The sequence below is a fragment of the Echinicola sediminis genome (assembly GCF_054777495.1).
The window spans coordinates 1-57671 of the sequence record NZ_BAAHAP010000013.1 but is presented as its reverse complement, the minus strand read 5'-3'; the positions used below and the strand labels follow the sequence as shown (position 1 = coordinate 57671).

52 protein-coding genes and 1 tRNA gene (1 of these 53 running past the window's edge) are annotated in these 57671 nt (G+C 43.2%); 33 read left to right on the top strand and 20 right to left on the bottom strand.

Features of this window, described 5'->3' with window-relative positions:
• Window positions 1-207, top strand: partial view of a helix-turn-helix domain-containing protein gene (locus tag ACYVAA_RS05250; protein ID WP_460539184.1) — the 3' portion only. 546 nt of this gene lie to the left of the window's left edge; the window shows 207 of its 753 coding nt (coding positions 547-753); its start codon lies beyond the left edge, outside the window; it ends in the stop codon at window positions 205-207.
• 142 nt (window positions 208-349) lie between these two features.
• On the opposite strand, the gene ACYVAA_RS05245 is transcribed toward ACYVAA_RS05250, so the two are convergent.
• The 3 genes from ACYVAA_RS05245 to ACYVAA_RS05235 all read right to left on the bottom strand — a co-directional run bounded on the left by ACYVAA_RS05245 (window position 350) and on the right by ACYVAA_RS05235 (window position 3945).
• A complete protein-coding gene (locus tag ACYVAA_RS05245; RefSeq protein WP_460539182.1) occupies window positions 350-1678 on the bottom strand; it encodes a Gfo/Idh/MocA family protein in 1329 nt (442 codons plus the stop codon).
• Window positions 1679-1806: 128 nt separating this feature from the next.
• The gene (locus tag ACYVAA_RS05240) at window positions 1807-2565 is read right to left on the bottom strand and encodes a 3-keto-disaccharide hydrolase (RefSeq protein WP_460539180.1); all 759 of its coding nucleotides are present in this window, start codon (window positions 2563-2565) and stop codon (window positions 1807-1809) included.
• A gap of 246 nt (window positions 2566-2811) precedes the next feature.
• Complete coding sequence (locus ACYVAA_RS05235) at window positions 2812-3945, bottom strand: geranylgeranyl reductase family protein (RefSeq protein ID WP_460539178.1); 1134 nt, start codon at window positions 3943-3945, stop codon at window positions 2812-2814.
• 284 nt (window positions 3946-4229) lie between these two features.
• Here ACYVAA_RS05235 and ACYVAA_RS05230 point away from each other — a divergent pair, with 284 nt between their 5' ends.
• The 5 genes from ACYVAA_RS05230 (at window position 4230) to ACYVAA_RS05210 (ending at window position 10063) form a co-directional block, all read left to right on the top strand.
• Window positions 4230-5414, top strand: a complete 1185-nt coding sequence (locus tag ACYVAA_RS05230; protein WP_460539176.1) for an aspartate aminotransferase family protein — start codon at window positions 4230-4232, stop codon at window positions 5412-5414.
• Between the two features lie 113 nt (window positions 5415-5527).
• Window positions 5528-6148: a DKNYY domain-containing protein gene (locus ACYVAA_RS05225; protein WP_460539174.1), complete on the top strand. Its 621-nt coding sequence runs from the start codon at window positions 5528-5530 to the stop codon at window positions 6146-6148.
• Between the two features lie 224 nt (window positions 6149-6372).
• On the top strand, window positions 6373-7749 hold the full coding sequence (locus ACYVAA_RS05220) for an outer membrane protein assembly factor BamB family protein (protein WP_460539172.1): 1377 nt from the start codon (window positions 6373-6375) through the stop codon (window positions 7747-7749).
• 1025 nt (window positions 7750-8774) lie between these two features.
• Window positions 8775-9410, top strand: coding sequence for a peroxiredoxin (locus tag ACYVAA_RS05215; RefSeq protein WP_460539170.1), 636 nt, complete (start codon window positions 8775-8777; stop codon window positions 9408-9410).
• Window positions 9411-9649: 239 nt separating this feature from the next.
• Window positions 9650-10063 (top strand): VOC family protein, encoded by a 414-nt coding sequence (locus ACYVAA_RS05210; RefSeq protein ID WP_460539163.1) that lies wholly within the window; start codon window positions 9650-9652, stop codon window positions 10061-10063.
• 133 nt (window positions 10064-10196) lie between these two features.
• On the opposite strand, the gene ACYVAA_RS05205 is transcribed toward ACYVAA_RS05210, so the two are convergent.
• From ACYVAA_RS05205 to ACYVAA_RS05185, 5 genes are all read right to left on the bottom strand, one after another.
• Entirely contained in the window at window positions 10197-10988 is a 792-nt protein-coding gene (locus ACYVAA_RS05205; protein ID WP_460539161.1) for a PhzF family phenazine biosynthesis protein, read from the bottom strand.
• Between the two features lie 64 nt (window positions 10989-11052).
• Complete coding sequence (gene pncA, locus ACYVAA_RS05200) at window positions 11053-11670, bottom strand: nicotinamidase (RefSeq protein WP_460539159.1); 618 nt, start codon at window positions 11668-11670, stop codon at window positions 11053-11055.
• A 154-nt stretch (window positions 11671-11824) separates the two neighbouring features.
• The gene (locus tag ACYVAA_RS05195; RefSeq protein WP_460539156.1) at window positions 11825-13300 is read right to left on the bottom strand and encodes a nicotinate phosphoribosyltransferase; all 1476 of its coding nucleotides are present in this window, start codon (window positions 13298-13300) and stop codon (window positions 11825-11827) included.
• Window positions 13301-14104, bottom strand: coding sequence for a DMT family transporter (locus ACYVAA_RS05190; protein WP_460539231.1), 804 nt, complete (start codon window positions 14102-14104; stop codon window positions 13301-13303).
• 104 nt (window positions 14105-14208) lie between these two features.
• A complete protein-coding gene (locus tag ACYVAA_RS05185) occupies window positions 14209-15450 on the bottom strand; it encodes a cation:proton antiporter (protein ID WP_460539154.1) in 1242 nt (413 codons plus the stop codon).
• Window positions 15451-15749: 299 nt separating this feature from the next.
• Here ACYVAA_RS05185 and ACYVAA_RS05180 point away from each other — a divergent pair, with 299 nt between their 5' ends.
• A complete protein-coding gene (locus ACYVAA_RS05180) occupies window positions 15750-16232 on the top strand; it encodes a peroxiredoxin (RefSeq protein WP_460539152.1) in 483 nt (160 codons plus the stop codon).
• 26 nt (window positions 16233-16258) lie between these two features.
• Here the strand turns inward: ACYVAA_RS05180 and ACYVAA_RS05175 are convergent, their stop codons facing one another.
• Complete coding sequence (locus ACYVAA_RS05175) at window positions 16259-16921, bottom strand: ABC transporter ATP-binding protein (RefSeq protein ID WP_460539150.1); 663 nt, start codon at window positions 16919-16921, stop codon at window positions 16259-16261.
• Window positions 16922-17360: 439 nt separating this feature from the next.
• Between ACYVAA_RS05175 and sucC the strand changes: the two genes are divergently transcribed.
• From sucC to ACYVAA_RS05150, 5 genes are all read left to right on the top strand, one after another.
• Complete coding sequence (sucC, locus tag ACYVAA_RS05170; RefSeq protein ID WP_460539148.1) at window positions 17361-18578, top strand: succinate--CoA ligase subunit beta; 1218 nt, start codon at window positions 17361-17363, stop codon at window positions 18576-18578.
• A gap of 55 nt (window positions 18579-18633) precedes the next feature.
• Window positions 18634-18710: transfer RNA gene (locus tag ACYVAA_RS05165), tRNA-Arg, on the top strand.
• A 410-nt stretch (window positions 18711-19120) separates the two neighbouring features.
• A complete protein-coding gene (locus ACYVAA_RS05160) occupies window positions 19121-21757 on the top strand; it encodes a twin-arginine translocation pathway signal protein (protein WP_460539146.1) in 2637 nt (878 codons plus the stop codon).
• Window positions 21758-21953: 196 nt separating this feature from the next.
• The gene (locus ACYVAA_RS05155; RefSeq protein WP_460539144.1) at window positions 21954-23012 is read left to right on the top strand and encodes a bestrophin family protein; all 1059 of its coding nucleotides are present in this window, start codon (window positions 21954-21956) and stop codon (window positions 23010-23012) included.
• 33 nt (window positions 23013-23045) lie between these two features.
• A complete protein-coding gene (locus tag ACYVAA_RS05150; protein WP_460539142.1) occupies window positions 23046-23405 on the top strand; it encodes a nuclear transport factor 2 family protein in 360 nt (119 codons plus the stop codon).
• Window positions 23406-23464: 59 nt separating this feature from the next.
• Here the strand turns inward: ACYVAA_RS05150 and ACYVAA_RS05145 are convergent, their stop codons facing one another.
• The 4 genes from ACYVAA_RS05145 to ACYVAA_RS05130 all read right to left on the bottom strand — a co-directional run bounded on the left by ACYVAA_RS05145 (window position 23465) and on the right by ACYVAA_RS05130 (window position 29347).
• Window positions 23465-24556 (bottom strand): SGNH/GDSL hydrolase family protein, encoded by a 1092-nt coding sequence (locus ACYVAA_RS05145; RefSeq protein ID WP_460539140.1) that lies wholly within the window; start codon window positions 24554-24556, stop codon window positions 23465-23467.
• A gap of 13 nt (window positions 24557-24569) precedes the next feature.
• A complete protein-coding gene (locus ACYVAA_RS05140) occupies window positions 24570-26042 on the bottom strand; it encodes a sulfatase (RefSeq protein ID WP_460539138.1) in 1473 nt (490 codons plus the stop codon).
• Window positions 26043-26320: 278 nt separating this feature from the next.
• Window positions 26321-27868: a sulfatase family protein gene (locus ACYVAA_RS05135; RefSeq protein ID WP_460539136.1), complete on the bottom strand. Its 1548-nt coding sequence runs from the start codon at window positions 27866-27868 to the stop codon at window positions 26321-26323.
• A 39-nt stretch (window positions 27869-27907) separates the two neighbouring features.
• Window positions 27908-29347: a sulfatase gene (locus ACYVAA_RS05130; RefSeq protein ID WP_460539133.1), complete on the bottom strand. Its 1440-nt coding sequence runs from the start codon at window positions 29345-29347 to the stop codon at window positions 27908-27910.
• 387 nt (window positions 29348-29734) lie between these two features.
• On the opposite strand from ACYVAA_RS05130, the gene ACYVAA_RS05125 reads away from it, so the two are divergent.
• Complete coding sequence (locus ACYVAA_RS05125; protein ID WP_460539131.1) at window positions 29735-30331, top strand: DJ-1/PfpI family protein; 597 nt, start codon at window positions 29735-29737, stop codon at window positions 30329-30331.
• A 418-nt stretch (window positions 30332-30749) separates the two neighbouring features.
• Complete coding sequence (locus ACYVAA_RS05120; protein WP_460539129.1) at window positions 30750-32165, top strand: SDR family oxidoreductase; 1416 nt, start codon at window positions 30750-30752, stop codon at window positions 32163-32165.
• 92 nt (window positions 32166-32257) lie between these two features.
• Here the strand turns inward: ACYVAA_RS05120 and ACYVAA_RS05115 are convergent, their stop codons facing one another.
• The 4 genes from ACYVAA_RS05115 to ACYVAA_RS05100 form a co-directional block, all read right to left on the bottom strand.
• Window positions 32258-33214 carry a GNAT family N-acetyltransferase gene (locus tag ACYVAA_RS05115; RefSeq protein ID WP_460539126.1) on the bottom strand — a complete coding sequence of 319 codons (957 nt, stop codon included), beginning with the start codon at window positions 33212-33214 and terminating at the stop codon, window positions 32258-32260.
• Window positions 33215-33220: 6 nt separating this feature from the next.
• On the bottom strand, window positions 33221-34048 hold the full coding sequence (locus tag ACYVAA_RS05110; RefSeq protein WP_460539124.1) for a 1-acyl-sn-glycerol-3-phosphate acyltransferase: 828 nt from the start codon (window positions 34046-34048) through the stop codon (window positions 33221-33223).
• A gap of 191 nt (window positions 34049-34239) precedes the next feature.
• Window positions 34240-35061: a DUF4249 family protein gene (locus ACYVAA_RS05105; protein WP_460539122.1), complete on the bottom strand. Its 822-nt coding sequence runs from the start codon at window positions 35059-35061 to the stop codon at window positions 34240-34242.
• Window positions 35062-35065: 4 nt separating this feature from the next.
• Window positions 35066-37462 (bottom strand): TonB-dependent receptor, encoded by a 2397-nt coding sequence (locus ACYVAA_RS05100; protein ID WP_460539120.1) that lies wholly within the window; start codon window positions 37460-37462, stop codon window positions 35066-35068.
• A 370-nt stretch (window positions 37463-37832) separates the two neighbouring features.
• Between ACYVAA_RS05100 and ACYVAA_RS05095 the strand changes: the two genes are divergently transcribed.
• The 11 genes from ACYVAA_RS05095 to ACYVAA_RS05045 all read left to right on the top strand — a co-directional run bounded on the left by ACYVAA_RS05095 (window position 37833) and on the right by ACYVAA_RS05045 (window position 46670).
• On the top strand, window positions 37833-38798 hold the full coding sequence (locus tag ACYVAA_RS05095) for a vWA domain-containing protein (RefSeq protein ID WP_460539117.1): 966 nt from the start codon (window positions 37833-37835) through the stop codon (window positions 38796-38798).
• A gap of 23 nt (window positions 38799-38821) precedes the next feature.
• A complete protein-coding gene (locus ACYVAA_RS05090; RefSeq protein WP_460539115.1) occupies window positions 38822-39475 on the top strand; it encodes a tetratricopeptide repeat protein in 654 nt (217 codons plus the stop codon).
• Window positions 39465-40076 (top strand): hypothetical protein, encoded by a 612-nt coding sequence (locus tag ACYVAA_RS05085; RefSeq protein ID WP_460539113.1) that lies wholly within the window; start codon window positions 39465-39467, stop codon window positions 40074-40076. Before ACYVAA_RS05090 ends, ACYVAA_RS05085 begins: the two co-directional genes overlap by 11 nt.
• Window positions 40077-40114: 38 nt before the next feature.
• On the top strand, window positions 40115-41296 hold the full coding sequence (locus tag ACYVAA_RS05080) for an acetyl-CoA C-acyltransferase (RefSeq protein WP_460539111.1): 1182 nt from the start codon (window positions 40115-40117) through the stop codon (window positions 41294-41296).
• A gap of 26 nt (window positions 41297-41322) precedes the next feature.
• Entirely contained in the window at window positions 41323-42630 is a 1308-nt protein-coding gene (locus tag ACYVAA_RS05075; protein WP_460539108.1) for a toxin-antitoxin system YwqK family antitoxin, read from the top strand.
• Between the two features lie 121 nt (window positions 42631-42751).
• On the top strand, window positions 42752-43687 hold the full coding sequence (locus ACYVAA_RS05070) for a phosphoribosylaminoimidazolesuccinocarboxamide synthase (protein ID WP_460539106.1): 936 nt from the start codon (window positions 42752-42754) through the stop codon (window positions 43685-43687).
• A gap of 61 nt (window positions 43688-43748) precedes the next feature.
• A complete protein-coding gene (locus tag ACYVAA_RS05065) occupies window positions 43749-44126 on the top strand; it encodes an STAS domain-containing protein (RefSeq protein ID WP_460539104.1) in 378 nt (125 codons plus the stop codon).
• 2 nt (window positions 44127-44128) lie between these two features.
• Window positions 44129-45043 (top strand): ribonuclease Z, encoded by a 915-nt coding sequence (locus ACYVAA_RS05060; RefSeq protein WP_460539102.1) that lies wholly within the window; start codon window positions 44129-44131, stop codon window positions 45041-45043.
• Window positions 45044-45051: 8 nt separating this feature from the next.
• Window positions 45052-45855: a VUT family protein gene (locus ACYVAA_RS05055; RefSeq protein ID WP_460539100.1), complete on the top strand. Its 804-nt coding sequence runs from the start codon at window positions 45052-45054 to the stop codon at window positions 45853-45855.
• A gap of 178 nt (window positions 45856-46033) precedes the next feature.
• On the top strand, window positions 46034-46342 hold the full coding sequence (locus ACYVAA_RS05050) for a nucleotidyltransferase family protein (protein WP_460539098.1): 309 nt from the start codon (window positions 46034-46036) through the stop codon (window positions 46340-46342).
• 127 nt (window positions 46343-46469) lie between these two features.
• Window positions 46470-46670 (top strand): HepT-like ribonuclease domain-containing protein, encoded by a 201-nt coding sequence (locus ACYVAA_RS05045; RefSeq protein ID WP_460539229.1) that lies wholly within the window; start codon window positions 46470-46472, stop codon window positions 46668-46670.
• A gap of 753 nt (window positions 46671-47423) precedes the next feature.
• Here the strand turns inward: ACYVAA_RS05045 and ACYVAA_RS05040 are convergent.
• Together ACYVAA_RS05040 and ACYVAA_RS05035 are read right to left on the bottom strand one after the other, a co-directional pair.
• The gene (locus ACYVAA_RS05040; protein WP_460539096.1) at window positions 47424-48443 is read right to left on the bottom strand and encodes a bile acid:sodium symporter family protein; all 1020 of its coding nucleotides are present in this window, start codon (window positions 48441-48443) and stop codon (window positions 47424-47426) included.
• A 20-nt stretch (window positions 48444-48463) separates the two neighbouring features.
• Window positions 48464-49207: an RNA methyltransferase gene (locus tag ACYVAA_RS05035; RefSeq protein WP_460539093.1), complete on the bottom strand. Its 744-nt coding sequence runs from the start codon at window positions 49205-49207 to the stop codon at window positions 48464-48466.
• A 14-nt stretch (window positions 49208-49221) separates the two neighbouring features.
• Here ACYVAA_RS05035 and tamL point away from each other — a divergent pair, with 14 nt between their 5' ends.
• From tamL to ACYVAA_RS05020, 3 genes are read left to right on the top strand one after another with little or no spacing between them, the layout of a single operon-like run.
• Window positions 49222-51639 (top strand): translocation and assembly module lipoprotein TamL, encoded by a 2418-nt coding sequence (gene tamL / locus ACYVAA_RS05030; protein ID WP_460539090.1) that lies wholly within the window; start codon window positions 49222-49224, stop codon window positions 51637-51639.
• A gap of 34 nt (window positions 51640-51673) precedes the next feature.
• Complete coding sequence (gene hemF / locus ACYVAA_RS05025) at window positions 51674-52585, top strand: oxygen-dependent coproporphyrinogen-III oxidase (RefSeq protein ID WP_460539088.1); 912 nt, start codon at window positions 51674-51676, stop codon at window positions 52583-52585.
• A complete protein-coding gene (locus tag ACYVAA_RS05020; RefSeq protein ID WP_460539086.1) occupies window positions 52582-53166 on the top strand; it encodes a phosphatase PAP2 family protein in 585 nt (194 codons plus the stop codon). Before hemF ends, ACYVAA_RS05020 begins: the two co-directional genes overlap by 4 nt.
• 83 nt (window positions 53167-53249) lie before the next feature.
• Here the strand turns inward: ACYVAA_RS05020 and ACYVAA_RS05015 are convergent, their stop codons facing one another.
• Window positions 53250-53843 (bottom strand): riboflavin synthase, encoded by a 594-nt coding sequence (locus tag ACYVAA_RS05015; protein WP_460539083.1) that lies wholly within the window; start codon window positions 53841-53843, stop codon window positions 53250-53252.
• Window positions 53844-53978: 135 nt separating this feature from the next.
• Here ACYVAA_RS05015 and ACYVAA_RS05010 point away from each other — a divergent pair, with 135 nt between their 5' ends.
• The 5 genes from ACYVAA_RS05010 to ACYVAA_RS04990 all read left to right on the top strand — a co-directional run bounded on the left by ACYVAA_RS05010 (window position 53979) and on the right by ACYVAA_RS04990 (window position 57426).
• A complete protein-coding gene (locus ACYVAA_RS05010; protein ID WP_460539081.1) occupies window positions 53979-54644 on the top strand; it encodes a protein-L-isoaspartate O-methyltransferase family protein in 666 nt (221 codons plus the stop codon).
• Between the two features lie 72 nt (window positions 54645-54716).
• Window positions 54717-55256: an acyl-CoA thioesterase gene (locus tag ACYVAA_RS05005; protein ID WP_460539079.1), complete on the top strand. Its 540-nt coding sequence runs from the start codon at window positions 54717-54719 to the stop codon at window positions 55254-55256.
• A gap of 195 nt (window positions 55257-55451) precedes the next feature.
• Window positions 55452-56036 carry a hypothetical protein gene (locus ACYVAA_RS05000; RefSeq protein WP_460539078.1) on the top strand — a complete coding sequence of 195 codons (585 nt, stop codon included), beginning with the start codon at window positions 55452-55454 and terminating at the stop codon, window positions 56034-56036.
• Window positions 56037-56069: 33 nt separating this feature from the next.
• Window positions 56070-56387: a DUF3817 domain-containing protein gene (locus ACYVAA_RS04995; RefSeq protein WP_460539076.1), complete on the top strand. Its 318-nt coding sequence runs from the start codon at window positions 56070-56072 to the stop codon at window positions 56385-56387.
• A gap of 22 nt (window positions 56388-56409) precedes the next feature.
• Window positions 56410-57426 carry a hypothetical protein gene (locus ACYVAA_RS04990; protein ID WP_460539074.1) on the top strand — a complete coding sequence of 339 codons (1017 nt, stop codon included), beginning with the start codon at window positions 56410-56412 and terminating at the stop codon, window positions 57424-57426.
• The last annotated feature ends 245 nt before the right edge of the window (window positions 57427-57671 follow it).

The window sequence follows — 57671 nt, the reverse complement described above, 5'->3', positions numbered from 1 at the left end:
CGAAAATACTTCCGATCGGACAAAACCATTATTTTACGGGCAACCAACGACAACATTGATGACCTTACCGTAGAACTTTCAGAAATTAAAGAACTCTGGCTTGTCCAATATAGCTTTTCAAAACGATCGACCGGTGACAATGCTGAAATCAAGGATAAAATAGCCTATTTAGAACAAGAATTTCTAAAACTTAAAAATAGGCTTTAAATAATGCTGTTATAAGAAATAATGCTGTTATAAGCCAAAACAAATTGATCCAGGTGCAGCAAAAGCTGCACCTGGTGATTTTATGGCCCCATGTCACGAATTAAATTCTACCGAAACAATAAAAGGCAATAGCTCTTTTTCCTTACACTTTTGGCAATTCCCAACCATTATGGTAGTTGGCAGTAACCAGCTTATTCGCTTCTTTATCTGTAAACAGCCCCTTATCTTTGTCCCAATAGATCTTCTTACCTGTTTTATAGGCAATATTTCCCATGTGGGCATTGATAGCTGCAACACTGCCTGTTTGGATGGCACAATTTAACATTGAAGCATCATTGGCTTTTATGGACTCCACAAAGTTGACGGTATGCCTGTCCAAAGCATTTCCTTCTGGTTTCACTCTGGCCATACCTTCTATCAACGGTTTTCCGCCCTTCTTCTCGGCAATGATTTCCCAGCCACCTCGGTTTACCACCAGTGTTGCGTTGTTACCTATAAAGGCAATACCCTCGGTATAACCATAATTGCCACCGTCTATTCCAGTGGCATGCTCCCAAAGCATATTAAAGCCGTCGTACTCGTAGACTGTCTGCAAAGTATCCGGGGTTTCGGAGGCATCATCAGGATAGGCCAGTTTTCCCCCCGAAGCCATTACCGACTTTGGTGCACTCACCCCCATGGCATAAAGGGCAATATCGATTTCATGCACCCCCCAGTCGGTCATCAATCCGCCCGCATAATCCCAAAACCAGCGAAAGTTAAAGTGAAAGCGGTTTTCATTAAATGGACGTTCCGGAGCAGGCCCCAGCCACATCTTATAATCCACTCCAGCCGGTGGCGTGGAGTCAGGTTTGACCGGCACGGGATTCATCCAACCCTGGTAAGCCCAGCATTTGACAAGACGGATATTTCCCAGCTGACCGGACTTCACAAACTCAATGGCCTGATCGTATTGACTGCCACTTCTTTGCCACTGCCCTACCTGCACCAGCTTACCATAGCGTTCAGCAGCTTTGACCATCAGGTTGCATTCTTCAATGGAATTGGCCAGGGGCTTTTCTACATAAGCATGCTTGCCAGCAGAAATACTGTCCACCAAAGTCAGACAATGCCAGTGATCGGGCGTACCGATGATCACTACATCGATATCCTTATCCTCCAGCATTTTTCGGTAATCCTTATATAATTTCGGCTTCTTTCCTCTCTGCTTCTCTACATCCGCTGCCCTTTGATCCAGTACTGCTTGATCTATATCAGCAATGGCCACACAGTTAACTTGGGGCATCTTAAGAAAAGAGTTCATATTGGACCAGCCCATCCCTTTAGCGCCGATCAGGCCTATATTGATTTGGTCACTGGCTTTTATTTTACGGGTAAACTCCCCAAAATCCTTGGCAGATACAAAAGAGGGTAAGGATAACCCAGCTGTAGCCAACAGGGAGTTTTGTAAAAATTTTCTTCGTGAAGACATGGTTGGTTGTTCGGTTATATTTTATGTTAATAATGATACCTTATCAAAATGTTCTGATTTGAGAAAACGTTTCTTACCTGTTGACAGTCGACCGTCAACAGCTAGTCTAAATCAGTTTAAGAAAAAGCTCAGAGTTTGCGCACCCAGATATTTCTGAAATTGACCAAGTTACCGTGGTCCTGTAATTTGATGGGTAATTCTGCCTCATGGGGTTCATATTTGTGTACACCAACATAGGCAGTGGTCCCTTTAACCTCATAGTGATTCTGAACCAGTACACCATTATGAATAACGGTCACATAGGCAGGTGTTATCACGATACCATCTTCATTGAATCTGGGCGCAGTAAAAAACACATCGTAGGTATTCCACTCTTGTGGAGACCGCATGGCATTGACCAACGGAATTCCTTCTTTGTAAAGAGATGCTGCTTGTCCGTTAGAATAAGTCCTATTATCATAAGAGTCCAAAATCTGAACTTCATAACGCTCCATAAAGAACAGCCCGCTGTTCCCTCTGCCCTGACCTTCTCCTTTTACCACATCAGGCGCCTTCCATTCAATATGTACCTGCACATCACCAAACTTCTCCTTGGTAGCGATATCCCCGGTTCCTGGCTTGACGGTGAAGAAGCCATCATTGACAGTCCATTCAGCTGCCCCTTTTGTTTTCAAACTCTTCCAAGCCCCTAGATCACTTCCATCAAACAGAACAATGGCATCTGAAGGAGCGAGATGGTTTTCCTCCCCAGGACTTACTTTTCTAGGTTCAGGCTTCCATACTTCTGTGGCTTCGGGAGGTAGGTTGACGGGTTTATGTTGGGCAAGGGCCGGAACTACGGCCATAAGACTTCCTGCCATTACTGGCAACAATACATTTAATTTCATCTATTAACTGGGTTTTACTATGATATATAAAAGTGGAAGTTAAGGGTTTTAAACAAAAATGAAAAGGAAAAATTATTTCAAAAAAGAATTCGGTGACCAGCGGTAATAGCTTTCTAAATCGATTAAACTCATTTTTCTCCCTCCTCAATCCAAAATTAAGCACTTGGATAAAGGAGATAAAAAAGAGTACAGCACAAAAAAGCCGAAACCATTTTAAAGTTTCGGCTTTTGCTATGTTTTTTCTTTTTACACCATTTCTCTGATTTTTCTTTTCAGGCTCTTCATCAAATCTTTAGGATAACTTCTTTCGCCTGTAAACACATCCGTCATGGCAGAGATAAAATAATCCCCATATTTTTTCATTAAGAAGTTTCGGATCATTCGCTGGCTATAAAACCATTTGGAAACACTTAGTCCTGTGTTGATCTCCGGCAGCAGATTTTCTTCCAGCTTTGCTTGATAAATTTCTGCCGCTTTTTCGGAATCCAGTCCAGATTCCACGATTGCCTCGACCACCATTTCACCACTCAAAAGGGCATTGGAGATTCCTTCGGCAGTCACGGGGTCTGCAAACCCAGCAGCATCGCCAATCAAAAACACTTTATTTCGGTAAAAGCCATCTGTCCTTGGCGCCACAGGAATTTGAAACCCGTGGGCTTTTTCACTGATCACCTCTTTGATGCCCAGCTTGTCCAAATATTTTCTGTAATACCCCTTTAGGTCGATCCTTACCTTCCGGGCTGAAGCCACCCCTAATGATAGATGGTTTTTCTTGGGAAAGCTCCATGCATAACCATAGGGGATGCTGTCCACATCAAACCTTACTTCCTTAGAAAGCCGCTCAAAATCTTCCGGACTTACTTCTACCTCATACTCCAATGCAGGGATCAGCTTTCTGGTCTCTTTCCACCCGGCCATCTTGGCCGTTGGGCTCAAAGCCCCATCCGCTGCTATGACCATTTTTGCCGCCAAGTCTCCTTGGTCGGTATGCAAGGTCAACTCATCGCCAAAAGTAATCCCGTTCAGTTTATGACCATCCCGGATGGCTACCCCAAGATCTTTTGCCTTATCAATAATAAAACTGTCAAACTCATCGCGCATCACCATACTGATCACCGGCACTTCACGCTTGGTGGTCAGCATGATATCCTCATTTTCAAAATACAGGTTGATTTGATGGAACTCACGCTCTACCACTGGGGAAATATCGAAAGGCAATTTTCTTCTTCCTCTGAAAACAAAACCCCCGCCGCAAGTTTTATACCTTGGCAAGGCTTCTTTTTCGATCAACACCGTCTTGATGCCCTGCTTTGCCAGGTTGTAGGCTGCCGAAGCCCCTGCGGGACCGCTTCCGATAACGGCTACATCAAATAAATCCATGATTATTAAGGTAAACTGATTTAAAAAACGGAGGTAAAGTAAAGAAAATTAAGTCGATAAAACCTCATTTATGACAAATTTTATAGGGCCTTTTAGGTAAAAATCTACCAGAAAGTGTAATTGATATTAACATGACTGTAAAGTTGCCCATTCCGTTTAATATATAAAAAGACCAAGGAAATAGAACAGGATCCATTAATACAGATGCTTCTTTATGCCTCTTTTCCAACAAAAGCCCTTAATTTTGAAACAGGAAATGAAACCATCCATTTGAACCATCTATTATGAATAACCGACAACTCTTCCTCTCACATTTGGCCCAAACCACTGATTTCCCGCTGCTGATAGAAATCGAAAAAGCTGAAGGAATTTACATGTATGGCCCCAATGGTGAGCGGTATGTGGATTTGATCTCAGGGATAGGTGTAAGCAATGTCGGTCACCGTCACCCAAGAGTATTAGGGGCAATTCAGGAGCAATTGGATAAATATTTACACTTAATGGTTTACGGAGAATATGTTCAATCTCCACAAACAAAATTGGCGAAGGAACTGACCAGCACCTTGCCAGAAAAACTGGACAATGTCTATTTGGTCAACAGTGGAAGTGAGGCAGTAGAAGGCGCACTCAAGCTGGCCAAACGCTATACGGGAAGAAGGGAAATCATCAGTTGTACCAATGCCTACCATGGCTCTTCTCATGGCGCCCTTTCGGTCGGAGGCAATGAAATTTTCAAAAGGGCTTACCGTCCCCTATTACCGGGAATGGCCAATATCACTTTTGGAAATAGCGAAGAGCTAAACAGTATCACAGAAGAGACTGCGGCAATTATTGTCGAAACAGTCCAAGGGGAAGCAGGGATAAGAATAGGATCTGAGGCTTTTTTCAAGGCCCTCAGACACCGATGTAATGAAACAGGTACCTTGTTGATCCTGGATGAAATACAGGCGGGATTCGGTAGAACAGGTAAATTCTGGGCTTTTGAGCACTATGGCATACAACCAGACATTCTGGTATGTGCCAAAGGGATGGGAGGCGGCATGCCCATAGGTGCTTTTATCGCTTCTCGTTCTATCATGGAAGTATTTAAAAACAACCCTTTATTGGGGCATATCACCACATTCGGGGGACATCCTGTCAGTGCAGCAGCAGCCCTTGCCACCATCAGGGTACTGAAGGAAGAAAACCTGATTGGCCAGGTGGAAAGAAAAGCCAACCTTTTCAAAAAACGCTTGACCCATAAAAAAATCAACAGCATCAGAAACAAAGGACTCATGATGGCCGTGCAGTTTGATTCATTCGAAGTACTGAAGCCAATTATTGACCGGGCGATAGAATTAGGCGTAATTACGGACTGGTTCTTATTCTGCGACGACAGCATGCGTATCGCACCACCACTAACCATTTCAGAAGAGGAAATTGAGGAGGCCTGCAGGATAATATTACAGGCTATAGAAGAGCGGAGTTAGCCTTTAAATCCATTCATTGAACGCACCCTTATTGAAATTCACCTTGATAAGGATCACTAATTCTTCTGAATGGGATCAGGGCTGTTAGTTAAAGTCAGCTTTATTCGCAAAAAATGAAAACCAAATTTCTGTCCCTCATCTGTCTTCTTTTGTTACTGTTTTCCTGCTATTCAAGGTATCAAAAAGAAGACGGTGTTTGGGCCTGGGTGACCAAGCATCCGGACACTGGAAAAAGAATCACCTCTCTGGAAGGTCTTGATCCAGACAGCTTCACCCTATTAGAAAACAGCAAATACGCACGTGATAAACATTCTGTTTATTACAAAGGAAAACCCATATTCATGGCTGACCCGGTTAGTTTTGCTGTGCTCAATGACAGTGGCTATTCAAAGGATAATAAAAACGTTTACTTTGAAACTGAGAAGATAATTTTAGCCAATCCGGCATCCTTTCAATTTCTAGCTTTTCCTTATTCCAAGGATGAAAGCCATGTTTTTTGTGGCACGCTTCCCTTGCTCTTAAATGAACAAGAAGTGGCTGAATTTAGGGTTACGAATACCGCTGGACAAATGACCGGGGCCAAATCAAACATGAAACTTTCTTATTTTATTGAACTGCATCCTGAATACTTTTGGCTTGACACCCTGGGTATAGAAAATGTCACTTTTGGAGAATGGGGTACCGGAGAAACCGATCAAAAAAAATTCAAGGGGTTCAAAGAAATAAAGGAATGATTTCTCCATAAAGCCAGCTTTAAAACCAACAAGACAAACCTAATCATAAAGGCAAATTCCAGACTAAATTAAATGGTTCAACTTGCTGGCCGACGTTTCTAAAAAAACGTAATAACTATGATATCAACAACTTAATTATTCATCCACCTTTCCCATTCAATAAGGCTATGAAAAAACCCGCTCCCCTAAAAAATGGTCTTATCACATTCTTAGTGGTTTTATTGATGTCTTTGATCAATAGTGGCCACGCATCTCCCCATGTTCCTCAGGACATTCCCCAAGGAGCATCTATAGGATGGAAAGTAAAATTCGAAGGCAGTGATTCTAATCCAATAATAGTGGACAGTACGCTATATATCGGTTCGTTAGATGGAGCATTATATGCATTTGATATCCATACAGGAAGGCCCAAATGGAGCACCCAAACCGGTGAAGGATTAAAAAGCGGGACTGAAATCATCAAAGTTCCTGCTGAAACCGATCTCAATAAACAAATCGAAATTGCCTTATCCAGCATACAGAAGGGGAAAAAAGAAATAAACGCCACGCCGGTATTTGATAAGGAGACCCTTTACGTCGGTTCGGGAGATTTTTCCTTTTATGCAATGGACGCTAAAACCGGTAAGACAAAATGGGAGTATCCTACAAAAGGAGCCATCTACAAAACAGCGCAAGTAAGTGAGAGCTCTGTTTTTGTATTGTCAGACGATGGTTTGCTCCATGCCGTGGATAAACAAACCGGCATGAAAAAATGGGATCACGAAACCTTCCCCAATGCAAGGGAAAGCCCCCCTAATACCTTCCCTTTCACCAGCAATGCCATGCAGCCTTCCAGGGAAAATGGTCTGCTCTTTGTCAGCAACTGGGTACGAGGCCAACCCTTTACTACCTACTTTTACGCTATCCAAGCCGATTCGGGAAAAACCGGGTGGAAACTTAGTTTCGATGGATGGGATGTCACTGAACCTGTCATCTCCGAGGGTATAGCCTTACTTGCCTTTGAAACCCGAAACGCCTCCCCCTTTGAAGATTACGTAAAACTTTATGCTATTGATGCTACTGCTGGAAATATCCTCTGGGAATTTCAACATCAAAAAATCAGTGGCTTTAAAGCTGTTGCCACATCCAAGGACCTGGCTTTTCTGGAAACGGATAACACTCTTTATGCGCTGGATATTAAAACCGGGGAAATCCGTTGGCAATTTGATTTAGAACCAAAGGTCTCTGGCTTGCTTTATCACAAAAGCTTTCATATCGATGGCGATGTCTATGTCATGAACAAAGGGCAATTATATGCATTGGACATGATCACCGGCAAGGAAAAATGGTCGTTGAAACAAGGGGGCAAGTTCAGCATTGTCCAAATCACAGCACCTAACATGTACCTCATGGACAATAAATCCATCCAAGCCATTGATCTTAGCACCGGCAAAAAATCATGGGGATTTACAAGCAAAACACCCATCACTACCGAACTTCTGTTTCATCAGGACAAAATCTATTTTGCGACGAAAACAAGCTCCTATGTGGGGATGAGCAAATTGGACCAAGGCTATTTATATGCATTGGACAGGAAAACAGGCAAAATAAATTCTCGCTGATCAGGACCTTGCCTTATCAAAGCCACCCCCTTCCCCTAAAAGGGGTGGATCAGAATATAACTTTTGGGGATGTAGGAGTAAAAAACTTCAAATTATTTCAATTAATGATGGTTTTTGGGGACGAGAAAAAAATGGTCCTATGTGGAATACTGTGGGTAATCAAATTTAAATATTTGAGTGGATTTAAGTGTATGAATGATCAAAGAAGCCTGGTGCCGATAGCCATCGGCAGGAAATGAACTTTCACAAGTAGTAGGAACGCGGCTAAAGCGACTATACAAGGCACTTCTGGCCCCGGGCCTGTCTGCCCAGGCAGGCAAGACGACATGGGAGGAGAAGCCCGGGGACAATGCAAACAGCGGCTCAAAGCATTAGCCGCCAAAACTTCATATACTGCCAACTTCTTTCCGCTAATGTCTTTGGCCACCTTGAAAAGCCATGCCAAAAACCTGCCTGCAATCCATCCAACAAAGATGACCGGTAACTAGATGTTATAGCATGTTTAGCCACTACAAATCATATAGAACAAAAAAATATTCCCCCAAACGGTTTATTTTATCTTCTTTTTACATCTTTTTCCAAACCTATCCGTATAAGTATATATGTAAGCCCTTAACAAACGGGAATGTCCAGCCAGCACCTATAGGGCGATGGGGACTGGACAGTTGCGAAAGCAGCGCTTTTAAGGGTTAACCCTAGCCCTCCGATATGATGAAAAATATCGGAGGGTTATTTTTTATAAAGTCTCAAGTTAAAGCACGTTGAATTCTCAAAAAATATATTTCTGAAATGGAAAAAGGATGGAGCTTTTTTAAGTTTAGCTTTATTTCTCCGCTTCGCGCTGTTCACTTTGCCGAAAGCACTTTCTTTAATGATCGAGGGACTTTAAAGACTCCCATTATTACGCTACTTTTCATTATTCCAGCCATTCTGAAATTAAATGGATAAAACTAAACTTTATACCGCTCCCTCTCGTTTTCCTACAAAACCTATAGATTTTATTTCAACCAATAAACTTTAATACTATGTCATTAAGATTAGGAGACACTGCACCGGATTTTACAGCAGAAAGCACCAGCGGAAAAATCAGCTTTCATGATTATTTAGGTGATAGCTGGGGAATTTTGTTTTCTCACCCAGCGGATTATACGCCAGTATGTACCACAGAATTGGGCACTGCTGCGAAACTAAAAGGAGAGTTTGACAAAAGAAATGTAAAAATGATTGCCCTTAGTGTGGATGGAATTGATAGCCATCACGGTTGGGTCAAAGACATTAACGAGACACAGCAGACAGAAGTCAATTATCCTATCATTGCCGACCATGACCGTAAAGTTTCAGAACTTTATGATATGATCCATCCCAATGCGAGTCAAAGCGCGACTGTTCGTTCCGTATTCATTATTGGGCCGGACAAAAAAATCAAGTTGATCATCACTTATCCTGCCAGCACGGGAAGAAACTTCAACGAGCTGCTTAGAGTGATCGATTCGTTACAATTAACTGCCGATTATTCCGTGGCCACGCCGGCCAACTGGGAGCACGGACAGGATGTGGTCATCGCCCCGGCCATCACCAATGAGGAAATCCCTGCCAAATTCCCTAAGGGACACAAGGAAATCAAACCTTATTTGAGAACCACTCCTCAGCCGAACTTGTAACACACAAGTTTATCACTGAACGCAAAAGACCCGAATCCAATGATAGGATTCGGGTCTTTTATTGGCCAAACACTAAAGAAAAATCAAGGGATTTTAATAGCTGATTAGCCCATTTTGCAATTATTGAAATTTTCCAACCTTCCAATTTTTCAACTTTCCAACCTTACTATCTCCCACTTTTCAGTAGGAATGCTTATATTCATAGAGTACCGATATGATCAAAACTAACTGTATAAACCATGAAAAAAGTAACTGGAATAGGCGGCATATTTTTTAAATGCAAAAACCCTGACCAAATGAAAGAATGGTATGCGCAAAACCTTGGGCTCAATACAGATCAGTACGGCACCACCTTCGAATGGAGACAGAGCGATGAGCCCGATAAAAAAGGGTTCTCCCAATGGAGTCCTTTTTCGGACAACACGACCTATTTCCAACCTTCTGAAAAAGAATTTATGGTCAATTACCGCGTAGAAAACCTTGAAGCACTGGTAATCCAGCTCAAAAGGGATGGAGTTGAAATAACCGATGAAATAGAAGTCTATGAATACGGAAAGTTTATCCATATCATGGATCCTGAGGGAAACAAAATTGAGCTTTGGGAGCCAAACGATCGGGAATATGACAAGATCATTAAAGTCCGCACAAAATAACGCTTCAGTGATTCGATGAGTCTAGTAGGTTATCAGGGTAAATCCTGGTTTTAAGCCTACTGATTAGTTTAAAAGATAAAACCCATCTGTTTATGTACAGATGGGCTTATGTGATATTGGGAATACAAGGTTCTTAAACCTCCAAAAATCCCTCGAATATTTTTACTGCTTTTCCATAAATCTTTACCCTGTCCCCTTCCTTTTTAAGCCTCATTTCACCTTCTCTCCTACTTGCCTGATAGGCATTCAACGCTTCTTTTCCCGTTTTCTTATGCCAATAATCCATCAACGCACAATGGGCAAATCCGGTCACAGGATCTTCATTGATCCCAATGTTCGGGGCAAAATACCTGGAGTAAATATCGTAGTCTTCATTTCCCTTGGCCGTAATGATGAGTCCCTCATCACTGTGTTTGACCAATACATTCATTTCAGGTTCCACGTATTCTACTGCGTGAAAACTCTCCAGTTCCAGAATCCAGTTCCCCTTTAGAGAAGCTGCTCCCACTACCTTTTGCCCAAAAAAGTCGTCAACAAAATAGGGATGGGCTCCGGTTTTGGTCGCTATCAGTGGGAAGTCCATTACGATCTCATCATCCATTGCCCTTACCTTAAGCAAGCCACTTTTAGTATCAAAAGTAATTTCCTGATCCATTTCGACCACTTCCTCGGTATACAGCATAAAAGCACTTGCCAAGGTAGCATGGCCACAGAGATCCACTTCTTTTTCAGGAGTAAACCAGCGCAATTTAAATGCAGAAGGCCCTGTTTGCTCTAAAAAAGCTGTTTCGCTAAGGTTCATTTCGGAAGCGATCATCTGCATCCCTTCTTCTGCCAGTGGCCCTGGCAATAAACAGATAGCTGCTGGATTGCCCGTAAAAGGCGTATCGGTAAAAGCATCAACGGTGACAATGGGAAGTTGCATGGTATATCGGTTATAGGTTGATCAATTATTGGCTTACTATTGTATCTAGTTACTCAAAACTTGGCTAAAATGAAATATCCTTACTTGAAACAAGTTCTGCTCCGGCTTTGCTCATCTCCTTCAATGCGTCTTCAAAATCCATAGGGGACATGTTTACTGCTTTGGTGGCGTCAGCCACCAAGTGCGTCTCGAAACCTTCTTTGATGGCATCCAACACCGTAAACTTCACACAGTAATCTGTGGCAAGACCAACCACATATACATCTGTTATGCCCTTTTCATGTAAATACTCACTGAGTCCTGTATTTTCTTTTTTATTGTTATCAAAAAAACCACTGTAGGAATCCACCATCGCGTTCATGCCTTTTTGAAACACCCGCTTCCACCTTTCCTGTTTCAACGTTTCAGCAAATCGGGCTCCCCTGCTGTTTTGAACGCAGTGTTCCGGCCACAAAATTTGATCAGCTCCTCCCAGTTTGATATGGTCTCCCACTTGTTTCCCTTGATGGTTATGGGCAAAACTGCCGTGGTCAGCAGGATGCCAATCTTGGGTGGCAACGATGAAGTCAAACTTGTCTTGCAGCTCATTGATTACCGGTATTATCGTATCCCCTTCTTTTACTGCCAGTGCTCCTCCTGGCAAAAAATCATACTGAACATCGACAATTAGCAGTGCATTCATAATCCTCTTTTCTTAGCTGTTTGTTTCTTCTCAGCACTCCTCCAATCCTATTCGGGAATCATCAAACCCACCTACATCACATACAATGATGCCCGCTTTTCCCGAAAAGATCGAGAAGTTCTCAATACTCCCCCGACAGGGCTAAATAATCAAGTTAATTATAGTTTTTGGCTTTTAAAACTAAATCCGTTCTCAAATGATACAAAGATTCCTCCAGCCCCACTGGGTAAATATGCGGGTTGATCAATCTTTTGTGGGCTTTATCAAATCTGTCCAAATTGGCCAATGTCCGCTCCCTTATTTCGTGCAATCTAGGTCTGGAATAGACTTTCTCCCCTTTTCTAAAAATGGGCACCAACAAAACCTTGCTTTCCATGCTCTCTGGTTTGATCTTCTTTCTTTTGGTAGCATCATAAGGATCGATGATGGTAAGCTCCTCCTTCATCGCAGATCCATCCTCCAAAAAAATCATGTCCGACACCGCTTTTCCGTTTTTATAGAAACGCTTCACATTATGGTACCCAGGGATATTGATTTTTATGGATTGCTGGGAAACCTTCACTTTGGGCACCCATTCTCCCGATTTTTCTTTCAGCGCAGCCATCTTGTAGACAGCCCCCAAAGCCGGCTGATCATAGGCCGTCACCAGTTTGGTGCCTATTCCCCAGATATCTATGGAGGCCTCCTGCATTTTCAAGGAGGAAAGTATGTGCTCGTCCAGGTCATTGCTGGCCACTACTTTGGTATCGGTAAAGCCCGCTTCATCCAAAAGCTCCCTGGCCACATTGCTGTAATACGCCAAATCACCCGAATCAATCCTTACGCCCAAAAGCTTCTTTCCCTGTGCTTCCAGTGCTTTGCCCACTTTGATGGCATTCTGCACTCCCTTTATGGTATCATAGGTATCGACCAAAAAGATGCAATTGTCAGGAAATGCTGCCGCATAAGCCTCAAAAGCTTCAATTTCACTCTCAAAGGCCATGATCCAGCTGTGTGCATGGGTTCCGCTCACCGGTATTCCAAAGAGTTTTCCCGCCATCACATTGCTGGTAGAAGAGCAGCCCCCTATATAACTTGCCCTACTGGCCGCTAATGCCCCATCAATTCCCTGGGCTCTCCTGAGCCCAAATTCCAACACGGGATCCCCTTTTGCCTCCAGGGTAATCCTGGCAGCTTTGGTGGCGACCAAGGTCTGAAAATTGATAATATTCAGCAAAGGTGTCTCCAACAACTGGCACTGTAACAATGGACCTTTTACTCTTATGATCGGCGTGTTTGGAAATACTACCGCCCCTTCTTCAACAGCATCTACATCACAACTAAACTTCAGGTCTTCCAGGTATTGGATAAACTCCGGTTCAAAGGTGGGCTCACCTTGCTGGTTTTTCATCTCCCGCAGGTAGGTCAGATCATTTTCATCAAATTTGAAATTCCGTATATAATCGATCACATAGTCCAGTCCTGCCGCTATGGTAAAACCACTTTGAAAAGGATTTTTTCGGAAAAACAAGTTAAACACCGCTTCCTGCTCCGCCTTTCCAGACTTCCAGTAGGCATAAGCCATGGTGAGTTGATAAAAGTCTGTCAAAAGGGCCAGAGACCCCTGATATAAATCCTTCGTAATTTTCATCTATTTTGATCTAATATTTAAAACTACTCCCACTAACACCAAAGCCATTCCCGAATAAGTCAGCAAGTTAAAGGTTTCCCCGAAAAAGATAAAACCAAAAAGAAGTGCATATAGGATTCCAATGTAATTTAAGCTGGTGATTTTGGCCAAATTGGCATGCTGATAAGCCAAGGTCATGTAATACTGCGCCATTTGGGTAAGCGCCCCTATCCCTAATAAAAACCACCAGTCCTGTCCTTCCGGCATTACCCAGTTAAAATAACTCCAGATCCCCACAATGGGCAAGGTCACCAGCGGAAAATAAAAGACGATGACCAAAGGGTGTTCTGTTCCCTTCAGTCTCCGGATGATGTTATAAGCCAAGCCTGCAAAAAAACCGGAAGCAACGCCTATCAAAGTGTATTCAAGGGATATCCTGGGATCAAAACCTTCTATCACCAACACACCACCAAAGGCAATGGCAAAGTAAAGGAAACGGATAGGCTTGACCTTTTCTTGGACAATAAAAATCCCCAAAATGGTCGTGAAGATCGGTGACAGGTACTGCAAAGTTACCGCACTGGCCAGTGGAATATTCTGAAGGGTATAAAAAAAGGTAATCAGCCCCAATGCACCAGCCCCGCCTCTCAGGATCAACAGTTTTTTGTTGTTCCCAAAAAGTGGAACATTTTGTCTTTTCAAGACGATATAACTGGCAACAAGGCTAAACAGGGACCTGAAAAAAACAACTTCAACAGCGGGGATATGTGGGACAAATTTTACCAGAACCTGCATCATGGCAAAAAATATCCCCGCCAGCAACATGTGCTGAACACTCTTTTGGCTCAAAATCCTAAATGATTAAAGGTGGTAGATTCGATTTATGTAGCAATCGATAATCTTTCAAAATGGTTCCAAACCAGTGCTGATTAAACGGTCTTAGCCGATGGCTTTTCCTCATTTTCCTTTTTTGCCGGTTCTGAGTCACTTTTGAGTTTCTCCTCTGCCTTTTTTGGATCACTGGTAATGACACCAAACATCATCACCAATGCCGTCAAGACGATCACCTGTATGATCAATGATTTGTTCACTAGTCCGATCACATTTATGGGTGCGATGGACAAGAACAACAAAACCGTGATCAGACCTCTAGGAGCCACAAACAATAAAGGACGTAAAGGTAATTTACTCACCTTTAACTGAACCGCCCTCAGTGAAAAGGTAAGTACAACGATCCCCACGGACCAGATAAGGGTGGTCGTGTTGAGGATTTCGGAAGTTTCCAGCAGGTACCCAAAAAGCAAGAAAAACAATGACCTGATCAGAAAGGTTGCCTCTATTGTCAACTCTTTGAATTTCTGGACTTCTTTGTTCAGAATGTCTGTCCTGAAGACATCAAAAAACTTGAGGTTATGCAATTCATTCAAGTTTCCAATAGAAAGTCCAAAGATTAAAATAAATATCAATGCCGGCAGGTGATACACATAAGAAATGGCATAAATCAATATGGTCAGCAGGATAATCGGGACAAACTTGATATGATGCTCTATTTTGCTCAGCAGAAAGGAAAGCCCCACCGTCGCCACAAAGGAAATAAGGGTAATGATTACCAGCTGCAGCCCGAAAACGCCAAATGAGTTAAGCCCAAAGGTTTCATTGCGCAGGACAAAATTAAAGAACACCACCCCAAGGATATCGGACAAACTACTTTCATAGATCACAAATTCCCTGTTGGCTGTGGACAGGTTTCTGACACTCGGTATCGCTATGGCGCTACTGATTACGCACAAGGGAATGGCATTGATCAAACTGTCCTTAAAGGTATAGCCCCCATACAGTTCAAATATATAGGCCAGTAGAAACGAAAGTGCCAACAGAGGTGCCAAAGCACCAAAAAAGGACTTCTTGATAAGTGTCAGCTTGGATTTATTTAGTTCCAGCTCCAGGGCACCTTCCAGTACGATCAAAATCAAGCCTGTAGTCCCGAGAATCGGCAAGATGGAAGACAAATCAGGCAATTTCAGCTCGAAGATCATGGTCCCCTGTCGAACCAACCACCCCAACAACAGTAGCAGGATTACTGATGGGATCTTAGTTTTCTTGAAACTATAATCAAAAAGGTATGCTATGAGCAATAAACCACAAAGCGTTATAATGATTGTTGTTGTCATGCTGAACGTTTAATTTTTTGAACTTCAAACCGTTTTAAAAACAATTTGGAGACACCTTTGAAATGGATCAAAACCAACCAGTTTCAATTGAATCCTCTCCTCTGATCCTACATCAATTATTTCTATGATAAGAAAAATCGATCAAAACCTTATGTAATTATAGCTTAAAACTTTTAAAAAAAAGTTCTATTTACTTTAAAAAACGGTTGGCTTTGTGAACAATTCCAGCCCAAAATTGTTTTGTTGAAAGTGTTCAGGACTTGAATTCAAAGTAATTAACCAATATTTCATCTAGTATTATGCCTTTAAAAAAGTTTGTAAAAGCACCTGATTTTTCTTTGCCCTCTACCAACAAGAAAACCTTCCAACTTTCCAAGGATTTTAAGGACAAAGCCTGTTTGATTTTCTTTTACCCAAAAGACCAAACCAAGGGCTGTACCAAGGAAGTTTGTAGTTTCAGGGACAACTTTCAGTTCTTTAAATCTCTAGATATTCCTATCGTAGGCATCAGCAGGGATGATATCAAAAGCCATGAGGAATTCAAAGAGCTTCACCAGCTGCCATTTGAATTGCTTTCTGATAAATCAGGAAAGGTCTGTAAGGCCTATGACGCGATGATGCCAATTGTCAGGATGCCCAAAAGGGTCACTTATTTACTGGATGAAAACCATCAGATCGTTGCTGCGCATGAAGGCTTGATGGACGGTCCCGCGCATGTGCGAGCCATGATGGAAGTATTGGATGGATTAAAACTTTCACGAAACGAAGGAAGTACCAACTAAAGGTTTTTCGGTCCCAAAGCGGCCCCTTATTCCACTCCAGAGATAATTACCCCGTCCTGCATGGTCAACATCCTGTCCGCCATTTTTGCCAAGTCTTGATTGTGGGTAACGATCACGAAGGATTGGCCAAACTGGTCCCTGAGCCTGAAAAACAGTTCATGCAGGGCTTCTGCACTGTGAGTGTCCAAATTTCCACTTGGTTCATCGGCAAAAATGATCTTGGGATCATTGATCAGGGCTCTAGCCACGGCCACTCTTTGTTGTTCACCTCCACTGAGTTCGGAAGGCTTATGCTGCAACCTCCCTTCTATACCTAAAAGTACGGCAAGCTCCAAAGCTTTTTGTTTGAGTCGCTTTTCATCTTTCTTTGCGATCAAGCCTGGGATAATGATATTCTCCTCTGCTGTAAACTCAGGCAGGAGATTATGGAATTGAAAAATAAAGCCAATTTCGGCATTTCGATAAGCCGCGAGCTGGTTCCCCTTTAACTTTCCCAGGTTCATTTCACCCACCGTCACCTCACCTTGGTCAGCCTTGTCCAGTGTTCCTAAAATGTGCAACAAGGTACTTTTTCCTGCACCGGAGGCTCCTACAATGGAAACAATTTCCCCTGAATTGATACTGACATCTACTCCTTTTAGAACATGGAGCTCTCCATAATATTTTTGTATCCCGGTAGCCTTAAGCATGTAGTTTTAATTGAAAGACTTCAAAGATAAAACTATTTGACAGAACCACCTCCCTCCGCCCCTTATAATTCCAAAGCATTTGGGCTAAGTCTTAATCACTGCCCAACAAGCATACAGCTCATGAAAGTAAGCGAAAAGTAATTTGGCTTTTTTTAAGACCTCTCCAGCCAAGGCAAAGGAATATCAAAGGAAATGATCCATCCATCCACTGCAGACCATCAACATGCTACCCTCGCCCCACATTCACACCCACACAGCGACTCTATGACATAAAAACCAACCACTTAACATAAAAAACAAACCTGTTTCAGCACATTCACCGATATAAAGCCAAATAAGCTATTGTTTTTGGACGTCCCATTATTTTAGGAAAAAGAAACCCTTAATCCTTGAATTATCGGGCAGTGGTAATTAACTTCGGGCAAAAATTTTCACTAGGATGAATATACACGAATATCAAGCTAAAGAAGTTCTTAAAGGATACGGTGTGAGAATTCAGGAAGGTATTGTAGCCAATACACCTGAAGCAGCACTGGAAGCAGCCAAGCAACTTAACGCAGAAACAGGTACCTCATGGTATGTGATCAAAGCACAAATCCATGCAGGTGGACGTGGTAAAGGTAAAATTCAGCAAACCGGTTCTAACGGAGTGGTTTTGGCCAAGAAGTTGGACGAGGTGACTGAAAAAGCCAAAAACATCCTAGGAGGAACTTTGGTAACCCATCAAACCGGACCAGAAGGTAAATTGGTAAACAAAGTGCTTATTGCGCAGGATGTTTACTACCCAGGAGACTCCGAACCTAAAGAATATTATTTATCCATTCTTCTTGACAGAGCCAAAGGATGCAACGTAATCATGGCCTCTACTGAAGGAGGTATGGATATCGAGGAGGTAGCAGAAAAGACACCTGAAAAGATCATCAAAGAATGGATTGATCCTAAAGTAGGTCTTCAGGGTTTCCAGGCCAGAAAAGTAGCTTTTGCACTTGGTCTGTCAGGCAATGCCTTTAAGGAAATGGTGAAATTCATCACCTCCCTATACAAAGCTTATATTGCTACGGATTCTTCTCAGTTTGAAATCAACCCTGTGTTGAAGACTTCTGATGACAAGATCTTGGCGGTAGATGCCAAAGTAAACTTGGATGACAATGCACTTTACAGACACAGGGACCTTGCTGAACTTCGTGACCTTTCTGAGGAAGATCCATTGGAAGTAGAAGCCGGAAAATCCGATCTTAATTATGTAAAGTTGGATGGAAATGTGGGCTGTATGGTAAATGGTGCCGGCTTGGCCATGGCAACCATGGACATGATCAAGCTTTCGGGCGGTGAACCTGCCAACTTCCTTGACGTAGGAGGTGGAGCCAATGCCACTACTGTGGAAGCCGGCTTTAGAATCATTTTGAAAGATCCTAATGTAAAGGCGATCCTTATCAACGTGTTTGGCGGCATCGTAAGATGTGACCGAATTGCCAGCGGTGTGGTAGAAGCCTATAAATCAATTGGTGATATTCGCGTTCCGATCATCGTTAGACTTCAAGGCACCAACGCCGAAGAAGGCGCGAAGATCATCGATGAGTCTGGCCTAAAAGTATCCTCTGCAATTACTTTGAAAGAAGCTGCAGAAAAAGTGCAAGAAGTGCTTAAAAACGCATAAAATTAGTTTATATTTGTAGCCGATTTGAGGGTAGCCATCCTCAGATCGGCCTCAAGCGCGCGTAGTTCAACTGGATAGAATATCGGATTTCGGCTCCGAGGGTTGAGGGTTCGAATCCTTCCGCGCGTACCAGCAAAGCTTGTCACCATTTGGGTGACAAGCTTTATTTTTTTATGCCCAAAAAAGAATGAGCAGTTTTTTTTGGGGGCATCAAGTGCAAAAGTTCTGGATCCACAGATGAACATGGATTAACACAGATGTTATTAGCTTGGCTTATGCTCTTTCAAAAAAGTCTGGAAAAGCTTAAGTCCAACTCAAATACAATAAAGCCCTCCCAATTCTACATCTCCCCTGAAAACAGCTCAATAGCCAAGGATGGTCTGCTTTACTTCCCAATCATTTATCCGCCATAACAACCATTCATATTTTCAAAACCTAGTTAATTTCTTTCATATACTTTTCTTTGCTTGTTTTTTATTACATTTATCTATTATTATTGGCCTCTGGGCCTAGCACGTAAAAACTCAAATCACTGACTTAAGATGAAACGAAGAAAATCACTGAAAATAATGGCCTTGGGAGCATTGACCCCAAGTATGGGCATCTTCTCGCCCCTGGCCACAGCAAAAAGCATCATCGACAAAAACACCAGTCTGCATTTTGAAAGTGATTGGCAAAACTGGCCTGACATGGACTGGGTAGGCCCCGAATACTGGGGAAACCGTCTCCAGGACTGGAAAATCGAAGGAGGAAAAGTGCTTTGCCAGGTTGCAGGCCCCAATAGAACTTTACATTGCCTCACCACGCAAGCCACCGCTGAAAGTGGCACCTTGACAAGCACCGTTGACATAGAACTCAATAAGGACCTGCCTGTTTCGGACAATAATTTTGTCGGGATACGATTGGGTATCAAAGGAAAATTCGAAGATTACCGCTCCGCAGCAGTACACGGTAAAGGCTTTGACATTGGCATCACCACTAGTGGTAAGCTAAAAATCGGCAATGAACTTTCCGAAATACCCCAAAACAACGGCAGCAAATATTCACTGGAAATAAATGTATCCAACCAGGGTATCCACCCCACAATAGAGGTTAACCTCACTTTAGAAAACGGTTCAACACTGGGAAATTCTATTGGAACCAGTGAAATAACACACCAAACACTGGAAGGAAACCTGGCACTCATAGCCAATATACAAGACGAGTACAAGGAGATCCAGGAAAGCACGTACTCGGCACATTTCTCCAACTGGAAGATTGCAGGAACGAAGCTTGTTTCCAGTAGCGAGCATGAATATGGTCCGATATGCTTTGCCCAATACACCTTGCATCAAGGCACATTAAAGTTGACCGGCCAGCTTGCCCCTGTTGAGAGAGTTTCAGGCCACAAAGTAGTACTCGAATTCAAAGAAAATGGCCAATGGAAGGAAGTGGGTACCTCTATCATTGACCCCTTATCAAGAACCGTCCACTTCCGTCATGAAAACTGGCTGTCCAATGAAGCTGTCCCCTATCGCATAAAGCTGCTTTTACCTATAAAAAGTGAAGACCCTGCTTATCTGTCGGACATCAGGTATTACACTTATGAAGGGACTATTGCCGCAGAACCAAAAAACAAAGACGAAGTAAAAACAGCTGTATTTAGCTGTAACTGTGATTTTGGTTTTCCAGATGCTGAAATCCCAGTCCATGTCAATTGTCATGAGCCGGATCTGGCCCTTTTTGTTGGGGATCAATTTTATGAAGGAACAGGAGGTTTTGGGATCCAGACTTCACCAGTAGACAAAGCAGCCTTGGATTACCTGCGCAAGTGGATGATGTTTGGCTGGTCCTATAGAGAGGTCTTCCGACATATTCCCTGCGCCATTATCCCTGATGACCATGACGTTTATCACGGTAATATATGGGGAGAAGAAGGTAAAGCGGCCGACATTTCCGGTAGCTGGGGAGCACCTGCGCAGGATTCAGGAGGCTATAAAATGGTTCCAAAGTGGGTCAATATGGTGCAAAAATGCCAGACCAGCCATCTTCCTGATCCTTTTGACCCTACCCCGGTCAAAAGAGGCATTGAAGTTTATTATACCGAATGGATTTATGGCGGGGTGAGCTTTGCTATTCTGGAAGACCGCAAATGGAAATCAGCCCCTAAGCATGTTCTCCCCGAGGAAGCTCAGGTTTGGAACGGATGGATCCAAAATCCAGATTTTGATATCAAGAAACACCGGGTAAAGGATGCCCAACTTCTTGGGGAAAGGCAATTGGCCTTTTTGGACCACTGGGCCCAAAACTGGGATGGAGATGTCAAAATGAAATCTCTGGTCACCCAAACCATTTTCAATACAGTTTCCACCCTACCTGCAGAGGCAAAAGACGATTCAGTGGTTCCTAAGATGGATATCCCACAGCCTGGAAAATACGTGTCCGGCGATAAGATAAACGGAGATATGGACAGCAATGGATGGCCTCAGGAAGGACGGGACGAGGCAGTGGACAAAATCCGAAAATGCTTTGCCTTTCACATTGCTGGGGACCAACACCTGGCCAGCTTTACCCAATATGGTGTAGACCAATACGGTGATGGCGGATATGCCTTTGCGGGGCCGTCACTTAACAATATCTGGCCAAGAAGATGGTGGCCTCCAGTAAGTGACACGGAGAGCCATTCAGAGGAAACCCCCGCCTATACCGGTAATTTCGAAGATGGCTTTGGAAACAAAATGACTGTCAAAGCAGTGGCCAACCCTAGGCTCACAGGTGAAGAACCTGCATTGGTTTATGACCGGGCCACGGGCTATGGCATCGTCTCCTTCAATAAAAAGGACAGGACGATCACTACGGAATGCTGGCCAAAATATGTGCACCCATTGAAAAACCCCAAAGGGCAATATGCCGGATGGCCTATTACGGTCAAGCAGGAAGAGAATTATGGCAAAAAAGCAGCTGCCTGGCTTCCTACGGTAAAGGTCAATGGCATGAGCAATCCCATCATTGAGGTCATTGACGAATCCAATAACAATAGTCTGTACTATTTGGCACTCAATGGAAATAGTTTCCAGCCGAAGGTTTTCCAAAAAGGAAGTTATACCATTAAAGTAAAAGACAGTCAAACGGGAAAAACCATTGAAAAAAAGGGCATTAAATCAAGTGCACGGTCCAAGGGCACATTAATGTTCAGCTAACAAAAACGAAAAGACGGCGATTAGCCGTCTTTTCGTTTTTTAACCTACCTTAATTCCCCACACTACAGCTTTTTTGACCAAAACAGGGACTCCGCTGGCGAGTTCTTTCATTCTTGTTGATTTATTTTTATTTTGAGGAAATAAGCCCTTAGTTTTTGAAAACTGATTTCATCCATCCACCTCATTATTTTAACTCATGTATACAAAAAAAGTCTATAGTTTCAAGTCAATGGCCTTATGGACCAGGTACGAAACAGGAATATTTATCACCATTGCTCTACTGGAAGTTTTACTGTTTAATCTATGTGGTAAAGCCCTAAGGATTCCTTTTACCCCAATTGCCCTGATCGGTACCGCAGTAGCCTTCATCATCGGTTTCCAGAGTAATTCCGCTTATGGTAGGATCTGGGAAGCCCGTCAAATTTGGGGAGCCATTGTCAACTCTTCCAGAACCTTTGGGATGATGACAAAAACCTTTCTCAACAATGAACAGGCACTCGAACCTGTCGCCGATAAAGAACTCCAACGCCAGAAAAAAATCCTTATTCACAGACACATCGCTTGGATGACGGCTCTCCGCTACGCCATGCGGCAGCCAAAACCATGGGAATATGTAATGAAGGAGTATACCAATAAAGAGTGGGCAAAAAAAATCTACGTTCCTGAATTTCACGTTCCCTTTGAGGAAGCAATAGCCCCGTACCTTTCTAAAGAAGAGCTAAGTTACATCGAAAAAAAAGACAATAAACAAACTGCAATCCTTTATCTCCAATCCCAACACCTACAGCAACTCAAGGAACAGGGACTTCTATGGGCATTCTCCCATCTGAAACTGAACAATGTTTTGGAAGAACTTTTCAACCATCAAGGAAAATCAGAAAGGATCAAAAACTTCCCTTACCCCCGGCAATTTGCCTCTATTCTTTTATACTTTACTTGGATCTTCATTTTATCCCTACCTTTGGCCATAGCCACCCAGTTTGAAGACATTGGTGCACAGTTGGAAGCTAATTTTCACGGGATACAGGATTGGTCGATTTGGTTATCGGTTCCATTTTCAGTGGCCATCATGTGGATATTCCACACCATGAATAGAATAGGAAGAGTCGGAGAAAATCCCTTTGAAGGATCCACAAACGATGTCCCTATTTCCACCATTGCCAGAGGAATAGAAATTGACCTAAGGCAAAACTTAGAGGAGGACCTCAATGATATCCCCCAGCCCTTTCCGGCCAATGTCGACACGCAGATGTAATTCTTTATCAAGAAACCTCTGACCATTTACATTATGGATACAAAAACAACTATTGAAACATGGTTTGCCCTTTGGGAAAAGGGAGCCTTCCAAAAGCTTCCTCTCTCCCCTGACTTTACCCATACCAGTCCCTATGGGACCATTCAGGGAAAAGCCTCGTATATGGAATTGATCGAAGCCAACAGGGATAAATTCTTAGGACATCAGTTTGAGCTCCATGATATCCTGACAGAAGGCAGCAAGGGCTGCGTTAGGTACACGGCCGTTCAAGGGGATTTCCGGCTTGAGGTCAGCGAATGGCATTATGTCCACGAGGGATTGATTGAAAAAATCATAGCCTATTATAATATCCCCGGCAAAATCAGGGAGGACAGAAAGCTCAAAAATTTATAGTTATCCTACTCTTAGAGACAGTCCTCCCTGAATCAGCCCTGGCAGGGACATTTCCCAAATTACTTGATAATCTTCTTTAACTTTTTCACATAGGCATCGGCATAGCGGCGCATCCCCAAATCAGTGGGGTGTGTGCCATCCACAAAATCATCTATCTCCATCCCTATTTTCTTATGGGGCAGCAAGTGTATATCTTTCAAGCCTTCTCTTTTTAGTTCTTTATAGCTCGATTCCATCCATAGATTTAGCTCTGCATAAATCTTCCTTCTTTCGGCATTGACCAAACCATCACTATAACCTGCATGCTCCACCAATAAAATAGGCGTGTCCGGATGGGATGCTCTCAGCGAAACAACCGATGATTTAATCCGCTTTTTAATTTCTTCCTCTCCCAATCCACTATTGGGCCCCAAGTTGGGTAGGCAATCTAAAACAAACACTTTTGCGTCAATGGTCTTGATATAATCAATGAGCTCCTCTTCCAGTTTCCCATTACCAGAAAAGCCCAAATTAATCAATGGAATGTCTAAGGTTCTTCCAACGATATTGGTCCAGGCCATTCCAGGACGGGAAGCGCAGGCCCCTTGTGCAATTGATGTTCCATAGACCACGATAGGAGCTTCAGGTCTTGATTCTTTAAAATCAAATTGTGCAGATTCTTCCACCCCGATCTTAAGTTCATCCACGCTATTATAAAGCGGGAGATAAAGTTGGTACTCCCGGGCAATATTGGAATTGTTTGGGGTAAAAAAAGTATAGCTCACCTGATCATCCCCAAAGCTAAAAGCTCCTCTAATCCAGTTCCACCGGCCCTTTTTATCTTTGGTATAGAGATCCAGACCGCTATCACCTGTTGCTGGCATGTGTGGCATCTGCAAGCCTTCTCCGGGAATAAACTTAACCTGTATCTTTGAGGCATCGGTCACAAACCGCAGCATTATACCCGCTGCATCCCTGGATAATTTCCAAACCGCCGGACGTACTTTTCCTTCAGCATCATCTGGCAGCCTATTATAACCGATATTATCCCAGCCTTGGCCTTCCAAAACCGTCTTATTTGCATCCAATGGATCATACCACTCCAGCTCCTGTGCCAATAGGCAGCAAGCATGGAATAACATCAAAACACTTAGGATTCCCTTTTTCATCATTGCTTTTTCTGCTTTATTCCATTAGTTTTTTAACCAGCCCCGCTTCAAAATCTGCATCAAACGCAGGATTTGTTTCCGTTGGAACCTTCGCCTTGGTGGCTTCTCTCCATTCACGAAGTTTATTATAGAGTTCTTCGGTCTTCTCAGGAAATTCTTCGGCTACATTATGCTGTTCGTTAAGGTCTTTGTCCAAATCATACAGTTCTATCCCGCCATCCTCAAAATATTCATGCAATTTCCATTTGCCCAAACGTATAACTGAACCTGGCCTGGTCCTGAAAAGGGGATCTCTTGCTTGGTCAAATTTGGCATCATAAGCTTCTAAATATATGGGGAAATGCCAAAACAAAGGACGTTCGGAAAGCTCCTGCCCATCAAAAAACAACTCACTTAAATCCTGCCCATCCAGATGCTGACTGATGTTTTCCGCACTTATGATGCGCTGTAAGGTAGGGAAAAGATCCAGCTGCATTACAGGACTTTCGCTTTTCTTTCCTTTCGCTATTCGGCCAGGATACTTCATTACCAACGGAACGCGGATCCCTCCTTCATAATAGGAACCCTTGCCTGCCCGAAGAGGATATTGATCAGAAGTTTTCCGGATACCTCCGTTATCGGAAGTGAAAATCACTACCGTGTTTTCCTCTAAGCCCATTTGCTTTAGTGCTTCCAGTAGCCTGCCGACATTTTGGTCCATGGAATAGACCATTGCCGCATAAACCGCATTTCCTTGGCCATCAGAGCTCGGCTTTGCTTTGAATTTTTCAATCAGCTCTGGCTTGCCCATCAAAGGACTATGCACGGTATAAAAGGGCAAATACAAGAAAAATGGTTTCTCCTTATTATCTCTCACAAAACCTATCGCTTCGTCTGTCAGGCGATCTGTCAAGTACTCCCCTTCAGGACCATCTTCTAAATGCTTTACATTATAAGGACTGAAATACCCCTTTCTTCCAGGATTTCCCATGTGGCTTCCCGCTACATTAACATCAAACCCCATAAGGTTCGGATCTTCGCTTACATGCCATTTGCCAACACTAGCCGTCACATAACCATTGGCCTTGAACATCTCCCCTAAGGTAAATAGGGAATCCTGAAGTGCATCCACATTCTCGACCGGAATAATCCTTCTGGTTTTTTCGTTCCCCCTATCCGATGGGCTTACGGTATAGACACCATGTCGGGGCCCATATTGTCCACTGATCAGGCAGGCCCTGGATGGAGCACAGTTGGATGCCCCTGCATAGGCATTGGTAAAAACCAAGCCCTCCTTACTGAGTTGATCGATATTGGGTGTTTCATAATAATCACTTCCCATAAAGCCCAGATCCTTCCAGCCCAGGTCATCTACATTGATCAATATCACATTAGGCTTTTCACCATCTCTTTTATTGGCATTCTCACTATGGGATCTAGCACAAGCTGACACTCCTATTCCCAATAGCATTGCGAACACTTGGACAAATAATCTGTTGATATTTTTCATAAAGTAATTTTGGCTTAATTGGTAAATGGTTCTTTTCCGATCAAGGAGATGCTCTCCCTAAAGCAAAGACGATAATCAAACAAATAGGGAAATAAAACTGGAACTCCTCCTCTTAAGAAAAACCAAATCGACTGCTAAAAATAAAACAAAAGACAAGACACAAAAAATATTACCTTCAAAACCTTATCTTTTTAACAAAAACGAGTCTACACTTTGTGCAGACTCGTTTCTCATTTGTCTATTTCAGCATTTTTACACGCTCAATCCTGTCATCTCACTTATTTCTTTCTAATTTCCGGAGAGGAAATATCTTGATGAAAAATCTCCTCAGCCTCCTTGTCCTCGTATTTCTTGATGGCAGCTTCCAACTTCTCCTTCATCTCTTTCTGTATCTGTTGATATTGCTCTTCACCATATACATTTTTCATTTCTTTTGGATCTTTCTCCAGATCAAACAGCTCCCAGGATTCCACTTGGTCATAGAAACGAATAATCTTGTACCGGTCAGTCTTCACTCCAAAATGCGGGGATACGCTGTGCTCGCCCACTTCATAGTAATGATAATAGAGTGCTTCCCGCTGACTTTCAGTTTTTCCTGTCAAGGCCGGTAGCATGGAAACGCCTTGCATGTCTTCTGGAACTTTCACTTGAGCCGCCTCCAAAACAGTAGGTGCAATATCCAAGTTCATCACCATAGCGTCAGAAGTGGTTCCGGCTTTTACCACTCCTGGATAACGCATCATCATTGGTGTACTGAAAGATTCCTCGTACATAAAGCGCTTATCAAACCATCCGTGTTCTCCTAAGTAAAACCCTTGGTCGGAAGTATAGATCACAATGGTATTTTCATCCAAACCGTGCTCTTCTAAATAGTCCAACGTCCTGCCGATATTTCTATCCATGGATTCAGCAGTAGCCAGATAATCCCTCATGTATTGCTGGTATTTCCATTCTACCAAATCTCTCCCCTCCAGGTTCTTTGCCTTCAGTTCATGATAGATGGGTCGGTAATGCGCATCAAACTTGGCTTTTTGCTCTGGAGTCATCCGGGTGATATTACGGTCACCAAGGCTGTCTTCAAACATTTTGAGGTCATAACCCATGATCATGGTTTTGTCTATGGTCATATCCTGTTCCATGGCAGCTTGCCGCCCCTCATAGTCATCATAGAAGTTGTCAGGAAGTGGGAAAGTGACCTCATCGTACATGTCCATATCCTGTAGGTCAGGCATCCAGGTTCTGTGGGTGGCTTTATGGCCAATCACCAGGCAAAAAGGTTTATCCTGATCCCGCTTATCCAACCAGTCTTCTGCGGCATCTTCCACCAAGTCACTGACATAACCTATTCTATTGACCTTTCCGCTGTCTTTCACAATAAAGTCAGGATTGAAGTAGAAGCCTTGTCCGGGAAGGATCTCAAAGTGATCAAATCCTTGGGGATCTTCCCCCAGGTGGTATTTCCCGATCCAAGCCGTTTGATAACCCGCAGCTTGCAAGTGCTTTACAAACTGGTCTTGATCAGATTCAAACTTGCTGTCAGAGTTTCTTCGAAATCCGTTTTTGTGGCTGTATTTTCCCGTCAACAAAACTGCCCTGCTGGGACCGCAAATAGAATTGGTTACATAAGCGTTGTTGAACAATACCCCTTCATTGGCGATCCTGTCAATATTCGGGGTTTTGGCGATGGTACTCCCGTATGCGCTGATGGCTTGGCGGGTATGGTCATCGGATACGATGATCACGATATTCGGCGGCTTTTGTGCTTTCGGCTTGGCACAGGAAAAGAATGCCAAGACCAATACGGCCCATAAAATACTCTTATACATAATTTGCTTGCTTATTTTGTCTTATAGGATTTGTTCTTATCAATATGTCTTTCCCAGGTCATTATCCCTTACCTCTGCAAGTTTTTGCTTTAAGCTGCTTTTAAAGCTTTCCACTGCTTTTTCATATTGGGGATTGTATGCCAGGTTATTAAATTGTTGCGGATCATTTACCATATCAAAAAGCTCCATTCCACCTGCACCGTCCTCCTCGTATTGGATAAAAGCCCATTTTTCATTCCTTAGCAAAAACATATCCTTGCCCCTCCATCTGGAAACTGAAAAAGCCATGTCCCTGACTTTGTGGCTTGGATCATCCAAGGTTTTGACCAAACTTTTTCCTTGGACAGCATTGGGCAATTCCAAACCTGCAAGTTCTGCCACTGTGGGATAAAGGTCTATAAGCTCCGAAAAAGATGCGCACATTGCTGGCTTTTTCCCAGGAACTTTGATGATCAAAGGTACTTGGGCCGACTCCTCATGAAGGCTTACCTTCATCCAAAACTGGTGTTCTCCCAGATGGAATCCATGATCAGAAGTAAATATTACGATGGTATTTTCCTCCAAACCTTCTTCTTCCAAAGTCTGCAAAACTTTCCCTACCTGAGCATCCATATAGGCCACCGAGGCATAGTAAGCGCCTATGGCCTTTTTTTCCTGATCTTCTGACATGTGGGCATTGACACTGGTCACATAGTTGATGCCATTGGCTGGAATATCATTCCAATCCCCTACCACTTTGGGAGGCAAAATCATTTCTTGGTACGGATAAGGCTCAAAATAACTTTTTGGGGCCACAAAAGGCACATGAGGACGGACAAAGCCTACCGCTAAGAAAAACGGCTCATCCTTATGTTGGCGAATGAGCTCAGAAGCCTTTGCTGCTGTTTTCCCATCGGAATGCTCCAGATCATCCCCTTCCGCTTTTACTATGGTCATTACATTGCCGCCTTTTCTAGGCAGTTTTCCATAGGGATTGTTTTGCACCAACTCAGCCTCACCTTCAGCCGTCCATTCCGGCCCTTGGCTATTGTATCGCTCAGCCCAGGACAACTCATCATCGGCACCGTTTGTACCTTTTTCTATATCGATGGGAACCCCCATATGATAAATCTTGCTCACCCTCGCGGTATAATAACCGTTGTTTTTAAACAATTGCGACCAAGTGACTTTTTCTGGGCCTATATTTTCCCGTCCACTGGTATAACCGAAAGTCTCGGTCGCATGGGGGTAATAACCTGACATAAAAGACGCCCTTGAAGGTCCGCAAATCGGAAACTGGCAATAAGCCCTACTGTATAAAGTCCCTTCGGACGCCAATTTGTCTATATTAGGTGTGATTGCTAAAGGATTCCCGTAGGCAGATACTGCTTTAGCTGTCAGATCATCCGCTATAATAAACAGTACATTGGGTTTCTTTGACTTTTGCCCATAGGCAAAACAGACCTGAAACAACAAAAGGAAGGTAACTAAATGCTTCAACGTTCTTAATTTTTTAAAGTAATCTCCAACAAACACAACCACTAAAACAACTATTTTATTAAAATAAAGCCTAACTTAACTATTATTTTCAATTAATAAAAAGTCATATTATAATTTTTTACAACAACTTATTTAAGCTGTCAATTCGTTTAAAAACCCTCCATCAACAAAACATCCTAGAAATTTAAGCCGGTCTTAACCCGCTCTCCCCACCAACTTCCCATGCTCCCATCCCAGCTTTTCTCTAAATCCAGCAATGGCTTTATAACAAGCAATACCACACAAAACCTTATCATAAAATTACCTTAACGAGAAGTTCTTTTAGTTCCAGTTCAAAATTAATACCTTCAGGAAAAGAGATGTTAAACCATTAATAACCTTACTGTTATGACCAAGAAGATTTTAATGATCGTGGGTGATTATGTAGAGGATTATGAGGCCATGGTACCTTTCCAAGCCATGCTTTCTGTAGGCTTACATGTTGACACCATTGCTCCCGAGAGAAAAAAAGGCGATACTGTTCCCACTGCTGTCCATGATTTTGTAGGCGACCAAACCTATAAGGAACTGACGGGCCACCAATTCGGTATTACAGCAGACTTTGATTCGGTAGATCCTGCGGGATACGACGGGCTTTACATTGCCGGTGGCAGGGCGCCCGAGTATATTCGCCTCAATCAGAAAGTACTGGACATTACGCGGTACTTCTTTGACAAAAACAAGCCAGTAGCCGCTATTTGTCATGGTATTCAGATTTTAACGGCAGCAAAAGTTCTAAAAGGAAGAACACTGACAGCCTATGTCGCGGTGGGACCGGACATAGAACTTGCCGGAGGTACCTGGAAGGATATCCCAGCGGATAAGGCGATTGTAGACGGTAACTTGGTTACTTCACCGGCTTGGCCAGGGCATCCGGCCATTTTAAAGGAATTTTATAAATTGCTAGGTTTGAAAATAACCCTATCCGAATACGATCACGCCTAAACCATTCTTAAGCAGTCTTTGATCATGTTTTTTGAGCCTGCCTTAAAATTAGGCTGGTCCTTCATCAAGCTGATCAGGGAGAGTGACCGCTCTCAATGTACCTTAAGGTGCATTGGGAGCGGTTTCCAACCGAAAATATAGGATCATTTCAATTAAAGGATAGATGACCACTATCTTTAATATCAACAACGGGATCAGCTAAAACGCCCTCGTTAGGCAATTCACCTATCCCAATGAGGTACTTATAAAACAACGGGAGAATAGGCAAAAGTAGGAGCTTCCATCGATATGCTTCACCTTCAGGGTAGTCCGTTAGTTAATAGAGTCGGAATCAATTTATCCAAGGGTACTGCTTTTGGCTTCCGAATTTCCAAACATTTTTCCGCTGAAAGAGTCTTTAAAGAAAGAGCGCTCCACTATGAAAGTTTTATTGACAGGTGCAAACGGATACATAGGAAAAAGGCTGTTGCCATCGTTGGTTTATGGTGGCCATCAGGTGGTTTGCTGTGTCAGAGATAAAAACCGCTTTACCATTCCAAAGTCCTTTGCTGACCAAGTAGAACTGGTTGAAGTGGATTTCCTGAACAAAGATTCCCTTAAAGCAATTCCTAAAAATATCGATGGGGCCTACTTCCTTATCCATTCCATGTCCACTTCCGATGATTTTAGTAGCTTGGAACTGGAAACTGCCCAGAATTTCAGGGCACAAATGGAAAAAACGGATGTTCAACATGTGATTTATCTTGGAGGAATTGCAAACAGTGAGCAACTATCTAAACATTTGCTTTCAAGGCAAGCTGTTGAAAAAGAACTCTCCAAAGGCTCCTACCACTTTACTGCATTAAGGGCGGGCATTATCATTGGCTCCGGAAGCGCTTCCTTTGAAATTATCCGTGACCTTGTGGAAAAGTTACCGGTGATGATCGCGCCCAGATGGCTAAATACCAAATGCCAGCCTATCGGCATTCGTGATGTGATCAGCTTTCTTAATTTGTCCCTTTTCAATTCTTACGCTTATGACCGGCATTTTGATATTGGAGGTCCCGATGTCTTGACTTATAAAGAAATGCTTTTGGGCTATGCCAAAAACAGGCAACTAAATCGAAAAATCTTTATCGTCCCTGTAATGACTCCAAGGCTGTCCTCCTACTGGCTGTTCTTTGTAACCAGCACCAGCTACAAACTTGCTGTTGCCTTAGTGGACAGCATGAAGGTGGAAGTAGTCTGCAAACCGAACCAATTGGCCGAAAAGCTGGGCATTGAGCCGGCTGATTACCAGACCGCTTTAAGCCGGGCCTTTGCAAAAATAGAAACCCATGAAGTAGTTTCCAGCTGGAAAGACTCACTGGTCAGCGGGCGTTTCACACAAAATATCTCGGAGTTTATCCAAGTTCCCCAATATGGTTGCTTAAAGGACCAAAGGTCTATCCCTGTTAAAGACGAAGCTGCATGTATGGACAGAATCTGGAAGATAGGAGGCCATACCGGTTGGTATTATGGCGACTGGCTATGGGGCATCCGTGGCTTTATGGACAAACTGGTCGGAGGTGTAGGATTAAGAAGGGGCAGAACGCAGGTACACACTATTTCTGCAGGCGATGCGGTCGATTTTTGGAGGGTGCTTTATGCTGAAAAAGAGGAAAAACGCCTCCTACTGTATGCGGAAATGAAAGTTCCTGGTGATGCCTGGCTGGAATTCAAAATAGAAAACGGCACACTCACCCAAACGGCCAGTTTTCGGCCAAAAGGGCTTTGGGGGAGACTTTATTGGTATGCAGTCTATCCTTTTCATGGGCCGATTTTTGGTGGACTGATTAGAAAGTTGGCTGGCTGACTTGCCAAAAATAGATGTTCATGCTTATAAGCAAAAAAAGACCATTGAAGTGAATTTCAATGGTCTTTTTAATTAATCGTTTTTTTTGGCACCTACTCTTCTACCTTCTTATCGTAAAATTTATCCCGCTCGTAAGTTTCTATATGCCTTTGTTTCTTACTCTCGTATATATCGGCAATCGTAATCATGATACCCGTTTCTTCCACAGCTCCAAATTCATTGTTCATGGCCGTACCAAAAGTCTTCATTGTTGGGGAAAGGTTCATGTAGGTATTGATCAGTGGCGGTATATTTTCACCTAAAGCCCTCACACGGGTGTTGAGTTCCTTGTAGCCTTCTTTATAGTCTTTACCCTCAAAAAGACCATTGAATTTTGAAACATCCGTTTTGTAGGCCAATGGGTTGATAGGCTCCACCAAATGTTCTTTGTCAGGGAAATAATAGTTCATAAAATAAAGCAGCAAATCCCTGGCTTCAGCATTGAAATGGGGATACATGGTTACTTTACCAAACAAGTATTTAACTTCCGGATGCAAGACCACTACTGCCCCCAGTCCATCCCAAAGGTTATCCAAGGAAAATACCCCCTTTCGGTTGTCTTTTCTTGGCTGATATTTTGGTTGGACAAAAGACCTGCCCAGCTCAATGGTATGAGGCAAATAGTCCGCTTTGAACTTATCGGTAAATTTAAAAAGATGGGCCGTGGATAAATTGATCTCACCATGAGGGTTGAACCCTGCTTTTTTACAGTCAATCAAGCGGTAACCGGCGATGATTTCCTCCTCTTCAGGGTTCCAGGCGATCAATTGTTCGTAGCAGTTCTCACAGGTATCATTTTCATCAATATCCAGTGGAAGGCCGGTGCCTCCACCTGCTCCACGAAAGGTAAGTTCTCTCAGCCTACCAATTTCTTTCATCACATTGGGTGAATTGTGATGGTTTACCAGATAGACTTGGTTCTCCCCATTGTTGGTATGTCGAAGAAACCGCTCAGGTGTCAACTCCCTCTTTAAAATTTCTTTATCTACTGGGACAATAATTTCTTGCATAAAAACTTAACTTTCTGTGGCTAAGGAATAAACCATGTTTTTAACCTCCTCAGCCCAGTCCTTTTCACTTTTTGATTCATCAAAATACTTGTAAGAAATGGGTTTTCCTACATGTATAGTCACTTTTTTGTTCTTTTGGCCAAACATTTCATCAGCCAAATAGAGCATCTCAATATTTGCTTTGACCCCTACTTTTTTACGTAGGTTGGCCAAATTATAGAAGAATGAAGAGTTCTTCCCGTTGATATAGACAGGCACGACGTTCTTCTTGTATTTCTTGGCTTTGGAGATAAAACTCTTTTTCCATTCCAGGTCTTTAATACCTTCTTTTTGCTTTCTGGACACCAGTCCTGCTGGGAAAACCAACACGGCATTATCGCCTGCATAGGTATCCTCTATCAGCCTGGCAGCCTGTCGACCATGGCTACCGTGCTTATTGACAGGAATAAACAGGGGCTCAAAGTTTTTGATATTGGTCAGAATATCATTTACCAAAAACCTGATGTCCTGACGGTACTGACCGATGGCGTACATAAAAGCGATTCCATCCAGTCCTCCCAACGGATGATTGGAAGCAAATATCACACTTTCTTCCAAAGGGATATTTTCTGTCCCCTTTAGTGCTATGTTCACGCCGAATTCTTCGATCAGTGCATTGACAAATTCAAGTCCCTGCAAATGCCCCCATCGGGCCATTATCCGGTTGATGTCATCTTCATGAGCTATCCTGCGGATATAGTTTACAACAAAACCCGGAACCCACTTTAGCAATGCAGGGTTCTTGTCCCTGATTACTTTTTTAATTTCAATAAATTTCTTCTGTGACTCGTCCAATGATGGAGTTATTTTAAACTAAACCACCCCATTTCCCACACCCCCATAAGGGATTGATTTGCAATACCATGAGGCTGAAATAAATTCTTGTAAATTGGTTCTCGCATCCCAAAACCTGAGATTCAAGGCATAAAAATACAAAAAAATCACAAAGTGACATTTAAAAAGCACCCATTAAGGCCATTTCACCATTATTCTATTGTTAATGATCGAGATAAAACCGGGGCCACCATAAAATAACCCAATACCATTCCCTCTCCTTCCACTACTTCAAAATTACTTGGGGGATTTTGGGGTACCGGAGTAAACAGCCCCCCATCATTGAAAAGCAGCCCCAACAACTCCTGTAAATAATCGTAAGCACTCTTATTGAGCCTGAACAAGGCCACCCGGGCTTCATCCCCATGTCTAAAAGGAATCCCCAGTTCAAAGCCTTCTTCCAAAATGGAAGAACCGAAGGTATCGTCAAAAAGCAGGTAGTCATCCCTTCTGTTCAGCAGTGTATCGTTTCTTATGACGCGGGCACGGTAATAATTGTCCCTTTCAAAGGGAATCTTTCCATGTATTTTTATAAAATACCCTGCAGATTGCAATAAACTCTTTTCTTTGTACCTACAGGTCAGACTATCGATCGTGGGAGCCTCTAGCATGACCCCGTCAGACCGGTAATGGTTTTCTCCTATAATTACATGAAGAGAATAATGCTGCCCCTGCCTTCCTGTAATATTTTTAACAGGAAGATAGGAGCCGGTTTGGTTGGAATATTGAAAGTCTATCGTGGATTCCCTTTCATGGTGTACCACATAGACTTCCGCATCCTTTATGGTCTTGAAATTGGAAGAATCATAATAATCCTTGCTTTGGGTAATCCGGACTTGGTTAAAACTTCTATTATCCGTCCAGTAAGCTTCTATCACTGGAATTGTCTCAGTCCTATCCAATTCCAGCATAACTTCTTCCTGACAGGAAAAAAACATAATAGCCATCCAACAGATCAGTAAAATCCTTTTCATAAAATCAAAACTCAAATGCATAAGAGATAGATGGTAAAAAGGAGAACAAATAGGTCTTTATCACTCCAGGCCTTCGAGAGTAAACCGGTTCTCCAGAAGAGGAATCGTAATTGATATCATTGTTCACGATATCTATGAACTGATAGGAATAGGGATTCTTTCTTCCATACAGATTGTAAATACTAAAATTCCAGCTGCTACGCCAGTTTTTGCCTTTATCTTTACTCTTAATGGTTACAGATGCATCCGCGCGGTGATAATCAGGAAAGCGGTCTTTGTTTCTTTTAGGGCCATAAAGAGGAATTTCTTGATTGTCCACATGGTACGCCCCGATGGGAAAGCTCACTGCCTGGCCTGTGGCATAGACAAAGGTCAGGTTACAGGATAGCCGCTCATTGAATTCGTGGTGCAACACCAGGGAAATATCGTGGGGCCTGTCATACCTTGGATTATAGGCCTCGCCCTCACTTATACCCTGTACTTTCCGAAAAGTTCTGGAATAAGTATATCCCAACCATCCCGTGGTTTTTCCTTTTTTCTTTTTTAAATGAAATTCTCCCCCGAAAGCCCAGGCATCCCCCAGTAAAACCTGTGCTTCAATATTGTCCGTAAAAAGCACATCCCCTCCCGGCCTTACATCAATAATATCCTTATAGTCCTTGTAGTATCCTTCAATAGAAGCCTCCCAGGTCCCTTCTTTTAGGAGTTTATAAAGTCCTGCCGAAAAATGATCCACCCTCACTGGGGGAAGGTCATGATTGGCCAAGCCCCATCTATCGATCGGAAGGCCCGCAGAATTGTTGGATGCCACTTGTAGGTACTGAAAATTCCTGTTAAAGGCTGTTTTGAAGGACAAATGATCGGAAATTCTATAACGCAATGCCAATCTTGGCTCCAAACCATTATAAAATTTAATGGACTTCAGCCGGTCATAGTAAACCGTGTCCACAATACCCTCTGGCTGATCGGTAGGCTCTTGCTCATAGATATACCTCACCCCTCTTCCTACTTGATGATATAAGCTCCACCTTAAGCCGGTTTCTAATTTTAAACGCTGGTTAAGGTCAATCTCTGCTGAAATAAACACATCATTTTGCAGGGCGTTTTTGGGATGGGTATTTACCGGCTCCACCTTACTTCCGGGGTCAGCCTCCATGTCCACGGGAAAAAAATGATAAACCCTCGAATGAAAACCCATCTCAAGAAGTGTGTTATCCAAAGGCCTAAGCCCCAAAACCCCTCTTAGCCCTCCTTCAGATATCAAATTGTTCCATTTAAAACCATTTTCTTCATCCATAATATGAATGAGATAACTGTACCTTGAATAATAGCCATTCAGGTCCAAATGAGCCTGTTCCCCTAAGGTCTTGTTCCATACCACTGTATTAATCCAGTTTTTCCAGCCGAAACCAAATAAATCTCCTGCTCTAAGGTAATCTTGCCCGTTGTAGGAGGATAGGGACAGCTTATCATCTTCGGAAAGCCGAAATGTCAATTTGGCTCCCAGATCGAAAAAGTGAAGTTTATTATTTTTGATATCCTCATTATTGGACAGCTTTAAAAACATATCCGCATAAGTCCTCCGGCCAGAAAGCATAAAGGAAGAATTCTCCGAAAACAATGGCCCATCCAGTGCAAGTTTAGAGCTGATGGTGCCTATACCTCCCTTTCCTCGTAATCTTTCGGTATTGCCTTCTTTCATTTTCAAATCCACTACGGATGAAAGCCTCCCACCCAAAGTAGCCGGAATGTTTCCCTTATATAATTCCACCTCTTCAATGGCGTCCGGATTGAATACCGAAAAGAAACCGAAAAAATGCGAGGGATTATAAACGGGGGCCCCATCCAGCTGAACCAGGTTTTGGTCCGAGGAACCTCCTCTGACAAAAAGTCCCGTCGATCCTTCTCCGGCATTTTGAATTCCCGGAAGCAACTGTAAACTTCGCAGCACATCCACCTCCCCAAATAGCGAGGGTATATTGCTCAAGGTTCCCATATCCAGTTTACTTTTCCCCATGGCCACACTTTCCACTATCGACATTTCCCTTCCTCCTTCAATGACCACCTCCGCCAGACTTTGCGCGGTTGCCTGAAGCTGGATTTCAAGAGGATCCCCAATGGATGGATTGCTGAGCTGAATGATCTTTTTCTCATATCCGATAAAAGAAACCACCAAATTGACGGGAAGCTTTTCCACCTCTAGCCAAAACTCCCCTTTCAGATCGCTGATCACTCCTTCGTTTTCTCTTCCTTCCCAATATACTGCAGCACCTGAAAGCTTTTCAGAAGTTTCCGCATCACTCACCACCCCTTTGATCAGCAATAGCTGCTGAGCCCTTCCCTGAAGGAAAGTTACTAGCATGGCCGAGAAAAAAAACAAGCTAATTTGGGTGAACTTCATTTAACGCGTTAATATGGGCAAAAATTCAGCTATCATCTTAAACCCGGATATTCATTAGCGATTGTAGGAGCCTGTCCCGACGACTGCCAGGAAGGGCCGAAAATGCAAGAAAACAGCAGTAAAGTGACTGATTATAAAGCATTTTAAGTCCGTAACACATACGCTAATGTATATTTCGGGTTAAAAGTAGCCGCCGAGACCATTACCCCAATTACAAACTGATCATTAAGATAATGAAATTATTGGTATTATTTACCTCCTCCAAAGGGATAATAAGTTCATCTTGGAGACTATTTTTGGTTGTCTAGCTTCGCTGTAATAATTTAGCGGCCATTCTTTCGTTTTGAATTAAAATTCCTAATTTCAAGGCATGATTTGGGCATATCCTAATGTTACTTTACTAGTAATTTTGGCAGTGGTTTTCACATTGCTGTATTCGGTCTATCTTTTCCGTTTCTATCTTATCAACAAAAAGTTGAAAGTCAAAAAACACCGTCTGCTCATGAAAATGGGGCTTCGGTTGGCGTACTTCCTCTTGTTTTTGGTGGCACTTGCCGGCCCATCCGTGGGCAATGCCACCAAAGAGATCAAGCAGGAAGGAAAGGACATCTTTGTGGCCATTGACCTCTCCCAGTCCATGAATGCTGAGGACATCGGCCCCTCCAGGTTGCAGCGGGTTAAGTTTGAATTGAAAAACCTGATCAAAAATTTCAGTACCGACCGGATAGGCCTGATCATTTTCAGTTCGGAAGCCTTTATCCAGTGCCCCTTGACTTTTGACCAGAATGTCTTGCAGCTCCACCTTGATGGCCTGAATACCGGATTGGTACCGAATTATGGCACCGACATTGCCGCCCCCTTGGCATTGGCCTCACAAAAGTTCCGCTCCGATGAAAACCAAGATCCCAAGTCAAAATCCATTGTACTGATCAGTGATGGGGAAAACTTTGGGGATAATCTGGACAACATCCTCAATGAACTGACTGATGAAGGCATCAGAGTCTTCAGTTTGGGGGTAGGAACTGCCAAAGGCAGCACCATCCCAAAAGGTAATGGGATCATAATGGACGAGGCTACCAACAGCCCGGCAGTGAGTAAACTGAGCACCAATACGCTAAAAAGAATTGCCAATGAAACCAATGGCCAGTATTTTGAGATCAGTGATGAAATTCAGGAAGTACCTCAATTGATTTCTGCCATTGAAAAAATCGAAGGGACCTTAACCGGCTCGAGAACTGTGGAAGCCTCAGCCAACAAATATTTCTTCTTCCTGTTGGTTGCTTTTGGACTTGCCCTTTTGGACATGATCCTTCCATTGCGAACCATCAGTATGTAATCTTCAGAAAGCCTGTGTTTGCTATGAATAAAATTATCCTGACTACTTTTCTACTCATCCCCACTTCTTGGAGCCAAATTTCCGAAAGGAACAATGCTATCGACCTGGCGGCCCGGAATTATACCGAAGCCAATTACGAAGAAGCTGTCAGGCAGCACCTAGCCTTATTAAATGAATACGGCATCAATGAGGAAGAAGTCCATTTTGACCTTGCCCTCAGCTATCAGTTCAACGAACAGGAGGAGGATGCAAAGCAAAAGTTCATGGAGTTGACAGGCTCCTCGAAGAAAAACATAGCCTCATCAGCTTCCAATCAAAACGGCGTACTTCTTGGCCGCGAAGAAAAATACCAGGAAGCGCTTGAAGCCTTCAAAGCCGCCTTGATCAAAGATCCCTCCAATGAAATCGCCCGGTACAACTATGAATTGTTGGCCCGCTGGCTGGAAGACAACGAAGATCAGCAAAAGGACCAGCAGGACGACCAAGATCAGGACAAGCCCGAGCCTTCCAACTATGCCAAGCGCATGAAAGGACAGGCAGATCAGCTGGTGGATCAGTTCAAATTCAAGGAGGCACTGGACCTTATGAACAAAGCCCTTGAAATCGATGAAACTGTTTCCCACTATCAAGAGTTTATAAAGAACCTAGGCGATATCAATGAGATCAATGAAAATTAATCTATACATCTTTTCCGCAACCCTTTTCCTAATCGTTTTAGGGACTTCCGCTGCTGATGCCCAAACGGCCATGACTTATTTTAACCAAGCTGCCAAGGAATATGTAAACAGCGACTATGGCAAATTGGGCCAAACACTCAGTGAAGGGCTGCAAAAATACCCCGATGACCCCAAGCTGAACGCCCTAAAGGAAAAGCTCAAGGATGATCAGGAAAAGGAAAACCAAGAGCAGCAGGATCAGGAAAAAAACCAGGACCAGCAACAGCAGGATCAGCAGCAACAGGAAAAAGAATCCAAAGACGGGCAAGGTGAAGAGCAGACCCAAGAAGATGGTGCCCAGGAGTCGGACAAAATGGATGAAAAACGGGGAGAAAAATCAAACCGGGAAGAGCCTATGGACGAAAAATCCACTCAGGAAAGTGACCTGACCGAACGCCAAAAAGCCATGGAAGAGCTCAAGCAGAAATTGCAGCAGATGAACATTTCCCCGGAACAGGCCCAACAAATCCTGGATGCCATGAACAACGCTGAAATGCAGTACATCCAGCAAACGAGAAAAAAACCGACCAAAAGGCCGGACAAAAGTCTTCCGGACTGGTAAAAACACGTATTTTTATCCTAACCCAAACATAAACCCAAATGAAAGAAGTCTATATCATTTCCGCAGTAAGAACTCCTCTAGGAAGTTTTGGAGGTAAGTTATCAGGTCTTTCAGCCATAGAACTCGGATCAAATGCCATCAGAGCTGCACTCAAAAAGGCAGCTATAGCACCGGAGACTGTCGAAGAGGTGATCATGGGCAACGTGCTGTCTGCAAACCTCGGACAGGCCCCTGCCCGACAAGCTGCTTTGGGAGCAGGTATCAATTATAATGTTCCCTGTACTACCGTCAATAAGGTATGCGCTTCGGGGATGAAGTCCGTCATGTTTGCCGCCCAGTCCATCATGACCGGACAGAATGATGTCATCGTCGCTGGAGGTATGGAAAGCATGTCGAATGTTCCTTATTATATCCCCAAGGCTCGCTTTGGGTACAAATTCGGTAATGGTGAGTTTATCGACGGCCTGGCCAAGGACGGATTGCACGAGGTATATTACAATTTCCCCATGGGCAACTGTGCAGAAAATACGGCCAAGCACATGAACATCAGCAGGGAGGCACAGGACCAATATGCCATCCAATCCTATCAGCGTTCTGCTGAAGCATGGAAAAAAGGCCATTTCAAAGAAGAGGTGATCCCCGTGGAGATTAAAGGACGTAAAGGGGAAGCCCTACTGATTGATGAGGACGAAGAATACAAGAACGTCATCTTTGAAAAAATCCCCACTTTAAGGCCCGTGTTTGATAAAGAAGGCACCGTCACTGCTGCCAATGCCTCTACCATGAATGATGGCGCTTCGGCCCTGGTACTGATGAGCAAAGAAAAAGCCCAAGAGCTTGGACTGAAGCCTATCGCCAAAATCCTGGGCTTTGCAGATGCAGCCAGGGATCCGATTTGGTTTACCACTGCCCCTGCCCTGGCCATTCCCAAAGCCATCAAAAATGCAGGCTTAAGTGAAAAGAACATCGACTTCTATGAAATCAACGAAGCTTTTGCTGCCGTGGCGCTGGCCAACCAAGAGCAGTTGAAACTGGACCCCGACCGGCTCAATGTCTTTGGTGGTGCCATCTCTTTAGGTCATCCATTGGGTGCCTCGGGAGCAAGAATATTGACCACGCTACATTCCGTTTTGGCCCAAAAAGGAGGTAAAATAGGTGTAGCGGGCATCTGCAACGGCGGAGGCGGGGCCTCTGCCATGGTTATCGAAAAGCTAACTTAGCCCAAGTTTTAACAGATCAGTGCTTCATGAACATTAAAACTATTCTGCTGACATTTTCCCTTGTGCTTGCCATAATCAAGGGTTATTGCCAGGAAACCATCAAAACCTATTATGATGAAGATAAAAACCTTTTAAAAGAAGTTTACCAAAAAAACGGTGACCAAATAAGCGGCCCCTACACCATGTTTTATGAAGATGGATCGGTCCAAACTACCGGGCAGTTCGTCGACGGCAAAAAAGAAGGCCTCTTTGTCTATTTTTATCCGGTCACCAAAGACACCTTAAGAACGGTATCCTATAAAAATAACCTGAGACATGGTCCCGTCCTCTCTTACAATAAAGAGGGACAGCTGATTCAGAAAGCTCACTTTGAGAATGACCTTCTTCAAGGAAACATGACCACTTATTTTGACGATGGAAACGTCAAGATGATAACAAATTTTGTATCGGGTATTCCCCAAGGGGAAAATAGAGAATATTACCCCAATGGGGAGATCATGACCCTCTCCCACTATGAAAACGGCATTTTGGAGGGACAATTTAAAAGCTTCTATGATGATGGGCAGCTCAAATCCATCGAAAACTATGATGCAGGTCAGCTGGAAGGCGCTTTATCTGCCTACTTTAAGTCTGGCAAGATCAAAGAACAGTCCGTCTATACCAAGGGGCTAAAGGACGGTGAATACCTGCTTTATCATGAAAATGGGACTATTGCCCAAAAGGGTCATTTCAAAAAGGGACGGCCAGAAGGTATTTTCCATTCCTATTATGATCATGGTAACTTAAAGGAAACTGCAGAGTACAAAAAAGGGAAACCGGTCAAAACACAGACACTTTACTACCCTACCGATCAAAAATCCGAAGTCGTCGAGTATACCAATGAGGGCACGGTTAAAAAGCACACTTTTTATCATCCAAACGGCCAGCTTCTAAAGGAAGTCCGGTTTGTCGCAGGACTCCCTGATGGGACCGTTATCATTTATGATGAGAACGGCAATAAAAGTGAAGCCATTCCTTACCAAATGGGAAAATGGAACGGCACCTACCAACGCTTTGGCAAAAGGGGGCAACTCCTGTTGGAAAGAAATTTTATCGATGGCAAAAAGCATGGCGAAGAGAAAGAATACCATCCCAATGGGGAGCTGAAATCCCTCCGCACTTATGATATGGATTGGGAAAGCGGCCCCTACCAAAGCTACGATGACCATGGCTGTCTTATGGTGGAAGGCAACTATTCATTTAACAAAAAGTCAGGGGAATGGAGTTATTATAACCAAGAAGAAAAGCTCATTAAAACAGAATTTTATAACAAAGAAGGCAAATTAGTCGAATAATTTTAGGAAGAAAAAAAGGTTAAAATCGGGCTAAATCCTATTTTTGTTAATTCAATTTTAAAATCATCAAACTCATAAAAGCTGGGCACCCCCAGTGAGACATGGGACAAAAAGCTTTGTCATGAATACAGCGATAAAAGAGACTCAATTTGAATTCCCCAATCAAACCGGTTTTTACAAAGGAAAAGTACGGGACGTCTATATGTTTGAGGAAAAAATTGCCATTGTTGCCTCGGATAGAATTTCGGCCTTCGATGTGGTACTGCCCCTCCCTATTCCTTACAAAGGCCAGGTGCTGAATCAGATTGCCGCCAAATTCCTTAGAGCTACTGCGGACATTGTCCCTAACTGGGTTTTGGCCACTCCTGATCCAAATGTCACCATCGGGAAAAAATGTGAACCTTTTAAAGTAGAGATGGTGATCAGAGGCTACCTTGCCGGTCATGCCTGGAGAGAATACAGGGAGGGCAAAAGAAGCCTTTGCGGTGTATCATTGCCAGAAGGCCTAAAAGAAAATGACAAACTCCCTGTTCCGATCATTACCCCTACCACCAAAGCCGATGAAGGCCATGATGAAGACATCAGCCGTGAAGACATCCTGGCCAAAGGTATCGTAAGCGCAGAAGATTACGCTATTTTGGAAAAATATACGAGGGCGCTGTTCGAAAGAGGAACAGAGATAGCCGAAGAAATGGGACTTATCCTGGTAGACACCAAATATGAATTTGGAAAATACAACGATGAAATCCTGCTGATCGATGAAGTACACACTCCGGACTCCTCCCGCTATTTCTATGCGGAGGGCTATAAGGAGAATCAAAAGAACAACCATCCCCAAAAGCAGCTTTCCAAAGAGTTTGTAAGACAGTGGCTGATTGCCAACAATTTTCAGGGAAAAGAGGGACAAACAGTGCCCAATATGCCTAATAAAATTGTAAATGATATCTCAGAACGCTATATTGAGTTGTATGAGAAAATAACTGGAGAAAGCTTTGTCAAAGCAGACAACAGCAAGATGATGGAGCGGATCAAGACTGCGATAGAAGAAAATATCTAAACTCCCTAGACGATTACCAAAGGAGGCCCAAATAACAGTGCCTCCATTTAAACTCTAAACCATGAAATATACAGTAGATAAAAAAGAGCAATACGTGATTTTCACCTTGCAAGAGGAAAAGTTGGACTCCACCCTGTCCCCCGTATTGAAATCCGAGCTTTTGACCGTCAATGCAGAAGGTTACCATAACCTGATCATGGACATGAGCCATGTAAAATACGCCGATTCCAGCGGATTGAGCGCCCTATTGGTAGGACATAGGACCTTCAGTGAAAACGGAGGGATTTTCGTGATTTCAGCTCCCCAGGAGCACGTGACCAAACTGATCAAAATATCCATGCTGGACAAGGTATTGAATGTTGTGGAATCCCAAGAGGAGGCCGCCGATGCCATCTTTATGCATGAAATAGACGGAAGTAAGGAAGAAGAGGAAAACTAAAATTGGAATTTTCGGTTACCATTTTAGGCTCCAACTCGGCGGTTCCCGCGCATGACAGGCACCAAACTTCCCAAATTGTCACCATAGGCAGCGAACTGCTGATGGTTGACTGTGGGGAAGCCACTCAGATTCAACTACAGCGCTATAAGGTAAGGTCATCCAAGATCAACCATATCTTCATATCGCATTTACATGGAGATCACTACCTGGGATTAATGGGAGTGATCTCCACTTTTCATTTAAACAAACGGCAAGCACCTCTGACCATTTATGGTCCTCGTGGTCTGGATGAAATCATCACGACCCAACTGCGCTACGGTAACACCCGGCTTTGCTATCCCTTACGGTTTGTGCCTACCAATCCCTCCGAGCAGGTATTATTATTGGACGCTAAGCGCTTTCAGGTATTTAGCTTTCCGCTGCAGCACCGACTGCCCTGCACAGGATTTTATTTTATCGAAAAGGAAAGGCAAAGAAACCTCATCAAGGAAAAACTGCTAGAGCATAAATTAAGTGTGGAAGCCATCAATACCTTAAAAAACGGCAAGGACTTTACCGATGCTAAAGGTCACGTGGTATATTCCGTGGAGGATTTTGCCCACCCTAGACAGCCAAGGAGAAAATATGCCTTTTGCTCTGACACCAAATTTGACCCTGAACTGGTCCAATATGTCCGTGAGGTAGACCTACTCTATCACGAAGCTACCTTTATGGAAACCGAGCTGGAAAGAGCCATAGACACCTACCATTGCACGGCAAAACAAGCCGCCACCATTGCTTTGGAAGCCAATGTAAAGAAGCTACTATTGGGACATTATTCCACCCGATATGCGGAACTGGATGCCTTGCACATGGAAGCTGAAAGTATTTTTACCAATAGCCACCTAAGCATCGAAGGAGAAACTTATTCTTTATAACATACTATATGGATACAGCTTTTGACCGAAAATTCCATAACAAAAAAACCACGCTCTTTATTATCCTTAGCGGCATTTTCCTCACCAATGCCATTCTGGCCGAGATCATAGGAGTCAAGATATTTTCAGGCGAGGCCACCCTGGGTATTCCGCCTGCAAATTGGACCTTTTTCGGGGAATATGTCCTGGACTTTAACCTCACTGCGGGAGCGGTGATCTGGCCGGTAGTGTTCATCACCACCGATATCATCAATGAGTATTTTGGCAAAAAAGGGGTGCGGAAAATCAGCTTTCTTACTGCCGGCTTTATTGCCTATGTTTTTATCTTCATCACCATTGTCACCCTGCTGCCCCCAGCGGATTTCTGGCTGGAAGTGAACAGCCCAGATCCTTCGGGAAACCCCTTTAATATTGAATACGCTTTCGACACCATCTTTAGGCAAGGCTTGGGCATCATCATTGGATCGCTGACCGCCTTTCTTTTGGGACAGCTGATTGATGTCTTCGTTTTCCAAAAACTCCGTAAAATCACCGGCGCCAAAATGATCTGGCTGAGGGCCACCGGCTCCACTTTGGTGTCCCAGTTTATCGACTCCTTTGTCGTTTTGGGAATAGCCTTTTATGTATTTGGAAACTGGTCCATAGAGCAGTTGATCGCAGTGGGTATCATCAATTATATCTATAAGTTTTCGGTAGCCATTATCCTTACTCCTTTGCTTTATCTAGGTCATGACCTGATAGACCGCTACTTGGGCAAGGAAGTAGCCGAAAAGATGATTGCCGAAGCATCAGAAGACAGTTCGTTTTTATAGATTGCTTTCTTTTTGGATATCAGGAAAACGGCTTGTTGATTTCCTGACAACCTATAAACTATTACCTTAGATGAAAAAATAAGGGATATGTTAAGCGCTATGGAGCGTCGTTACAGCGTTAGGTGCCATAGTGATAGAACAAAGGTTAAATCCAAAATTTCGATTATATTTGAATAGTATGGTTGATTTAGTACAAAATAAACTGGAGGAAATTATAGCACTATGTAAAAAACATGGGGTGGCATCCATTTCATTATTTGGATCTGCGGCGAAAGAATCTATGAATGAAGATAGCGATATTGACTTTCTCGTGCAGTTTTCGAATGAAATCGATGTTTTAGATTATGCTGACAACTATTTTTCATTATTAGAAGGTTTAGAGAATATTTTAAATAGAAAAATTGACCTAGTTTCTATTAAATCGTTGAAGAACCCTGTTCTCAAAGATGAAATCTACCGATCTAAAATTGATTTATATGCAGCCTAAACTCCTTAAATACATTCTAGATATAGAAAGCGTGATTGAGGAGATTGAATCCATTAAATCAAAAACTCAAAACAACTTTTATAAATTCAGCCAAGATATCATCTTACAAAGAGCTGTGTAAAGAGAGCTGGAAATTATAGGAGAAGCCATTCGAAAGATAATTGAGATTGAACCTAATGCTAATATATCTTCAGCTAAGAAAATTATAGGTCTAAGAAATATAATTTCACATGCATATGATTCTGTAGAACCTGAAATGATTTGGGGTATAATTCAAAATAATGTCCCTGTATTAGCAGATGAAATTAAGTTGATAAAAGGGGCTTAAAACCAAGTATTCTGATGAATAAAGGTTCAATGTTGGTCACAGCAGTGGATTTGGATAAAATTACCTAAATAGATGATTGAACTACTCAGAAAACCTTCGAGTCAGAGCAATTCAAGTCTAAAATATTATTTGTGAACGTCACGATGCTGGATAGATTCTGGACCATTGATACTTGAATACGAAAAATTAAGGTTGTGAACTACTGAATCGAGCACGAATGATGGACGTTCAAATCAAATCAATAATTCTAATAATTTGCCTGTGTGGTAACTTGATTTCATGCGAGAACAGAACAGTTGAATATTCCGTCCAAAACGGTTTAGTAGTTGGTGTGCAACAAGTGGTTCTTTACAAAAACGGAGATTTTTATTTGGAACTTGGTAATGGAGGAACTGGTGGCTACTATACAATTTCACTAGACACGGTTTACCTAAACTATTTCAATAAGCTTGAAAATTGGCCCTGTAAACCTCTAATAACCACAGAATATTTTCAAACTATTCCAACTGCTGAACATAAAAAGCCAATTAAGATCATGAGGAACTAACAGGTTCTAAGCAAGTAAAGGGGAATATCGGCTCTAAACCTCTTAGTACCTTTCCTGTTTTAGCGGAAGACCAGCACCCTCAATCCCTTAGAATTTGATTGGGCTTTCTATTTTTACGGTTTTCAATTATACTATCCAGTGTCCATGATAACAATAGATTAAATTGTTACCCCTTCCCCTTGGCCCAACAGGATTTATCCATCCCCTTACTTACCCGAGGACCAACTACCTTCTGCCTCTTTGTACCTTTCTGCCAACTGCTGGGCGATCATGCTCCCAAAGACCAGCTGAAGGGCATGGTATAGCATTAAGGGCAACAGCACCACCCCAAAAATCACCGGATCGGGGAATAGCACTTTTCCCATGGCTGCTCCCTGGATCAGTGATTTCTTGGAGCCGCAAAACAGCACCGTAATCTGATCTTCTCTGCTGAAACCAAGCAGTTTGCCTATACCAAACATCAAGGCTGCCATGGCCATAAACAGCAAAAGCATCATCCCTCCCAAGGTCAACAAAAAGTCCCATTTCTGGCCATCAAACATCCCTCTTTCCGCCGCGGCGGAAAAAGCTGAAAAGACGATCATCAAAATAATTGCCTGATCAAAGGTTTTGAGCATGTTGTTGTTTTTTTGTACCCATTTTCCCAAAAACCTATGGAGCAGAAAACCGGCGACCACCGGAAAAAGCACCTGTTTGCTCAGCTTCCAAAAAGCATCCAACAAGTCAAAGCTCATTTCACTTCCCTCCAAAAACAGCTCCATCCACACCGGGGTCACAAAAATACCGACAATACTCGAAATACTGGCATTGAAAATGGCGGCAGGGATATTCCCCCCCGCAATCGACACCATCACCACAGAGGCCGACACGGTAGAAGGCAGTACGGACAAATAAAAGGCCCCCAACCACACACTAGAGTCCCCCCATGCTCCAAAGAAGTACTTCACCAATAAAACCACTGCAGGAAACACCAAAAAGGTGGTGCTTTGGATCAATAAATGCAGCTTCCAATTGGACAGCCCCGACCTTAATTTTACGGGATCCATTTTCACTCCATAAAAGAAGAAGATAAAAGAAACACCGTAATGCGTGATTTCCTTAAAGGGAATGATGCTGTTTTCCCCGCCCCAAGAAGGGAATAAATTGGCCAATAATATGGTTCCCAGCAAAGCAAGGAAAAAACCATTTATACCCGCTTTGATAATGACTTTTCGAAGTCTTGTCATATTCTAAAGAATAAAAAGAATCAATGGTTTCGTTTAAAGTTGTCGCAGATAACTGCGGTGGCAATGGCCACATTCAGCGATTCGGCTTCACCAAAACGCGGAATGGTGATTTTGTGGCTTACCAAAGGGCTCAGCTCCTCGGAAATCCCTTTTGACTCATTCCCCATCAAAATAATCCCTTCGGCCTTCAAAGGCGCTTTATGGATGTTTTGTCCCTCCAAAAAGGCTCCGTACACCTTTTGCTTCTGCCTACTCAGGAATTCTTTTAAATCGGTATAATGAAAGTCGACCCTGGTAAAAGAGCCCATGCTGGCCTGCAGGACTTTGGGATTATAAAAATCGGCAGTATGTTCTGACAAGATCAGCTTTTTGATCCCATACCAATCAGCGATTCTGATAATGGTGCCTAAATTTCCCGGGTCCCTGACCTCATCCAAAGCCAGGGCAAGTTCTCCTTCTAACACCTCAAAGGGACGGTTTTCTTTTATCTTGGCCACCGCCAAAGATTCTTCATTGGTTTTGAAAGCCCCCACGGATTCCAAAGCCCTGGTGTTTACCAAAAAAGATTCCCTTTCAAAGGCATCAACCATCTGATGATGGGATGCATAAAATTTTTCGGTGTAAAGAAGGTGGCTCACTTCAAAATCTGACTGGAGTAATTCCGTTACATTTTTAGCTCCTTCGACAAAAAAAGCATTCTCTTGTCTACGGAATTTTTTCTGTTGTAAGGATTTAATAAACTTAAGCGTATTTTTGCTGATCATTAAGGTCAATGCTAGTGAATAAAACCAAATATATAAACTTTCTTATCCTGGTGCTTATCCTCTCCTCCTGCTCGCTTACCAGAGGGCTAAAGAAGGGAGAGTACCTGGTATATGATGTTGACCTGAAAGGAGTACAAGCCAGCAACGAGACAAAATTAAGAGAACTGATCAAACAAACCCCCAATACCAGGGTACCAATCTTCAACTTTTCTCCGGGCGTGATCATCCATAATATTGGCAGAGCCAATTATGACAGCTCAAAGCTGGCCAAAAAAAAAGAAGAACTCATTCAAGAACAACGCAAAATAGAGGAACAACTTAATGAAAACCCTAATTTAAACAAGCTAGAAAGGCGATTTTACAAACTCAACAGCCAAATCGAATCCTTGAACAAAAAGCTGGATTACGGGAACTGGTTTATGCGTACGGGCAACCCAAAAACCATCTATGACAGTTCAAAAACCTATACCTCCGAAAAGGAAATCCATAGTTATCTGGTCAACCATGGATTTTTTGATGCAAAAGTTGCCACCGCTGTAGAAAAGAAAAAGAAAAAGGCTTTTGTCACCTACACCGTCAAAGAAAATAACCTCTACCTGATTGACAGCATCTTCACCCGTTCAGATGATCCCAATATTTCCCGGCTCTTGGAATCCAACAACAAAGCCAACCTGATCAAAAAAGGCCGGAGGTACAACCAAGACAATATCTCCAAGGAAAGGCAAAGGGTGGAAGACCTGCTCAAAGACAACGGTTACTACACCTTCAGCAAGTCTTATATAGAATACAATGTGTATAAAGATACCGTGGAGAAAAGTGTGGCCATCGAACAGATTATCCGAAAGCCTACCTTTTCGAACAACCATAAAGTCTATTCCATCGACTCTGTCACCTTTCATATCTCCACCCCCTCCGATGTAATAACGGATCAGAAGATAAGAAAATCACATAACGGCATCAGCTACCTAATGTACAGGGACAGGTATTCCGAAAGGGTCATCGGTTCCAGGGTATTTATTAAAAAAGGCGATTTGTATAACCGGTCCGAGGTATTGGAAACCCAAAGGCAGCTGGCCAACCTGGACATCTTCCGCTTTGTCAACATAGCCTTTGATACACTGGGCAATGCCATCAGTGCCAAAATATTTACCCAGCCCAATGAAAAATTCCAGATCACCAATCAATTGGGTGCCAGCATCACCGAGCAGCTGCCCGGGCCGTTTTTCAGCCACTCCCTTAGGAACAGAAACCTGTTCAGGGGGCTTGAGATATTTGAGTTCAACTTCCGGGCAGGACTTGAAGGTGTGGCTTCTGCCACCACCGAGGGAGGGGTATACAGGAGCAGGGAACTGAGCACCTCAGCATCAGTAATATTCCCTCAATTCCTCTTTCCCTTTAATCGCAAAGCCCTTGAACAATTCGGACGGTACAATCCCCGGACGAGGGCTTTGGTCGGCTATAACTATGTGAACAGGCCGGAATATGTCCGTGAAGGTTTCAATACCGTTTTGGCCTATACCTGGGCCACCAGAAACCAAAGACAGCAATATACCATCAGTGCTTTGGATGCCAACCTTATCCGTTCCAATCTGGACCCGGAATTTGAACAGCGCCTCTTAGACCTTCAGAACCAGGGCAACAACCTGATCAACTCCTTTCAATCTTCTTATGTGAGCAGTATTTCCGGCCAAGTGATCATTAATTTCAATGACTATGGCCTGTTCCAACGAAACCGTTCATCGCTGTGGCGTTTGTTTATGGAAAGTGGCGGTACCTCCATCAATTTCCTGAATGAATCGGCCTTTCAGGACAGAAGTCTGAAGTATTTCCAGTTCCTTAAATTTCAGTCTGATTTCAGAAGGTACATTCCCCTCAGCCGGCAAAGCACCTTCGCCTATCGGATCAACGCAGGCCTAGCGGTCCCTTATGGGATCAGTAATGGTGTCCTGCCCTATGAAAAGTACTTTTTTGCCGGTGGTAGTACCAGCATCAGGGCCTGGCAGCCCCGTCGACTCGGCCCGGGCTCATTTACCCCCGAGACCAACGAAGAAGGCTTTTTTGACTACCGATATGAACAGCCCGGGGAGGTTTTACTGGAAGGGATGTTTGAGTTCAGAAGGGAGCTTTTCGGCTATTTTGATGGGGCTTTCTTTGTCGATGTAGGAAATATCTGGACCCTTAAAGAAGATCCTACCAGAGAGGGGGCCCAGTTCAAACCGGGACAGTTTATCAACCAGCTTGCTGTAGGAACTGGCCTGGGGCTGAGGATGGACTTTGACTTTCTGGTACTTAGGCTGGACATGGGAGTCAAGGCGGTCGACCCTGCCAGAGAAAAGGGTGACCGATTTATTCTGGACAAACTTTCCTTTAAGAACCCCTTGGGGGAAAAAGGGCAAACGGTATTTAATATCGGCATTGGATATCCTTTCTAATCCGTTAATTTTAAAATTGAAGCAACCAACTAGTATGCGTAAAATCAGTAAAGAACAGATTTCAGAAGAGTTTAAGAGCATTCAGGACCATATTTGCAGTGAGCTGGAAATCGAGGACGGAAAGGCCAAATTCCAGGAAGATCTTTGGGAAAGGGAAGCCGGAGGAGGTGGAAGAACCCGTATCATCAAGGAAGGAAACATCATCGCAAAAGGAGGAGTGGCTTTCTCAGCGGTACATGGCCCCACACCAGAAAAGATCCTAAAAAAGCTCCAATTGGAAGATGCTGATTTCTATGCCACCGGTGTTTCCATTGTCATCCATCCCGACAGCCCCATGGTGCCGATCATTCATATGAACATCCGCTATTTTGAAATGAGCAACGGCACTTATTGGTTTGGAGGAGGCATTGACCTTACTCCCCATTATGTGGTTCCAGAAGATGCCCACTATTTCCATCAACAGCTGAAAACAACCTGCGATCAATTCAATCCGGCATTTTACCCCAAATTCAAAAAATGGGCTGACGATTACTTTTTCCTGCCCCACAGAAATGAAACCCGTGGCATTGGAGGGATCTTCTTTGACAGATTGGTGGCCGATGAACAAAATGACTTTGCTTCCATTTTTGATTTCGTCAAATCCATAGGCTATCTTTTTCCCAAAATATACCGTCATTTTATGGCCAAAAATGCTAAGCTCCCTTATGGTAAGCCCCAGCAAGAATGGCAGGCATTGAGGCGGGGAAGGTATGTGGAATTCAACCTGGTCTGGGATGCCGGCACCAAGTTTGGCCTTGATACCAACGGACGCACGGAAAGTATCCTTATGAGCATGCCCCCACAGGCCCAATGGGAATACATGAACACACCGGAGCAAGGATCCGCAGAAGAAAAAACCCTTGGTTATCTAAAGAAAGACATCGACTGGTTAAAGATTAATTTGTGATAGAACTATTAAAAACCTGGGACGAAGAACTTTTTCTGTCCCTCAATTCCTTACATCAGGACTGGCTGGATCCCATTATGTATGCCGTTTCGGGCACCTGGATATGGGTACCTTTTTATGCATTGCTGGCTTACTTGATCATCAAAAACCTCGGCAAAGGCAGTATATGGGTTTTTACCGGCATCTTTCTGACCATCCTCATGAGCGATCAGATCACCTCGGGCTTTATGAAACCGTTTTTTGAAAGGCCCAGACCATGTCATGATGCCAGATGGGAAGGTTTGATGTACAACTACAGGCATTGCGGTGGTATGTTTGGTTTTGCCTCTTCCCATGCTGCCAATACCTTCGCCTTGGCAATGTACCTTTTGATTACCTTTCACCGCAAGGTAAAGGGATTTGGCTGGCTGTTCCTTTGGGCTGCAGTGGTCTCTTATTCCAGAATTTACCTTGGCGTTCACTATCCTGCCGATGTTATTATTGGAGCACTGGTAGGCATGCTATCGGGAGCCCTAGCTTGGTGGCTGATTGTAAAAATCAAAATGACCGCCATCAGAAAAGTAGAAAAAATGGAGGAATAAAGGTTTGGACGACAATTCAGTTATTTTAATGTACTATCCTGACCGGCACTTTATCGTTGAATGAACTGACAATTAAACAATTGCTATTCTTTGTATCCTTTAAGCATCCTTTGGATGTACTTGCCTACAATATCAAATTCCAGGTTGACCTTATCCCCTACCTTCAACTGGTGAAAATTGGTATGTTCAAAAGTGTAAGGGATGATCGCCACTGAAAAGGCCCCAGGCTTGGAATTAAAGCAGGTCAGGCTGGTTCCGTTGATGGTAATAGAACCCTTTTCCACGGTCACATTGCCTTTGGAATCATCGAAAGCAAAATCAAAGAGCCAGCTACCGTCTTGGTTTGAAATCTGCTTTACCGTCCCTACTTGATCCACATGGCCCTGCACGATATGCCCGTCAAACCGGCCATTGGCAGGCATACAACGCTCCAGATTGACCTTCTTCCCTACCTCCCATTCACTGAGACTGGTTTTCTGTAAGGTCTCATCGATTGCCGTCACTCGGTATATCTCCCCGTCTACTTTTACCACAGTCAGGCATACCCCATTATGGGCTACCGACTGGTCTATTTTCAATTCCCCGGTGATGGATGATGCTATATCAAAATGAATATTGGAGCCTTCTTTACTGATATCCTTGATTTCGCCCAGTGACTCTACTATTCCTGTAAACATATTTTAGTGTAAAATTAATGCTCATAAAATCAGGCAATAACTGAAATTGCCAATTGTGAATTAAAATTAAGCCATTTAATCCATTAACTTAGCATTAAAAAGTAGTTTAAGTAAAAATAAGTTCATTCTTCAGGTATGTTAAAATTAGAGGATTCCTACTCTCATAAGGGACAGAGAAAAGCGCTGGTAAAAATACTGGAAGACAAGGGAATAATGGACCGAAAAGTACTGAAAGCCATCGGTACCATTCCCCGCCATTTCTTCTTTGACAGTGCCTTGCATTCCCATGCATATGAAGACAAGGCCTTCCCTATTGGAGAGGGACAAACCATTTCCCAGCCCTTCACCGTGGCTTTTCAGACAGAACTGCTGGCCCTCCAACCCGGAGACAAAGTATTGGAGATCGGAACGGGTTCGGGCTATCAGGCAGCCATTCTGTACTTATTGGGAGCCAAGGTACATACCATTGAGTACAACAAGAAGCTATATGATAGGACCAGAAAATTCCTGCCCAAAATCGGCATTAAAGTCAACTTCTATCATGGAGACGGTTCGCTGGGACTTCCCGAACAAGCTCCGTTTGACAAAATCATCGTCACGGCCGGTGCGCCAGTAGTGCCCACCAGCTTGCTCAAACAGCTTAAGGTGGGGGGTATCCTGGTGATTCCTATCGGTGACCGCAAAACCCAGCGCATGGTCAAGTTCATCAAACAAACCGACAAAAAAATAAGCCATGAATCCTACAGCAATTTCGCTTTTGTCCCACTCTTGGGTGAAGAGGGATGGGAGGATTCAAAATAAAATTCCACAAAAACAATATTATAAGCATTGAAGTAAAAAACAATTTTGTATTTTCGTAAAAAACAGACATAAATGGGAATAATTAAAAAAGTAAAGGAATCTGAAGTAATCATGACCGAGATGGTGTTGCCCAACGACACCAATACGCTTAACAACCTTATGGGGGGCAAGCTGATGCATTGGATGGATATCGTTGGGGCAATAGCTGCCCAGAAGCACTCCAACCGCATTGTGGTCACGGCTGCAGCAGACAGCATTTCTTTCCAACATCCCATTGCCTTAGGAAATGTGGTTACTCTAAAAGCCCAGGTTACCCGTTCCTTCAACTCCTCCATGGAGGTCTATATTGAAGTTTGGGCGGAAGATATCCCCAACAATATCAAAACCAAGACCCACCGGGCCTTTTTTACTTTTGTGGCCGTCGATCAAAATGGCAGGCCCATCGAGATACCCAAACTAGAACCGGAAACCCCGGAAGAACTGGAGCTCTTTGATGGTGCCCTTAGGAGAAGGCAGCTCAGGCTGGTATTGGCCAAAAGAATGGATCCCAAAGATGCCATTGAGCTTAAATCTATCTTTGGACTGGAACAAGCCATAGGCAAAAAAGATTGATAAATGCGGACATACCGCCTACCACCTTCCAAAAAATAAAAGATCAAGGCTTTAGCAAGTTGGGCATTCGGTGCTTTGATAAAACTGCATTTCCCATTCTTGCAAGTTATGCCGGTCATCCCTGTTTTTACCTCAAATGCGCCAAGCAGGTTTGTTTGGTGAGGTATTTTTGCTCATTTTAGCCTTATGGAAGAGATGGATTTGAATAAATTAAGCTTGTTTTTAGAGGACGACATCATTCTTATTCCCGAGGATACCCAAGAATTGTTGTTGGCCAACAAATTCAAAAGCTATACTGCTGATCTGCCCGAAAAGGAAAGCGTAGTGGAAGAACCCTCTGAAAACCCTATTGCCATGAATGAAACAGCATCCGAAGAAAATGGTGCTGCTTTGGAAATGGCCATTTCCTATGAGGGAGAATTTGAAAAAGGGCTGTTGGTTGTTTATCAAGGAGAGCAACTGGATGAAGACCTTAAGACCTTTTTGCTGAAAATATTGAGAGCAGTATCCCATTCATTAAAAGACATTGCCTTGGTTGCTTCCAATCATCTGGAAGAACTACACCCTAGAGCCGTTAACCAAATGAACCCTCATAAAGTGCTGATATTTGGAAGAATGAGCCATCCTATCATAAAACTCAAAGAAACCTCCTATGAAATCACCTCTCATCAGGATGTAGAGTACCTTTTTGCCGATGATATTTCTGTCATTTTTGATGATGAAGGCCTAAAAAGGAAACTTTGGAAAAGCCTTCAAGTGTTTTTTAATATCAGTAAATAACTATTCAGACTACTGTCTGGAAATGCCCCGATTATGGACAACGAAAAAAAACTCAATACACTTAAGTTATTCCGATATATCAGCTTTGCCGAAGGAGCTTCTTATCTCATCCTGCTGTTTATCGCCATGCCCTTGAAATACACCATGGACATGCCCTTGGCAGTCAAATATGTGGGATGGATTCATGGACTCCTGTTCATCGCCTACGTCTATGCGGTATTCCCTACCAAAAACACTTTGGAATGGTCTTTCCGCAGAACCCTTATGGCCTTGATTGCTTCCGTACTGCCTTTTGGCCCTTTCCTGTTCGAAAGGAAGCTAAAGCAACAAGAGCGGGAAATCACCGCCTGAAATGAGATGAAAGCTTGCTCCCGTGATCGATAAAAAAAAACATATCTACCCGATCAGTAAAGGCTTAAGAAAGTACCTGATCAAGTACGGCCGGGAAGTGGACATCCCTGTACACTATAAGGAACTTTTGCGTTTTGTCAGTTCGATTTCTCTTTATGATTCCAAGGGAAATGATACCCTTTGGGAAACCGTGTTTTATAACGAACAGGACAGGGAAGACATCCATTTTAACCTGAGGAAAATCTATGCGATTTTAAAGGCAGAAGGAGATATGAGTGTGATGCAGCACCTATATGTGGACAGGGTAGATATCTGTACTTACGGTAACACCAAGCCTTTCCGTGTAAGAATTGTGAACCGCATCAATGACAACTTTGATTACTTTTACGTAAAGATGGCGGATGCCTCCCGCGTTTATGGACTGGAACTCGAACATTTACTTTCCCCCAACAGGATCAGTTACCTGGTCTATCGCGACACGCTAATAGAGGAGCACATTGCCGGAATCCCTGGAGAGCAATTTATGCGGCAGCATATCCATGACCCTTTGCTCAACCCCATCAGGATCTCCAAAGAGTTTGTGAAATTCAATGAAAGATGCTTTGTAAGACTGCTTGGAGACATGCACTCTTCCAACTTTGTCATCGATGTGACACCGGACTTTGAGGAAATACATTATCGGATCAGGGCCATAGATTTTGACCAACAATCCTATGAAGGCAAAAAATCCGTTTACCTCCCACAGTACTTTAAACAGAACAATACTTTGATTAACCTGGGCATAAAACATATCACACCTGAATCCATGGTCCAGTACCAAAGGGAAGAAAGGGCCTTGATTGCCCACAGGCTGAAAACCTCTACCAAGGAGATTGAAGACATCCTGTACAGCATGGAGAGGGATGTTATTTCCCCTCAGGAAAACGTGGACAACCTGAAAATGGAACTCTCAAAACATTACAAATCATCGGCGTTTCTCCTCTGCAAAAACATGGGAGAAATCCTTAGGCTGAGCCTGAGGCAAGTACTTTATAAATAGCCTCCGCTATCCTTACTTTCACCAATTGATCCTTCCCACGTACCTATTCTACCCTACGCCAAAAGTTTGACATATCCCCTCACCCACTTTCACACGGACACATCTCTGAATTTCTGATAAGCACAGCAAAACATTTCTTGCCCGAAACGGTTAATATACCTGATTGATTTGCCTCCTCTGGCATAGTATATGCTACTATTTATATGATTTTATTTTAAAAAAATAGTTTTATTACAAGACAGATG

Bases quoted from the DNA above. Each gene is read 5' to 3' on its own strand.
- hemF (WP_460539088.1), top strand. From the start codon at position 51,674: ATGCGTAAAATCAGTAAAGAACAGATTTCAGAAGAGTTTAAGAGCATT.
- ACYVAA_RS05015 (WP_460539083.1), bottom strand. From the start codon at position 53,843: ATGTTTACAGGAATAGTAGAGTCACTGGGCGAAATCAAGGATATCAGT.
- ACYVAA_RS05055 (WP_460539100.1), top strand. From the start codon at position 45,052: ATGGATACAGCTTTTGACCGAAAATTCCATAACAAAAAAACCACGCTC.
- ACYVAA_RS05090 (WP_460539115.1), top strand. From the start codon at position 38,822: ATGAATAAAATTATCCTGACTACTTTTCTACTCATCCCCACTTCTTGG.
- ACYVAA_RS05005 (WP_460539079.1), top strand. From the start codon at position 54,717: ATGGGAATAATTAAAAAAGTAAAGGAATCTGAAGTAATCATGACCGAG.
- ACYVAA_RS05205 (WP_460539161.1), bottom strand. From the start codon at position 10,988: ATGCAACTTCCCATTGTCACCGTTGATGCTTTTACCGATACGCCTTTT.
- ACYVAA_RS05150 (WP_460539142.1), top strand. From the start codon at position 23,046: ATGGATACAAAAACAACTATTGAAACATGGTTTGCCCTTTGGGAAAAG.
- ACYVAA_RS05120 (WP_460539129.1), top strand. From the start codon at position 30,750: ATGAAAGTTTTATTGACAGGTGCAAACGGATACATAGGAAAAAGGCTG.
- ACYVAA_RS05070 (WP_460539106.1), top strand. From the start codon at position 42,752: ATGAATACAGCGATAAAAGAGACTCAATTTGAATTCCCCAATCAAACC.
- ACYVAA_RS05035 (WP_460539093.1), bottom strand. From the start codon at position 49,207: ATGATCAGCAAAAATACGCTTAAGTTTATTAAATCCTTACAACAGAAA.
- ACYVAA_RS05100 (WP_460539120.1), bottom strand. From the start codon at position 37,462: ATGAAGTTCACCCAAATTAGCTTGTTTTTTTTCTCGGCCATGCTAGTA.
- ACYVAA_RS05230 (WP_460539176.1), top strand. From the start codon at position 4,230: ATGAATAACCGACAACTCTTCCTCTCACATTTGGCCCAAACCACTGAT.
- ACYVAA_RS05155 (WP_460539144.1), top strand. From the start codon at position 21,954: ATGTATACAAAAAAAGTCTATAGTTTCAAGTCAATGGCCTTATGGACC.
- ACYVAA_RS05000 (WP_460539078.1), top strand. From the start codon at position 55,452: ATGGATTTGAATAAATTAAGCTTGTTTTTAGAGGACGACATCATTCTT.
- ACYVAA_RS05210 (WP_460539163.1), top strand. From the start codon at position 9,650: ATGAAAAAAGTAACTGGAATAGGCGGCATATTTTTTAAATGCAAAAAC.
- ACYVAA_RS05080 (WP_460539111.1), top strand. From the start codon at position 40,115: ATGAAAGAAGTCTATATCATTTCCGCAGTAAGAACTCCTCTAGGAAGT.
- ACYVAA_RS05125 (WP_460539131.1), top strand. From the start codon at position 29,735: ATGACCAAGAAGATTTTAATGATCGTGGGTGATTATGTAGAGGATTAT.
- ACYVAA_RS05135 (WP_460539136.1), bottom strand. From the start codon at position 27,868: ATGTATAAGAGTATTTTATGGGCCGTATTGGTCTTGGCATTCTTTTCC.
- ACYVAA_RS05225 (WP_460539174.1), top strand. From the start codon at position 5,528: ATGAAAACCAAATTTCTGTCCCTCATCTGTCTTCTTTTGTTACTGTTT.
- ACYVAA_RS05185 (WP_460539154.1), bottom strand. From the start codon at position 15,450: ATGACAACAACAATCATTATAACGCTTTGTGGTTTATTGCTCATAGCA.
- ACYVAA_RS05140 (WP_460539138.1), bottom strand. From the start codon at position 26,042: ATGAAAAATATCAACAGATTATTTGTCCAAGTGTTCGCAATGCTATTG.
- ACYVAA_RS05180 (WP_460539152.1), top strand. From the start codon at position 15,750: ATGCCTTTAAAAAAGTTTGTAAAAGCACCTGATTTTTCTTTGCCCTCT.
- ACYVAA_RS05195 (WP_460539156.1), bottom strand. From the start codon at position 13,300: ATGAAAATTACGAAGGATTTATATCAGGGGTCTCTGGCCCTTTTGACA.
- ACYVAA_RS05175 (WP_460539150.1), bottom strand. From the start codon at position 16,921: ATGCTTAAGGCTACCGGGATACAAAAATATTATGGAGAGCTCCATGTT.
- pncA (WP_460539159.1), bottom strand. From the start codon at position 11,670: ATGAATGCACTGCTAATTGTCGATGTTCAGTATGATTTTTTGCCAGGA.
- ACYVAA_RS05105 (WP_460539122.1), bottom strand. From the start codon at position 35,061: ATGAAAAGGATTTTACTGATCTGTTGGATGGCTATTATGTTTTTTTCC.
- ACYVAA_RS05115 (WP_460539126.1), bottom strand. From the start codon at position 33,214: ATGCAAGAAATTATTGTCCCAGTAGATAAAGAAATTTTAAAGAGGGAG.
- ACYVAA_RS05145 (WP_460539140.1), bottom strand. From the start codon at position 24,556: ATGATGAAAAAGGGAATCCTAAGTGTTTTGATGTTATTCCATGCTTGC.
- sucC (WP_460539148.1), top strand. From the start codon at position 17,361: ATGAATATACACGAATATCAAGCTAAAGAAGTTCTTAAAGGATACGGT.
- ACYVAA_RS05085 (WP_460539113.1), top strand. From the start codon at position 39,465: ATGAAAATTAATCTATACATCTTTTCCGCAACCCTTTTCCTAATCGTT.
- ACYVAA_RS05050 (WP_460539098.1), top strand. From the start codon at position 46,034: ATGGTTGATTTAGTACAAAATAAACTGGAGGAAATTATAGCACTATGT.
- ACYVAA_RS05220 (WP_460539172.1), top strand. From the start codon at position 6,373: ATGTCTTTGATCAATAGTGGCCACGCATCTCCCCATGTTCCTCAGGAC.
- ACYVAA_RS05190 (WP_460539231.1), bottom strand. From the start codon at position 14,104: ATGTTGCTGGCGGGGATATTTTTTGCCATGATGCAGGTTCTGGTAAAA.
- ACYVAA_RS05075 (WP_460539108.1), top strand. From the start codon at position 41,323: ATGAACATTAAAACTATTCTGCTGACATTTTCCCTTGTGCTTGCCATA.
- ACYVAA_RS05095 (WP_460539117.1), top strand. From the start codon at position 37,833: ATGATTTGGGCATATCCTAATGTTACTTTACTAGTAATTTTGGCAGTG.
- ACYVAA_RS05065 (WP_460539104.1), top strand. From the start codon at position 43,749: ATGAAATATACAGTAGATAAAAAAGAGCAATACGTGATTTTCACCTTG.
- ACYVAA_RS05240 (WP_460539180.1), bottom strand. From the start codon at position 2,565: ATGAAATTAAATGTATTGTTGCCAGTAATGGCAGGAAGTCTTATGGCC.
- ACYVAA_RS05245 (WP_460539182.1), bottom strand. From the start codon at position 1,678: ATGTCTTCACGAAGAAAATTTTTACAAAACTCCCTGTTGGCTACAGCT.
- ACYVAA_RS05010 (WP_460539081.1), top strand. From the start codon at position 53,979: ATGTTAAAATTAGAGGATTCCTACTCTCATAAGGGACAGAGAAAAGCG.
- ACYVAA_RS05215 (WP_460539170.1), top strand. From the start codon at position 8,775: ATGTCATTAAGATTAGGAGACACTGCACCGGATTTTACAGCAGAAAGC.
- ACYVAA_RS05040 (WP_460539096.1), bottom strand. From the start codon at position 48,443: ATGACAAGACTTCGAAAAGTCATTATCAAAGCGGGTATAAATGGTTTT.
- ACYVAA_RS05235 (WP_460539178.1), bottom strand. From the start codon at position 3,945: ATGGATTTATTTGATGTAGCCGTTATCGGAAGCGGTCCCGCAGGGGCT.
- ACYVAA_RS04995 (WP_460539076.1), top strand. From the start codon at position 56,070: ATGGACAACGAAAAAAAACTCAATACACTTAAGTTATTCCGATATATC.
- ACYVAA_RS05160 (WP_460539146.1), top strand. From the start codon at position 19,121: ATGAAACGAAGAAAATCACTGAAAATAATGGCCTTGGGAGCATTGACC.